The following is a 57,213-nucleotide window of genomic DNA, read 5'->3' as shown; positions in this document are numbered from 1 at the left end:
CTGGTACGTCCTTCACCACTACCGAGCCGGCGCCAACCACTGCGCCGTCGCCGATGTGGATGCCGGGAATGATGGTGGCGTGCGGATGGATCGTTACCTCGTTGCCAATCACCACGCCGCCCCCAATGAAGACGAAGCTGCCGATCTGCACGTAGTCGCCGATGTTGACCTCGTGCGCGATGATTGAGGTGGACAACACGGTGACGAATTCGCCAAGCCGGCTGCCCGAGCCGATGGAGACGCGCGAATCGAACACGCTGCCTCGACCGATGTAACCAACAGCTGCTTCGCGCGAAGGAGGCGGGTGGAACACAATGAAGTCAGCGCCCTTTTCAATGAGCGTCCGAGCGTAGCGCCGCCTTGCTGCGGGGTTACCGATTGCGCAGATGAAGATGTCGCCTTCCACCGGTTGGTAGGTTGCAGGGTCGCCGACGATCGGCCAGCGCGAGGTGCCCTGCAGATGCGTGCGATCGTCTAGAAAACCTTTGATGTCCCAGTCAACGCCGTGCGCCGGATCCTCGTGGCACGCTAGCGAAGCGATATCCCTGGCGAAGCCGCCGGCGCCAACGATCAGCAGGTGACAGGGAGGAACGAATACATCGGTCGTCATGCGAACTCAACGCCTCCATCCATGCTGAAGGCCTGGCCGGTCACTTTGCTGCTGGCATCGGAAAGGAAATACAGACAAGCCAGTGCGACGTCATCCGGCTGTCCGATGCCCAATGGATAGCGCTTGCGGCTTTCCTCAAACCAGGCTTTGTCTTCGTTGATCAATGAGGTCTCAACCAACCCTGGACATAGTGCGTTGGCGCGGATCTTCCGGCGTGCCAGTTCGAGCGCCAATGGCCGCAAGGTTCCTATCAGGGCAGCTTTCGAACCGGCATAGGGGCCAACGCCGACTGTGCCGGTCAACGCCGCAATGGACGACAGGAACACGATCGAACCTCCGGCACGCAGCGATTGCCGTGCCAGCAGATGCCGTGTCAGCATCACCGGCGCCATGTAGTTGATATCCATCACCTCGCGCAGAAACTTGTCGCCGACCAGCTTCATGGGGGATAGCCCACGGATACCAGCGCTATGCACCACGCCGTCGACCGGCCCGCACTGCGCGGCCAGGTCCTGCAGCGCGGCTGCATCGCTCAGGTCGCCAGCGAACAGGCGATGGCCGTCGCCCGGCAATGCCGCCAGCGAGGCTTGCAGGCGCTGCTCGTCGCGCCCAGCGATCAACAGGCGCGCGCCTGCCCCTGCACAGGCCAGCGCAACGGCCTCGCCGATGCCTTTGGACGCACCGGTCACCAGGATGCTCTTGCCATTCAGACCATAGAGGTCGTGCAGGAGCGAGGTGATGGCATCGGCAGTGGGTATGGAGGCTTCCGGGCTCATAGGCGTATCGGCAGGGAAATGCCGCCATCGATGGTCAAGGTGCTGCGGGTGATCCAGCGGCTTGCAGCCGAGAGCAGGTAGGCCACGCCCTTGGCGACGTCATCCGGGTCGATTCGACCCAGCGGAGTGAGCGCGATCTTGTCGTCCATGTCGGCGGCGGTGCCAAGCTTTTTCAGCATCGGCGTATCCACATAGCCTGGCGCTACGCAATTGGCACGGATGCCATGCTTGGCCTGTTCCAGCGCCAGCGTTCGCACCGCCGACTCGAGTGCGGCCTTGGATGCGGCGTAGCCGGCCGCCGCCTGCGGGGCAGCACGTGCCGACAATGCGCTTACGTACACAAGCGAAGCGGAGCTCAGCAGCCGTTTCTTGGCCAGCAGTTGCTGGGTCAAAGTGACAGGGGCTAAATAGTTCACCGCCAGCATCTGCTGCAAGTGTTTTTCTGCAGCCATCCGGAACGGTATCAGCGCGGCGATCCCTGCACACGAGGCCAAGCCGTGATAGCCGGGCGCCGCAGCCAACAGCCGCTGCCGTGTGTCTTCTTCGGTAATGTCGCCGGCGATATCACGGTGGCCTGTGCCATGCAATGCCGAAGCCACTGCGCGCAGTCGTACTTCGTCGCGGCCGGTCAACACCACGGTAGCACCCAGCCGGGCGCACAAGGTAGCGACGGCTGCGCCGATGCCCGACGAGGCGCCAGTCACCAGAATGGTCTTTTCTTTCAGCCCGAATGCCTCGGTGGTCGCAGCCGCCATGCTCAGGACTCGATCAGGTCTGGAAACACCGCACCCTCGATATCGACCAGGCAACTGCCCCAAGACAAGCCAATGCCGAAGCCGCACAGCAACACGCGCTTGCGTCCGGCTTCCAGTTCCTTGTTGATGCGCGCGGTCATCGTGACCGGCAGCGAGGCGCCGCTGGTGTTGCCGAAGTCGCGCAGCGTCGAAGGCACCTTTTCCACCGGTAGGCCGAGCTTCTTGCGAATGGTCTCGTTGATCATGCGGTTGGCCTGGTGGAATACGAAGTAGTCCACCTCATCCTTGGACACACCGGTGTAGTCGAGCAGCTTCTGTACCGCCGGCGGCACCCGCTGGGTGGAGAAGCTCAGCACCGCCACGCCGTCCAGGATCAGGTCCACGCCGCGCCGCCACGCGCCGTCGGGTTCTTCGCGGAAGGGCATCAGGTGCTGCATGCCGACCGGCTCGCGATGCCCACCCACCGGCAGGATGATGGCTTTGTAGCCGCTGCCGTCGCTGTTGAGGTCGAAATGCATCGACGGCGCGTCGGCGCTGAATTCCAGCGCCGTGGCAGTGCCGGAGTCGGAAAATATCGGATCTTCCAGGTTGGCGCTGCGGTCGCCCACCAGCAGCAGGCCCTTCTTGACGCCGCCGGCTGCGATCATCGAGCCGAGCAGGTGGATGCCGAACGGGTAGGCCGAGCAGCCCAGGTTAACGTCGAAGGCGATCGTGGCATGCGACAGCCCCAGCCGGTCCTGCAGGATGATGGCGGTGGCGGGAATCGGATAGTCCGGTGACTGTGTCACCACGATCAGCGCGTCGATCTCCTCGCGCTTCCACTGCAGCTTCTCGAGCAGCACTTCGGTCGCATCGAAGGCCAGGTCCGAAAAGCATTGCCACTCCGAGGCCATGCGGCGGGTCTCGATGCCGATGTTGCGCACCAGGCGTTCGCGTTCGGAGCGGATCTGCGGCCGGCAATCGGTAAGGTTGGAGACGACCCGCTTCGGCACGCAGGTCGCCATGCCGGCAAAGCGGACGTTGTGCAGCGTGGAGGTCGCCATGGTGCTTACGCCTCGGTCAGTTTATAGAGATCGCCCACAGTGGTGGCAGCAGTGAGATCTTCGCCGGTGATGGTCTTGCCGTACTCCATGTCGAACATGACGATCACCCCCAGCGCCGCCAGCGAATCCCATTCCGGCAATTCCAGCAGCACGGTGTCCAGCGTGACCTCCACCGGCTCCTGGAAGTCGGTGGCGGAGAGGAAGTTCTCGATAAACGTTGCCTGGGTCATGCGATCTCGCCTGGTTGCCTGTTGAAGTTGCGGGAGTCTGGAAACGCGGTGTTGCGTCTTGCGGTCATGCAGCCCGTTCACCGGCGATGATGTCGGCGATGGTGTCGACCTGATCGGCGGTCAGGCCGGGAAAGATCGGCAGGCACAATACCTGTGCGGCGACCGAGCGCGCTACCGGCAGCCACGCCGGAGCGGAGGAGGGCAGCGCACGATACATCGGAAAGTCGCTGATCAACGGGTAGAAGTACCGTCTTACCAGAATGTCGTGTTCGCGCATCAATTGATACAGCGCGTCGCGCGAGAGCGGGTAGTCGTCCTGCACCAGGATCGGAAAGTACGCGTAGTTGGCGCTGCACCGCGCCGAGCGCGGTACGCAGTGGATGCCGCGCACCTCGCCAAGCCGCTGCCGATACTGCGCATCGATGGCGCCCCGCTGCGCGATGGCCTCGTCGATGTGCTGCAGCTGCAGCAAGCCGAAGGCCGCGCTGATCTCGTTCATCTTGCCGTTGATGCCGGGCGCCACCACCGTGGTCTCATCGACGAAGCCGAAGTTCTTCAGATGCCCGACGCGTTGATAGGTTCTCTCGTCGGGGCAGACGATCGCGCCGCCTTCGAAGGTATTGAACACCTTGGTGGCATGGAAGCTCAGCACGCTCAGGTCGCCGTGGCGCAGGATCGAGCCACCGTCGTCGCGCACACCGAAGGCATGCGCTGCGTCGTAGATCACCTTGAGGTTGTAGATATCGGCGATGCGGGTGATGGCGGTGGTGTCGCAGGCGGTGCCGTAGCAGTGCACCGGCATGATGGCGGTGGTCTGCGGAGTGATGGCCGCCTCGATCTTGGACGGGTCCATGTTGAGCGTCACCGGGTCGATGTCCACGAACACCGGGGTGATGCTCTTCCACAGCAGCGAATGCGCGGTGGCCACGAAGGAATAGGGCGTGGTGATCACCTCGCCGGTGATGCGTAGCGCCTGCAGGGCGGTGATCAGGGCGGTAGTGCCGTTGGTCAGCAGCGCCAGATGCGGCACGCCCAGGTAGGCGCACAACGCCTGCTCCAAGGCCCGATGCATCTCCCCCCCATTACTGACGATGCGGCTGGTCCAGATCCGTTCCAGGTACGGCAGAAATTCTTCCAGCGGCGGCAGCAGCGGACTGGTGACGGGGATGGGCATCAATGCCTCGCTGGTACGGGTGGAAGTCGGGATTCCGCCGCAGCCGACGGCTGCTGGCGGTGTCCTCTTGGAGAAGCAAGCGCTATGCCGGCGAGCGGAACCTCAGGTGGGCCGGCACGCTCAGTTCGCCAGCTCGGTCTGCTCGCGGTCGATGCCGTACTTGCGCAGCTTCTCCACCAGGGTGGTACGGCGCAGTCCCAGAAGTTGCGCCGCGTGGGCGACCACGCCCTGGGTCCGTTCCAGCGCCTCGTTGATCAGCGCCAGTTCGATGTTGGCCATGTGCCCGCGCAGATCGATGCCGTCGTCGGGCAGGCTGCCGGCCGGTGCGGGCTCCGCATCGGCGGCCGGTTGCAGGGTCACCACATTGCCTGGCAGCGAATTGGGCTCTGCCGGGCTGGACAGCCCCGGTGCCGGTGCCAGCTCGACCGCAATGGGAGGGGCGAAGTCGCCACGATAGCGCGCCGGCAGGTCCTGCACCCGTACCAGCCCGCCGGGATGCAGCACTGCCAGGCGTTCGACCAGGTTGGTCAGCTCGCGCACGTTGCCGGGCCAGTCGTAGCTGCGCAGCGCCTGCAAGGCCTCGTCGGCGAAGCGCACTTCGCCACGCCCGGTGCGCGCCAGCTGGCCGGCGATGGTCTGCACCAGCATGGCCAGATCGTCCACGCGCTCGCGCAGCGCCGGCATCTCGATCGGAAACACGTTGAGCCGGTAGAACAGGTCCTCGCGGAACTGGCCGTCGCTGATGCGCGCTTCCAGATTGCGGTGGGTGGCGGCAATGACGCGGACGTTGCAGCGGATGGTCTGGCCGCCACCGACGCGTTCGAAGCTGCGTTCCTGCAGCACGCGCAGCAGTTTGACCTGCATCGGCAGGCTCATGTCGCCGATCTCGTCCAGCAGCAGGGTGCCGCCTTCGGCCATCTCGAAGCGGCCCTTGCGCGCGCTCAAGGCGCCGGTGAAGGCGCCTTTTTCGTGCCCGAACAGCTCGCTTTCCAGCAGGTCGGGCGGAATGGCGCCGCAGTTGATGGCCACGAACGGTCCGTCGCGGCGCGGCGAATGCTGGTGGATGGCGCGTGCGACCACTTCCTTGCCGGTCCCGGATTCGCCCAGCACCAGCACGGTCGTGTCGAACGCGGCCACCTGGTCGATCAGGCGGCGTAGGCGGGTGACTGCCTCGCTGTTGCCGGTGGGGCCGGAATCCTGCTGCACGCCGGCCTGGTGCTCGGCATCCAGCCGTTTGAGGCTGGCGCGGCGCAGCAAGGCTTCCAGCTGCGCATGCCGCAGTGGCGTGTCCAGCGCCCACACATTGGCCTCGTGCAGGCCGTGGGCCTGGGCGAAGGCGCTCGGGCTGCCCTCCATCAGCAGCACCGGCGGTGGCAGCTTGGCGGCCGCCAGCCAGTCGAAGAATTTGTCGGCCTGGGCGGCGTCCTGCGCCGACCCCACCATGACCGCCATCCACTCGTCGTGGCGATGCCGGCCGGGATTGATGTCGGCGCCGTCGGTGACCCAGCGCGGATTGAAGTCCATGAATTCGAGCAGCGAGACGGTGCGTTCGGCGCGCACGGCATCGCTGTCGATCAGCAGAATGCGGGACTCACTCATTCCTGGCTCCTTCCGTCAGGCCCTCCAGGATTGGCATGACTTCCTGGATATAGGACAGCTTGCTGACGAAATTGTCAGCACCCGCGCGAAGAGCGTGTTCACGATGCTCGGCATCGTCGAAATGGCTCGCGATGACAATATACGGCGGATCGTCCTGGGTCTTGATGAGACGGGTCGCCTGCAGGCCACCCATCTCGGGCATGGCCAGGTCCATCAGCACGACATTCGGGCGCAGCGACTCCGAGCGTTCGATCGCTTCCAGCCCGTTGGCGGCGCTGCCCACGATATTGAGCCACTCCACCTTGCGAAAATGACGCATCGCAGCGTTGATGAAGCCCTCGTGGTCGTCGACCAGCAGCACGGTGAGTTTGCTCATAGTAGTCCTTATCCCGCTCGCGCGAGCAGCGGTTTGTTGGTGCGGCGGCGCTCGCGGGCCGGGGCGATATCCAGTTGTTCGCGGTACTTGGCCACGGTCCGGCGCGCAATATTAACTCCCTGGCGCGACAGCAGGCTGGCGATGGCTTCATCGGCCAGCGGCCGGCCGGCCGGCTCGCTCTCGATCAGGCGGCGCACCATGGCCTTGACCGCCTGCCCGGACACGCTGGCGCCTTCCAGCCGTACCGCGAAGAAGTGCTTGAGTTCGAAGGTTCCGCGTGGGGTCTGCAGGTACTTGCCGGTGGTAATGCGCGAAATCGTCGATTCGTGCATGCCGATCTCGTCGGCGATTTCCTTCAGGGTCAGCGGCGCCATGGCCTCCTCGCCGCGGGCCAGGAACGCGGCCTGGCGCTCGACGATGGCGCGGGTGGCACGCAGCAGGGTTTCGTAGCGCATCGACAGGCCCCGTGTCAGCCAGCGCGCTTCCTGCAGCATGTCGCGCAGCGGCTGGGCGGCCTCGCCGGCATTGGCCAGCGCGCGTTCGTGCACCGGGTTGATGCTCACCCGATGGGTGGTGGCCGGATTGAGCGCCACGCGCCAGCTGTCGTCCGCATGCCAGGCGAGCACGTCCGGGATCACGCTGGCGTTGCTTTCCTGCAGCAGGTCGTCGCCCGGGCGCGGCTGCAGCGACAGGATCAGCCGGACCGCCTCGCGCGCGTCCTCCACCTCGGCATCGTGCGCACGCGCCAGCAAGGCGTAGTCGTGGCTGGCCAGCAGGTCCAGGTCGCCGGCCAGGATGCGCGCGGCCAGGTGGCGGGCCGGGACGCGGCCGGGCAGGGCGCTCAGCTGTGCCTGCAGGCACTCGCGCAGGTCGCAGGCAGCCAGCCCGGCGGGGTCGCCGTGCAGCAGGCGCTGGCGGATCGCTTCCACCGCATGTGCGCTCGTCCCCAACCGCGCGGCGCCAAGCTGCTGCAGCGTCGACAGTGCGTCGGTCAGATAGCCGGCGTCGTCGGTATGCTCCAGCCAGAACGCGGCCGCCCCCAATGCGGCCTCGTCCAGGTCCAGCGCCAGTTCGCGCAGGATGCGCACATGCGGATCGGTGGATTCGCCCGCGGCCACGCGCTGCATGCGGTCGTCGTCGCCATCGTTCCAGCTGCTGCCCTGCACGTCCCACATCGTGCTTTCGGGCAACTCGTCGAACGCGGCCACGTCGGTGGCGCCATCGTCGTTGGTGGTGGCCTCGTCCCCGTTATCGGCCAGCTCTTCCAACTCCAGCAACGGATTGGTTTCCAGGGCGCGACGGATCTCCAGCTCCAACTGCATGCCGTCCAGTTGCAACAGACGGATCGACTGCAGCAGCTGCGGCGTCAGGTGCAGTTGCTGGCCAAGCTGGGCGGAAATGGTCGTCTTCATGGAAGCGCTTCCGAAGGGCACTGCATGCAGCAGCGATGGAACGCATCTTGCAGGACAACGCGACGGGTTTCTAATCAGGGAGTCGGGTGAGGTGACTCATGATTTTCCTGACATGCTGTGGGGAAGCGCCTGACAATTTTGACGGGCTCAAGCGTGCCCGTCGGAATTACGTCACTGTTTTGCGCGCACCGCCTGTCAAGAGCGCCTTCATCACGCTGACGGCCGCACAAACGACCGCGCGCGTGATCGCTCAAACCAGCTCGTTATGGTGCTTGGCCGCGAGCAGCACCAGATCGTTGGCGCGGCGGCAGCCCAGCGATTCCATCATGCGTGCGCGATGGGTCTCCACGGTCTTGACGCTGATGCCCAGGTCGGCGGCGATTTCCTTGTTGCTCTGGCCGCGGCCGATCTCGCGCAGGATCTCGCGCTGGCGCGGCGACAATGCGGCGATGCCGACCGGTTTTTCGCGGCCCAGCATCGGCGCGATCATCTTGGAGGAGATCTGCGGGCTCAGGAACACCTGGCCGGCCGCGGCGGCGCGCAGCGCCAGTTCCAGCTCCAGCGGGGCGGCGTCCTTGACCACGAAGCCGACCGCGCCGCGGTCGAGCGCGTCGCGTACGTGGACCGGGTCGTCGTGCATGGACATCATCACCACATGCGTGCGCGGCGCGGCGCGCAAGACATCGGTCATCGCATCCAGGCCGCTGCGACCCGGGAGCGACAGATCCATGAGCACCAGATCCGGCCGGTGCAGCGAGGTCATGTCCAGCGCTTGCTGCGCGTTGCTGGCCTCCCCGACGACATCGATGCCGGCAAAGGTTTGCAACAGCCTGGACAGGCCGGCGCGGACTAGGGTGTGATCGTCGACGATGATGACTCGCACGGCGCAGAAGGGACCTTTTTCGGTATGGGGCACCTTAGCCGACACGACGCCCGGCGCCAACTGGCGTCGTCAGCGCTGGCGGCGGGCCTCGGCGATCTCGCGGCGATGCAGGCGGAACAGATGGCGTTCCAGCGCATCCTGCAGGCCCGGCGACAGCGGCGCGAAACCCAGCCATAGCCAATGATCGTGCCCGTCGCTCGCGCTTGCCACCACATGTGCCGGAAGCTGTACGAGTTCAGGAAGCCAGTCGGAAGGTTGCAGGCAGACCACTCCCGTGGTGCCCGCCGCATGGGTGGTTGCGCAGGCGAGCCGGATGCCGCGCACCGACCAATGCACCATGGTCGGGCCCAGGCCGCCATCGCCCTGGCGCACCAGGCGGCCGATCAGCGCCAGCATCAGGTCGAGTTTGGCATCCATGCACTGCACCAGCAGCGGCAGTTCGCCACGGTCTTCGCCGGCCTCTTCGCTACGGAGATCCTCGACCTGCCCGAGGCTGCGCAATAGCGCTTCCGCAGCGCTGTGCGCGCCCGCATCGGCCCCGGCTCGAAAGCCGGCAGGCAGGCGCAACTGGCAGCTGAGCGTATCGGCGAACAGCGCGGCCTCGGCCGATGGCGCGAGGGTGCCGGGCGCGGACATCAGATCCGCCCGACCCGTGCGTAGGCGCGGCTGGCGCTGGAGGACGTGCGCTGGGCGCGCATCAGTTCCACCAGCTTGTGCTGGCGCTCGCGCATCGCCCGCACCAGATCGTGGTGCATGCTCAACAAGGTCTGCAACGCGTCGCGATCCTGCTCGACATCGGCCTGCTGTGCGTACTGGCGCACGTGCAGTTCGTGGGCGTCCAGCATCTGCGGCATCGCGTCGAAGTCCTCGTGCGCCAGGGCGCTGCGCAGATCGGCGATTTCGGCTTGCAGACTTTGCGCGCTATGCATGATGGGGCTCACGAAACGGCAGAGAGGCCGCGTTGTTCGAGGGGGATGGAGTTCCACGCCGAATCGATTTCGCTGAGCAGGTCCAGCGCTTCGGTCAAGGCGGATTCGTCGTTGTGCAGGTTGGCGGCAGTCAGCCGCTGCATCACGTAGTCGTACAGCGCCGACAGGTTACCGGCAATCTCGCCGCCGGCTTCGTGATCGAGCGAACCGTTCAAGTGGCCGACGATCGCGCAGGCCTCGCCGATGGCCTTGCCCTTGCGCGCCTGATCGCCCTGCACCAGGCAGGCCTGGGCCAGCCGGATGCGCTGGCAGGCGCCGGCGAACAGCAGCGAGACCAGTTTGTGCGGGTCGGCTTCGGTCACGCTGGTGGACACGCCGACCTTGCGGTATTGCTCGGCGTACTGACGATTTGAACCGTACATGGATGATTCCTCAATGGGCTGGCGTTTGCCGGTCCAGGGGCGTTGCGCGTCTACGACGACGCTCCGGCCGATGGGCAAGTCAGGGATGACGATGTGCCCTTTTGGTATCGGCAATTCCCTGACAGGACTTGAGGATCGCGATCACGGAAATTACTTTGCGAACAGATTGCTGAGCGAGGTGCTGGTGCCCTGCAGCTTGCTGATCATGTTGTCCAATGCGATGAATTGCTTGGTGTACATGTCGGACAGTTTTTCCATGCGGCTGTCGAGATCGTCCAGATCCTTCTCATAGCCCTTGATCTCCCGGTTCAGGCTGTCCGAGCGCAAGGTCAGCGCGCCGTTGTTGGCGTTGAGATTGGCATCCAGCAACTTGGTCATGCCGCTGCCGAACTTGCTGTCCTTGCCGAGCGCAGCGGCGGCGGCATCGGGATCGGCATTGATCGCGCTGTCGAACTTGCTGCCGTCGAAACTCATCACCCCGTCCTTGTCCAGGGTCAGGCCCAGCGCCTTGAGATCATTCAGATTGCCTGCCACCTGGCTGCGCAACTGCTGCTGCAGGCCACGCACCAGGGAATCACCGGTCAGCGCGGCGGCGGTCCTGGTATCGGCGTTGTAGGCGCTGCTGTTCTTCAGCAGGGTGTTGGTGGTGTTGTAGGCGGCCGCAAAGGCGGTGAGGTTGCCCTTGAGGGTGCCGCTGTCCGGTGCGATGTTCAGACTGAACTTGCTGCCTTCAGCCGCCTTGGTCAGGGTGAGTACTGCACCCGGGACCAGGCCGGTGATGGTGTTGGAACTGGAGGTGCGCTCGAAACCGTCCACGCGCACCAGCGCATCGGCCGCCGCCACCGCTTCGCGCATGCCGCCGGTGGCGCCGTTGCCGAAGGTCAGGGCGCTCAGGCTGGGATCGCTGGCGCTGACCGTCAGCGCTCCCTTGACGCCGGTATCGATCGCGTTGAAGACCAGATGCTGCCCGTCGTCGGCGGTCACCACGCTGGCGGTCACGCCCTTGCCGCCGGCCGCCTTGTTGATGGCCGCGGCGATGTCGGTGAGCTTGTCGGTGCCGCTGACATCGACGGTGATGCTCTGGTCGCCATAGCCCAGGGTCAGCGTGCCGCTGCCCACGGGCGCGTCGGCGGCATAGGCGGCGGAGGAGAGTTTCTGTGCGGTGGCCAACCGGGCCACTTCCACCGAGTAGCTGCCTGGCGCAGCGCTGCTGGTGGCGGTAGCGGTGAAGCCGGCGTCGGTCTGCACCGTGGTCTTGTAGGCAGCCGTATCGGCACTGCTGACCACCTTGTCCAAGGCGGCCTTGAGCGTTGTCGCACTGCTCTTGACCTGGCTGATCGCCGACAGCTGGGTCGTGGCGGCGGTCCCCGCCCGGTTGATCACTTCGGCGGCAGGCTGCTTGCGCCGCGAAACCAGGGTGGACACCAGGGTCGGGACATCGATACCGCCGGTGGTGACGCCGGACGTTGCCATAATGCATTCCTCGCATGAGCGCCCGGGTGCGGGCGCATGGGATTACGAGACGGGTATCGGCCGCGGTCGGGAGGACTTTAGCGCCGCCGCCGCCTTCACTCGTCTCTGTAAGCGATGCAAGTTCCGTACCCGAAGTAGACTTCCCTGCGCATCTGGGGCCGCCGGTCAGAATGTTGCCAATGAAAAAGCCCCTCCGAAGAGGGGCTCTGATGCACCGGAGGACGCTGCCGATTACTGCAGCAGGCTCAGCACGTTCTGCGGAACCGACTTGGCCTGGGCCAGCATCGCGGTACCGGCCTGCTGCAGGATCTGCGTGCGGGTCAGCTCGGCGGTTTCCTTGGCGTAGTCGGTGTCGCGGATACGGCTACGCGAGGCCGACAGGTTTTCCGAGGTTGCGCTCAGGTTGGCGATGGTGGAGGTGAAGCGGTTCTGCACCGCACCCATGTCGGCGCGCGAGGAGTTGACCGCGGTCAGCGCCTTGTCGACGATTTCCAGGGCCTTCTGCGAGCCGGAGAACGTGGAGATATCCAGGCTGCTCAGGGTGGAAGCGGTCGAGCCGGAAGCGGCCGAAGCGGTCTGCAGGCCGGCGCCGACCGTGACACCCGTGGCGCCGGTGGTGCTGCCCATGGTCAGCGAGGTGAAGTCCTGACCGGCCTTGAGCGATTCCAGCTTGAGGTTGCCGCCGGTGTCGATCGAGGCGTACATGCCGGTCTGGTCGAGCTTGTCGTTGATCGCCGCCGCCACCTTCTTGTTGATCGCCGCTGCGTCGTCGCCGCTGGCAACCTTCACGTCGCCGATCGTGACCGTCTTGGCAGTGCCGCTGGCGTCGTTGAACGCCAGCGAGATACCGGTGATCGAACCCGATGCGGTCGCGGTGCCGGTTACGCCAGCGCCGGAGACAGCGGCAGCGAAGTTGGCCTTGCCCAGCGAATCGACATTGGCGTCGACGATGCTGTTGATGCCGATGGTCTGGCCGGCGTCGGCGCCGACCTGGAACAGCGCGCCGGAGAAGTCGCCGTTCAACAGCTTGGTGCCGTTGAAGTTGGTCTGGTTGGCGACGCGGTCGATTTCGGCGGTCAGCTGCTTGACTTCCGAGTTCAGCGCGTCCCGGTCGGTCTGCGAGTTGGTGGCATTGGACGACTGCACCGACAGTTCGCGGATACGCTGCAGGTTGTTGCCGATTTCGACCATCGCGCCTTCGGCGGTCTGGGCCAGCGAGATGCCGTCGTTGGCGTTGCGCGAGGCGACGTCCAGGCCGCGGATCTGCGTGGTGAAACGTTCGGAGATCGCCAGACCGGCGGCGTCGTCCTTGGCGCTGTTAATGCGCGAGCCGGAAGACAGGCGCTGGATGCTGGTCTGCATGCTCGCGCTGCTGGTGTTGAGGTTACGCTGAGCGTTCAGCGACATTACATTGGTGTTGATTACCTGTGCCATTTTGATTTCTCCTAAGCGATTTTTCCGGCAAGGGGGCTTGCCTGGAGCCTCCGCAGGGGGGCCATCAAGTTGGCCGTTGCCGCTGCTGAGATGAATAACGGCGTTGCGTCGGGAACCTTTAGCGGATTTCAGTATTTTTTTACTGCGTTTCCGCGTCGGGGCGAAATGCGTAAGCGTTGTGTATCAAGGGGTTTGGATTATTCGGCAGCACCCCGCAGATCTTTAGGCTGGGTATAAAACCCGAAAAATAAACTCCGTCCCTGCGCGCGGCGACGGCCGCGCAGAAGCGAAGAAAACGCAGCGTTTCTGCTGCAAATCAGCGGATCAGGTTGAACAACGACGACGACTGCATCTGCTGGAAAATCGTTTGAGCGGCCTGCAACGAGGCCTTCTCGAGTTCGTACTGCCCGATCGCCGAGGCGTAATCCAGGTCGCGGATCGACGACAGGGTGGTCTTGAGCGTGACTTCGTTGGAGTCGAGCAGGGAATTGGCATTGTCGATGGCCGACAGCTGCGCGCCACCGGAGGCGCGCGCATCGATCATCTTCGACGATGCCTGGGCGATGTCGCGCATCGACGACTGCAGGGTGTTGATCATCGCCGCCTTCTGCGGCGGAGTCAGGGTGTCCGAGTTCAGCGCACCGACCAGGTCGTCGATGGTGGAGAACACGTCCTTGGTACCGGAGGCGCCGATCTGGAAGCTGTCGCCCACTGCCGGTGCGCCGCTGATGCGCAGGCGCACGCCGGCGGCGGTGATGTCCTCGCCTTCCTTGTAGGTGCCGGTGCCCACCACCGCATTGGTGCTGTCGCGCACTTCATAGGTAGTGGCGGCGGTGAACTGCACGCTGTAACTGCCGCCGTTCCAGCTGCCGGTGCTCGCGTCGCGGCTGAAATCCAGCAACAGCCCGGTGCCGGCATTGGCGGCATTGGCGTGCGCGTCCACGCTGCCGTCGCCGGTACGGATGCGCATGAAGATCTCGCTGCCGGGCAGGGTGTCGCTGACGAAGGTATCCGGCGCCACTTCGACCTGCTTCTGGGTCTGGTCGCCGTTGTAGACGACATTGCCGCCGCTCTTGACGAACGGAGCACTGGCGTCGGCGGTGCCGCCGAACAGGTAGCGTCCGGTGCCGTCGGTGCTGTTGGCCAGGCTCACCAGGCTGTCGCGCACTGCGGTCAACTCGGAGGCGATGGCCTTGCGATCGTCGGGGCTGAGCGAGGAGTTGTTGGCCTGCACCGCCAATTCGGTGACGCGCGCCATTTTGTCGCCGGCCTGCGACAGCGCATTTTCCTGCAGGTTGAGCCGGTTCTGCACGTTGTTGGCGTTCTCGCCGAAGCGGGTGATCGCCGCCAGGGCGCGATCCAGGCCCACGGCGGTGCCGGCCGCGACCGGGTCGTCCTTGGCGGTGACCAGGCGTTGCCCGCTGGACAGCTGCGATTCGAGCTGGTTCAGCCGCGATTGCTTGGCGGTCATCGAGGCGACCGACTGGCTGTACATCATGCTGGTGGAGATACGGTCGGTCATCAGCGTACGGCGCCCAGGATGGCTTGGAAGATGGTGTCGGCGGTGGAGATCATCTGTGCGGCGGCCTGGTAGGCCTGCTGCAGCTTCAGCATGTTGGCGGCTTCCTCGTCGAGGTTGACGCCGGAAATCGAATCACGGCTGGCCTGCGCCTGATCGTTGATCACCTTCTGCGCGTCGGCCGCGTAGTCGGCCGCGCGTGCGGCCGAACCCACCGAGGTGGTCAGGCCCGCCAGTGCGCCGTTGAGCGTGACCGTGCCGCTGTTGAGCGCCTTGGCATCGTCGATCTTGGCCAGCAGCTTGGCGTTGCCGTTGTCGCTGGAGCCGGCGCCCATCGGGCCGACCCCGAAGGTGTCCCCAGCCCTGGGCGCGCCATCGAGCACGAAGCTCCAGCCATTGGCGCTCACGGTCTGGCCGGCGGTGTAGGCGAAGGGGCCGGCGCCGTCGATGGTGTACTGGTTGGCATCGATGAACTCGATCGACGCCGGCGTCAGCAGCGCCGGATTCTGCGCGTTGGTGACCTTGACGTCGCTGATCTTGCCGGTGCCCAGGTTGGCGACCGTGGCGGTGGCCTTGACCGGGGTGGCGGCGGCGATCCGCGAGGGGTCGGTGATGGCCACCGACAGCGTGCCGGCCAACCCGGAGGTGGGCTGCAGCAGGAACTTGTCGCCATTGGCCGGGGTGCCGCCGACCACGACGCGCACGCCGTTGAGCAGCAGCGGATCGGCCGCGCTGCCGGTGCCGGTCATCGTCATCGTCGCGCCGGTGCTGGCGTTGGTGGCCTTCCACGCGCCGCCATCAAAGCTGAGCGTGACGTTCTGCCCGTCCACCGCGGCCATGTTGCCGAAGCTGGCCGTCAGCGCGGCGGTGCCGGTGTTGTTCGGGTGGGCAGCGGTGGTCGGCGCACCGATATTGAAGAAGTTGCCGCCCATCGCGCCATACAGGTCCATACCCTGTGCGTGGCCGGCGTTGAAGGTGCTGGCCATGCCGACCGCCAGACGGCCCAGTTCGGCCTGGGTCGGTTCGAGCACGTTGCTGCGGAATTCCAGCAGACCGCCGATCTGCCCCCCCAGCGAGTTGGCGCTGAGGCTGACGTTCTGGCCTTGGGTCTGCATCGCCACCTGCAGCTTGGTCGGCTGATACGGGTCGGCCACCGTGGTGAGCCTGGCCGAGGTGGTGCCTACCACCAGCGCCTGGCCGCCGGCGGTAAAGACATTCATGAAGCCGCCGTCCTGGATCACCGCGGTGCCGCCGGTGTAGCCGACCAGCTTGCTCACCAGTGCGTCGCGTTGATCGAGCAGGTCCGGCGCGGCGCTGTCGACACTGTTGCCGATGGTGCCGTTGATCTTGGCGATCTGCTGGGTCAGGCGGTTGACTTCGTCCACCGAGGAGGTCAATCCGCTGTTGACTTCATTGCTCAGGCTGTCCATCTGCCCGTTGAGCTGCTTGAAGCGGGTCGCCAGCGAACCGCCGGCGTCGAGCATGCTTTGGCGCTCGGCAGTGGAGGAGGCATTGGACGACAGCGCGCTGGTGGCGTCGAAGAAGTTCGACCACAGCCCGGCCACGTTGGTGGCGGTGTTGGAGTACAGGGCGTCCACGCGGTTGGACAGCGAAGACAGCTGCTGCAGGCGCGAGAGTTCGCCGCCGCTGTCGAGCAGCCGCGAGATGGCCAGCTGGTCGGCCACCCGGCCCACTTCGGTGATCTTGGCGCCATTGCCCACGAACGCGTAGCCCATGTCGGTGGGCGTGCGCGTTGCGAATTCCACACGTTGGCGGCTGTAGCCTTCGGTGTTGATGTTGGCGACGTTATGGCTAACGGTCGACAACGCCCGTTGGAAGGCGATCAGCGCGCTGGTCCCGGTGGACATGATGGACATGGGCGTTTACCTCAGCGACGAAGGGTGCCGAACCCGGCCGGTTCGGCGGTACTGGCATAGCGATTGGACAGATCGGCCGCCGCGTTGCCGATCGCGGCCACCGCACGGTCGATGGTCGGACCGTTGGCGATCGCCGCGATCTTGGCCGCATAGCCCGGATCGGTGGCGTAGCCAGCCTGTTGCAAGCCGCGTGCAAAACCGCGGATGTCGGTGCCGGCGCGCAGTGCCGGCTGGTAGCGGCTGTTGTTCTTCAGCAGCCGCACGTAGTCGGCGAAGCTCTCCTCGGCCGAGCCGTAGGCGCGGAAATCGGCGGTCTCGGTGGTCTTGACGCCGTTGACGTACTCGTGGGTGCCGGTGGTGACCCTGGCGCCGTTCCAGCCGGTGGCCTTGATCCCGAACAGGTTGTTGGAATCGCCGCCGTTGCCGATGCCGCGGCGGCCCCAGCCGGTTTCCAGCGCGGCCTGCGCCACCAGTGCACGCGGGTCCACGCCCAGTTCGCGCGCGGCCTTCTGGGCATGCGTCCAGATCTTGGCGACGAAGCCTTCCGGGGTGCGCTCGCCCAGGCTGGCGGCGGCGCTGCTGGCGGCGCTCGCGGTGACCGCGGCGTTGGCGTCGGCCGCGTCGCTGGCGGCCACGTCGGTCCAGCGGTCGTTGGCCGAGGGCCAGCTCAGTGCAGCCGCATCGTCGCCACCGGACTCGCCACCGCCGGTGCGCCCGGCGATCAGGTCCAGCACCTGGCTCATGCCGATGCCGCTCAGGCCACCGGTGCCGAGTCCTGCAGCCGCACCGACGACGCTGCCGATCGCCGCACCCACACCGCCTGCCGCGCCATCGCGTGCGGGCAGCGGCAACGAGGCGTCGCGCTTGCCGGCAACCAGGGCGTACGCCTTGGCCGCCTCGGCGGTGTTCAACGCGGTGTTCAACGCCGGGCCGCCGGTCTGGCCGCCCAACTGCTTGGCGATCATCGCCGACAGCCCCAGCCCCTTGCCCTCGGTCAACGCCTTGGCCATCTGCTGGTCGTACATCTCGCGGAACATCTGGTTTTCGCCCGGAAACATCGGGTCGCCGGAGCTCGCATCGCGCATGCTCTTGACCAGCATCTGCGCGAACTGTCCTTCGAGCTGACGGGAGACCTTGTCGATCTTGGCGGGATCGGCCTTGGTGCTCGGGTTGAGATCAATGGGCGAGGCTGCGATACGCATGTCAGATCACCTCTAGCTCCGCCGTCAGCGCGCCAGCCTGCTTCAGGGCTTCCAGGATGGCGACCAGGTCGCCGGGAGCCGCGCCGACTTCGTTGACCGCGCGGACGATCTGGTCGAGCGTGGTGCCGCCTTCGAACTTGAACATGCGGCTGCCTTCGGCGGTGGCGGTGATCGTCGATTGCGGCGTCACTGCGGTGCGGCCGCCGCTGAAGGCGCCCGGCTGGCTGACGTTGAGGTTCTCGCTGATTGTCACGGTGAGCGAGCCATGCGCGATGGCGGCCGGCATCACCCGCACCAGCTGGCCGATGACCACGGTACCGGTGCGTGCGTTGACCACCACCTTGGCCGGTGCATCGCCGGGCGAGAGTTCGACGTTTTCCAGTCGCGACAGCAGGCCGATGCGTGCGCCCGGATCGGTCGGCGAGCGCACCGCCACGGTCACGCCATCGACCGCACGCGCGGTGCCGGCACCGAAGCTGTTGTCGATCGCCGCGACCATGCGCGAGACGGTGGTGAAATCGTTCTGGTGCAGGTTGAGGGTGATCTCGCCGCTGCCGGCGAATACGTCCGGCAGGGCGCGCTCGACCGTGGCGCCGTTGGGAATGCGGCCGACGCTGGGAATGTTGACCGATACCCGCGAGCCGTCCTTGCCCTGCGCGCCGAAGCCGCCGACCACCAGGTTGCCCTGGGCCATCGCATAGACCTGGCCGTCGGCGCCTTTCAGCGGTGCCATCAGCAGCGAACCGCCACGCAGCGAGACCGCGTTGCCGATCGAGGAGACGGTGATGTCGATCGGCTGGCCCGGCTTGGCGAACGGCGGCAATTCGGCGTGGATGGCCACCGCGGCGACGTTTTTCAGCTGCGGATTGACGTTCGCCGGAACATTGACGCCCAGTTCGCCGAGCAGGTTCTTCAGGCTCTGCACGGTGAAGGGCGCCTGGCTGGTGCGGTCGCCGCTGCCGTCCAGGCCGACCACCAGGCCATAGCCGACCAGCGCATTGCCGCGCACGCCGCCGACCTGGGCGAGATCCTTGATGCGTTCGGCGCTGGCCGGCGCGGCGATCGCGCACAGGGCGACGGCAGCGGCGAGCAGACGCAAGGGCAGGGAAGACAGGTTCATGGTCGCAGGCTCAGTAGGGCGACAGACGGGAGTTGAAGAAGCGGCTCAACCAGCCCATGGCGTTGGACTGCGCGATGGCGCCGCGGCCGCCGTAGGCGATGCGGGCATCGGCCACCTTGCTCGAGGGCACGGTGTTGTCCGGAGCGATGTCGGCGGCGCGCACGATGCCCTGCACCTGCACCAGTTCGTCGCCCTGGGTCAGACGCAGCTGCTTCTGTCCCTGGATCACCAGGTTGCCGTTGGGCAGGCGCTGTACCACGGTGACGGTCACGCTGCCCTGCATGCGGTTGCTTTGTGCGGTGTTGCCCTTGCCGGCGAACGTGCGATCGCCGCTGGTGGAGTTGCGCAGCACGTCGGTGCCGTTGACGGTGAGCGGCACGCCCAGCAGCGTGGGGGTGCTCATGTCCACGGTGTCGGCCTTGCTGACGCTGGTATTGGCGGTGGAAGAGGCAGTGGTGCTTTCGACCAGGTTCACCGTCAGCAGATCGCCGACATCGCGGGCGCGGCGGTCGCCATACAGATTCAGGCTGGGGCCGGCGGCATAGATCGCGCCGGCGGTGGGCTGCGCCACCGGCGCAACCACCGGCACGATCGGCGCCATTTCGGCGAATGGGCGGACATCGCCGGCGGCCACGCAGCCGCCCAGCAGCGCGCTGCAGGCGATGGCGAAGCCCAGGGAGGGCAGGGAAGGCAGGCGGGACATGGCGTGGATTCCTGAGAGGTCGGTGAGCGGCGGGCCGATCAGACGTTGTTGTTCAAGTAGCCGAGCATCGAGTCGGTGGTGGAGATGGCCTTGGCGTTCATTTCGTAGGCGCGCTGGGTTTCGATCATGCTCACCAGCTCTTCCACGGTATTGACGTTGCTGCCTTCCAGCGCGCCCTGCACGGTGGTGCCCAGGCCGTTGAGACCGGGGCTGCCGTTCTGCGCTGGGCCCGACGCGGTGGTCTCGACGAACAGGTTTTCGCCCTTGGCCTGCAGGCCCGAGGGGTTGATGAAGTCGGTCAGGGTCAGCGCACCGATTTCCTGAGCCGCGGCCTGGCCGGCCAGGGTCACGCTGATGGTGCCGTCGTTGCCGATGGTCAGCGACTGCGCGCCCTCGGGAATCTGGATGCCCGGCTGCAGCGGGTAGCCGCTGTTGGTGACCAGCTCGCCCTGCGCATTGATCTGGAAGGTGCCGTCGCGGGTGTAGGCGGAGGTGCCGTCGGGCATCTGCACTTCGAAGAAGCCGCGGCCGTTGACCATCACGTCCAGCGCGCGGCCGGTCTGCTGCTGGCTGCCCTGGTCGAAGCCCTTGAAGGTGGAGACCACGCGCACGCCGGTGCCCAGCTGCAGGCCGGTCGGCAGCTGCGTCTGCGCCGAGGTCGAGCCGCCCGGTGCACGCACCTGTTGGTACAGCAAGTCCTCGAACGCGGCACGGTCGCGCTTGAAGCCGGTGGTATTGGTGTTGGCCAGGTTGTTGGAAATGACCGACATGCGCGTCTGCTGCGCATCCAGTCCGGTTTTGGCGACCCACAAAGCCTGATTCATGACCCGATTCCTCGTTAGACCCGGGGATGTGTTCCGGGTACGGGCGGGTAGATGCACGTGGCGTGCCAAATCCGCGTCGGATTTCTGCCGGGTGTGCGGTGGGTCACGCGGAGCGGGCGCGGCGGCCTGGGCGGGCAGGGCCGGCAGCGGCCAGACGGAAGCGGTGGAACCTGAGTGGCGTGGCGGGCGCGGTAAATCGTCTGCCGGTCAGCGATGTGTTAGACGACGTGTGAACCCTTGGTGCTGCGTCCGGAAAGGTTCTTGGGATTTGCCCGCTGGCATTGCCACGCAGTCAACAGCCTGATCGGTCGAGCGTGCGGTGTCCTCACCGCTCGCGGGACACGCCGCAAGTACGTCCCTGTAGGCTCGGTGGCGGCATCCATGCCGCCACACGGTCCCGCAATCGGCGATGACACCGCACCAGAGAGTTTGTCGGTTGCTGTCTCAAAGCTTGTCCATCGCTCGGCTTGCATCGAGAAGATGATGGGGTGCGCCTTCATTGTTTGCGTCTTGCGCACCGACCACCTTCGATGGTCCTTGCCCGCTCACCGTCGCGGGACCTTACGCGGCATGGATGCCGCGTAAGAGCCTACAAGGACGTACTTGCGGCGTGTCCTGCGATGGTGGGCGGGCAAGGGCCCTGCAACAAGCCACAGACCAGCCGCTCTGCAGCAAATCCGCAGGGAAAGTTCAGAGCAACAGCGTCGCCACCCGCACCCGGCCGTCACACCATCTCCAGTCAGCGTCAATCGCGTACGAACCACCCACGGGACCGCTGAAGCCAAACGAGATGGCAGCCATGTCTCCCTGGCGGCCGCCATCCAGGTGATTGGCAGAGCGGCAAGCCGACTGTTAGCCGCTCTTAGCCGCTCACCCGTAGCAGCGAATTGGACGATTGCGCGTTGTCGTCGCCGTTCTTGATGATCTTGACCTGCATTTCGAACTGCCGCTGCAGCTGGATCATTTCCACCAGCGCACCGGCCGCGTCCACATTGCTGCCCTCCAGCATGCCGCTGTTGACGGTCTTGCCGGTGGCCAGCGCGAAGGCCTGTGCCGGGTCGGTGCTGGTGTTGCGCATCAGCCCGTCCGGGCGCCGCGTCAAACGGTCGGCGGGGGCGTCGACCACCTTCATCCTGCCGACGATGGCCATGGTCTGCGGACCTTCGCCCTGCGGGATGATCGAAATGCTGCCGTCGCTGCCGATCTCCATCGCCTGGTGCGGCGGGATGGTCATCGGGTTGCCGCCCTCATCCAGCACCGCATGCCCGTTGGCGGTGACCAGCTGGCCATTGGCGGTGAGCGCAAGTTCGCCATTGCGGGTGTAGGCCTCGCTGCCGTCGGGCGATTGCACCGCCAGCCAGCGGTCCTGCTGCAGCGACACGTCCAGCGGATTGCCGGTGACCTTCTGGTGGCCCTGGCTGCGGTCGAAGCCCTGGTCCACGTGCAAGGCATCGATCCGCGACGGATATCCCTTGCCCTGGATCTTGAACGCTTCGGTATTGGCCAGCGCAGCCTTGAATCCCACCGTATCGACATTGGCGAGATTGTGCGACACGGTGCTCTGCGCCTGCAGGGAGGCGCGGGCACCGGTCATCGCAACGTAGAGGGCTTTGTCCATGGGGCACCGGGATTGGGAATTCGAGAATCGGGATTCGTAAAAGCGGGCTGTTGCTGGCGGTAAGGATGAGGGCGGCTGCTGGCATCCACTGCTCGTGATGCCAGCTTTTGCCAATCCCTAATCCCCAATCACCCCTCCCGGCTTACCGAATATTGATGATGGTCTGGGTGACCTGATCCTGGGTCGAGATCATCTGCGAGTTGGCCTGGAAGTTGCGCTGGGCCACGATCATGTTCACCAGCTGCTCGGTCAGGTCCACGGTGGAGGATTCCAGCGAACCGGACTCGATCTGGCCCAGGTCCGAGGTATCCGGGGCGCCGGTGCGTGGAGCGCCGGAGGTGTAGCTCTCGGCCCACATGTTGTTGCCCTGCGACTGCAGGCCCTGGGGGTTGACGAAGCTGCTCAGCGCGACCTGCCCCAGCGGCTTGTCGGCGCCGTTGGAGTAACGCGCGAACACCACGCCGCTGGTGTCGATGCTGATCTCGTTGAGCTTGCCGCTGGCGTAGCCGTCCTGGCGGGTGTCGCGCAGTGCGAACGCTTCGCCGTACTGGGTCGAACCGCTGACGTTGAGCTGCATGTTCAGCACGCCGGCGCCGGTGCTCGGGGTGAACGGGTCCATCGCGATGATGCCGTTGGCCGGCGTGGTCAGCGCGCCGGTGTTGGAGAACTGCAGCGTGGTCGGCGCACCGACCGCCGCGCCGTCCACATAGTTGTGCACCTGCCACTCGTTCGGGTTGGCGGTCTTGACGAAATACGAGGTCTGCACGTGGCTGACGCCCAGCGAGTCGTAGACATTGATGCCGCCGGTGGAGTGGCTATAGGTCTTGTCGTCGGCCGGGTTGAACGGGGTCACCGTCGGGGACGTGGCATTGCCGGGCAGGGTGAAGGCCAGATTGACCGTGGAGGTCGACTTGGGCGGGCTGTCGGTGGTCAGCAACTGCAGGTCCGACAGGCGGCCCACGTCGAAGCCGTTGCCACTGGGGTTGGGGGCAAACACCTGCAGGCGTGCGCCCTGCGGATTGATGACATAGCCGTTGGCGTCGGTCTGGAAGTTGCCGGCACGGGTGAACATCTTGGCGCCGTTGGACGAGACGGTGAAAAAGCCCTCGCCGGAGACCGCCAGGTCCAGGCTGCGCCCGGTGGGGTCGATATTGCCCTGCGAGAACTGCTGCGCCACGTTGCTGACCCGCACGCCCGAACCCACTGCGTTGCGCGACAGGCCGTAGCTGGTGCTCTGGAACATGTCGGCGAATTCGGCGCGCGATTCCTTGAAACCTGTGGTGTTGACGTTGGCGATGTTGTTGGAGGTGACGTTCAGGTCGGCATTGGCTGCGGTGATGCCGGACAACGAAGTATTGAAAGACATGGATGTATTCCTTTGAGTGTCGGTTGCCGGCTCAGCTGATGCGGAGCACGTTGGCGAGCGGGGCGGTACCGAGCCCCGTCAGGTTGAGGTACAGGCCCTTGGCGCCGATGGTGACGCTGTCCACCGGTGCGTCGACATAGGTGGGCAGTTTGCTCTTGGCACCGGTGGTATCGGTCTGGGTTGCGGTAATGCCGTACTTGCCTGCGGGCATGCGATTGCCGTTGGCGTCTGTGCCGTCCCAGGCGAAGGCCACCTCACCGGGCGCTGCCGAGGGCACGCTGATCTGCTTGACGAAGGTGCCGTTGGCATCGGTGATCTCGAAATTGACCGTGCCGGCGGCGGTGGAGGACACCACGCCCTTGCTCGAGCCGGTGGCGTCGATGGCCACCTGCGGCGAGGGCACCAGCACGTTGTGACCCACCAGTGCGGCGCCCTTGAGCACCTGGTCGTTGCTCATCGACGCGGAGAAATCGCCGACCTTGGTATTGAGGTCGCCGATGCCCTGCACCGTGGAGAACTGCGCCAGCTGGCCCAGGAACGCGCTGTTTTCCATGGGTTTGAGTGGGTCCTGATGCTGCAGCTGCTCGGTCATCAGTTTGAGGAAGTCGGCCTGGCCGAGTGCTTCCTCCTTCTTGGCGACGGTGCTGCTGCTGGTCAGGCCGAGGCTCTTGTAGAGATCGCTGCCGATCGTGCTCATCTGGAAGATTCCGTGGGTATGGGTCAGCTAGGGACGGATCAGCGGCCCATGGTCAGGGTCGCGAGTGCCAGTTCCTTGGCGGTGTTGAGCATTTCCACGCCGGCCTGGTAGTTGCGCGAGGCGGAAATCATGTTGACCATCTGCGAGACCGGATCCACGTCGGGCGAAAACACGTAGCCATCGGCATCGGCCAGCGGGTGGCCGGGTTCGTAGCGCCGGATCGGCGGTGCATTGGTGGTGGTGATTTCCTTGACGTTCACCGAGGTCAGGCTGGGGTCCTGGCGGCTTTGCTGGGCCTGGAAGATTGGCTCGATCGGCTTGTAGGTGGCTTCGGCCGAACCGGCCACCGAATCGGCGTTGGCCAGGTTGGAGGCGATGGTGCTCAGGCGCACCGACTGCGCGTGCAGCGCCGAACCGGCCACATCGAAAATGGGAAGGTTGCTCATGACTTATTGGCCCGTGATCGCGGTGAGCATCGAGCGCACCTTGGATTCGAGGAAGCTCAGCGACGCGCGGTATTCCAGCGCGGCGCGGCCGTAGGCGGCGCGTTCGGCGTCGGGATCGACGGTGTTGCCGTCCAGGCTGGGCTGGTCGGCTTCGCGGGTGATCTGGAACGGGTTGAGCCCGGCCGTGCCGCCCACTTCATAGTGCTTGGCATCGGTGGCCTGCATCAGGCCGCCGTCCCGCACGCCCTGGGCCGCCTTCAGCGCGGCGTCGAAGTTCAGATCCTTGGCCTTGTAGCCGGGCGTGTCCACATTGCTCAGGTTGCTGGCAATGAGCTTCATCCGTTGCTCGCGCAGCGGCAGTGCGTCGCCGTGGACGCCTAGGAAGGACGAGAAGGGATTGGACACGGTGCTCTCCCGCGAAGTGTTGCCAGGGAGAAAGCAATGTTTGTGCCAGATCGAGGTGGTACGGGATGCGGAATGCGGAGAATGATCGGCGCTGCCTACGCACGGCAGCTTGCCGTCCGGAAACGCGATGGCCAGGCTATCCGTCGCGGAATTGCTTGGTCAAACGCGACAGGCCGGAAGATTCGACAGTCCCGAGGCGCAGTCTGGCGTCGGCAGGTGTGACCTCGGAGTCGCGTGGCCGCGCTTGCCTCGACTTTCTGCTTTTGCAGCTGGGCAGCATCTTGTGGCTGCCATCGGCTCCGACCCGGCAGCCGCCTGGCCTTGCTCAGGCCGCCTCGGCAACCACTTTCAGCCGGGCCAGCACGTAATCGGCCAGTTCGTGCGCGCTGTATTTGGCCACGAAGGCATTGGCGCCGACCTGCTCGACCATGGCGTTGTTGAACACGCCCGACAGCGAGGTGTGCAGCAGCACGTACAGCCCCTGCAGGCCTGGCGTGCGCCGGATTTCCGTCGTCAGGGTGTAGCCGTCCATGGCCGGCATCTCGATGTCGGAAATGACCATGGCGTAGCGGTCGGCCGGGTTTTCGCCGGATGCGGCCACCTGCAGCAGGTGGTCCAGCGCCTGGCGGCCGTCGGAGAGCAGGGTGGCCGACACTCCGAGCTGGTCGAGCACGCTGCGGATCTGCTGGCGCGCCACCCGCGAATCGTCCACCACCAGCACCTGGAACTGCCGGTCGTAGGCGACCAGCTGCAGCGAGGGGTCCAGTTGCACGTCCTTGCTGACCTTGGCGATGTCGGCCAGCACGCTTTCCACGTCGATGACCTGGATCAGCTCGCCCTGGAAGCGCGTCACCGCCGTCAAATAAGTGGCTTCGGCGCCAAGTTCCGGCGGCGGATGAATGTCTTCCACCGCGATATTGACGATGCGTTCCACCCCGCTTACCAGGAAGCCTTGGACCGAGCGGTTGAATTCGGCCACCACCAGATAGCCGGGGCCGTTTTCGGCGTGCGAATCGCGTTCCGGGTGGCCGATGGCCAGGCCCAGGTCCAGCACCGGCACCGAGCGCCCGCGCACGTCGGCCACGCCGGCGAATTCGCTCGGCAGACCGGGCACCTGGAACAGTTCCGGGCGGCGCAGCACTTCCTGGACCTTGAAGACGTTGACGCCAAAAAGCTGGCGTCCGCCCAGCCGGAACAGCAGCAGGGCCAGTCGATTGTGGCCAGCCAGGCGGGTGCGCTGGTCGATGCGGTTGAGCAGATCGTGGGTCATGGGGCAGATATCGACAGCGCCGCCAGTAAACTTGAGGGCTTTATGGTTGATCGGGGGCGCTATCGGGATTCGGGATTCGGGAGTGGGGATTCGCTCAAGCGTCGGGATTGGGGGATTCGGGATTGGCTAGAGGCGTGATGAGCGAGTCGGTGAGACCGATTCGGTTGCTTCCAAGCCTCGGTGACAGTTGGTCGTATAGATGCGGCAGGAAAGAGCCTCGACAGCGGATCAATGAATCACCGGCCAAGCCGCTCTTACGACTCCCCAATCCCAGCAAAAAACAGGCACGCCGCTTGCATAGCCTGTCCCGTCTTCCTCCGGATCTGGTCCCATGCGCCTGCTTCTGCTTGTCATCCTGTTGGCTGCCGCTCCGGCCTGGGCCCAGAGCTATCAGTCCGTCGATTCCATCCGTGCTGCGGCGCTGGCCACGGTCGGCCCGGATGCCGAGGCCGAGGCCACGCTCGATCCGGGCCTGCGCATGCCGGCCTGCCCGATCGCGCTGCAGGCGCAGCCCACCGGTACCAATACGGTGGAGGTGGCCTGTCCGCAGCCGGCCGGCTGGCGCCTGTTCGTGCCGCTGAAGGTGCGTCGCAACCAGGACGTACTGGTGCTGCGCCGCGGCATCAGCGCTGGAGAAACCATTTCGCTGGCCGATATCAGCATCGAGAAGCGCGACGCCGCGCGGATCGTCGGTGCAGTGCTGGCCGACCCCGTGGCTGCGGTCGGCAAGAGCGCCCGGCGCATCCTGCCGGCGGGCTCGCTGCTCTCCGCCAACGATCTGGTGACCCAGCGGCTGGTCCGCCGCGGCGACACCGTGCCGCTGGTGGCGCGCAACGGTGGCCTAGAGGTGCGCATGAGCGGTCGCGCCCTGTCCGATGCGGGCGAGAACGAGCGCGTTTCGGTGGAAAATTCCTCCTCGCGACGGGTGGTGCAGGGGATCGTCGAAGCGAGCGGAACCGTTGTGGTCTCCAGGTAGAAATTCTCTATAAAGTTTTTTTTCTGGGTGCCGTTATCCCCTACGACCTGTAGAGGAGTTCCTGACATGACCCAGAAAATCGAAGGCAATCTACCGACCGCTGCCACCCTTCGTACCGCGGCCACCAGCAGCAAGATCGCTTCGGCCGGCGAAGATCGCGCGTCCCCGGTTGCCGCCACACCGCCTACCGACAGCGTCAAGCTGACCGGCGAGGCCACCAACCTGCAGAACCTGCAGCGCGAGCTTTCGCAGTCCTCGGCGATCGACACCGGTCGCGTCCAGGCAGTGAAGGAAGCCTTGCAGAACGGCAGCTACTCCATCAACCCGGATGCCATCGCCAGCCGCATGATGGATCTGAATCAGCAACTGGCGGGTTGATCCCAGCCTGAAAGGATGAACGTGAACGAGTTCCTGCAACGTCTCAGCGATGCGCTGGCCGGCGAACGCCAGGCATTACTCGAGAACGACATCGATGGGTTGATGCGACATACGCAAGACAAGCTGTCGGCACTGCGCGCGCTGGAAGCGGCGATGCCCGAGGGCGAGGAAGACCGCCTGCGCGAGCTGGCCGAAGCCAACCGTGCCAATGGCGCGCTGCTGGCACGCCGCCGCCGGGAAGTGAACTGGGCACTGCGGCACCTGGGGCGCACCGAGAGCGCGCCGTCGTACGATGCCAAGGGCCAATCCAGCGTCGTGCGCGGTGGGCGCTCACTGGCCGTCGCCTGAGCACCGGGGCGCAGTGCGCCCGTGCTTTCTAGCGGCCAAAGGAACGACTGCGCTCATCGCCGGGCGGGCGCCGGTGCGCGGAGTCGGCACGTATCACTCGTACACTCCGGCTGCTCCGCGGCGTCCACGCCCAACTGACGACTGCTCGCTACGTCCGGTAGCCGCTCTTGGCCATCCCAGGCACGCTGCATGAAGGCCTGTCCGCATCCGGCCCGATGGAGCGTCGCGGCTGCACAGATGACGGCCCCTGGGAGCCGGTATGACCCCGTTACGGAGCCGTCACCGTAGAGCCCGGCACGCGCTGGATGTGCCTGGCAAGTAGCGGTGGAACCGCGCTGCAGTGGCAGCCATCTACGACCAAGGGGCGATATGGCGCCTTGCTGGTTCGGCGTATATTGAGCCGTCCTCGCCGCAGCCTCGTCCCGTGACCGCCAAGTTCTTCCTCAATCAAGCATTGCTGCCGTCTTCGACCACGCTACGCGCCTTCGGCGACCAGATGCTGGAGGGCGTGCTGCTGTTTCGCGCCGACGGGCAACTGATCCTGGCCAACGCCATCGCGCGGCAGAGCCTGTGCAAGGAGGATCCCACCGACGACCGCAACCTGGGCGAGCGCATCTCGCAGGTGCTGCCCTCGGACGCGCTCAACCAGGCGCGCAGCAAGGGAAGCTGGACCGGCAGCCTGCCGGTGGCCGACCGTGTGGTCATCGCCCATCTGTACTACAACGAAGAGCAGGGTGTAGGCCACTTCCTGGCGCTGTTCCACAACATCGAAGGCCAGCAGGATTACGAACGCGAGCTGCAACAGCGCCATGCGGAGCTGCGTCAGGCCTATATGCGCCTGAACGGCGCGCAGGACAAACTGCTGCAGTCCGAGAAAATGGCCTCCATCGGCCAGTTGGCGGCAGGCGTTGCCCACGAGATCAATAACCCGATCGGTTACGTGCACTCCAACCTCGGCAGCCTGCAGGAATACCTGCGCAGCCTGTTCACCCTGATCGAAGCCTACGAGCGCGCGTTGCAGGCGCCCGATCCGAAGGCGCTGATTCCTGAGATCGACGAGATCCGCAACCGGGCCGACATCGACTTCATCAGCCGCGATCTGCCGCAACTGATGTCCGAGTCGCGCGAAGGCATCGAGCGGGTGACCCGCATCGTGCGCGACCTCAAGGACTTCTCGTACTCGGACCGCTCCGAGTCGTGGAAGATGGTCGACCTGCACGCCGGTCTCGAATCCACCATCAACATCATCTGGAACGAGCTCAAGTACAAGGTCACCCTGGAACGCAACTACGCCGACCTGCCGCTGGTGGAGTGTCTGCCGTCCGAGCTCAACCAGGTGTACATGAACATGCTGCTCAACGCCGGCCAGGCCATCGCCGAGCGCGGCACGATCACCGTCACCACCGGCCGCGACGAGGCCGAGAACGTGTGGATCCAGTTCCAGGACAGTGGCGCCGGCATCGCGCCGGATCTGTTGCAGCGCATCTTCGATCCGTTCTTCACCACCAAGCCGGTGGGCAGCGGTACCGGCCTGGGCCTGTCGATCTCCTACGGCATCATCAACAAGCATCACGGCCGCATCGACGTGGAAAGCGTCCCGGGGCAGGGCGCCAGCTTCCGCATCGTGCTACCGATCCGGCAGCCGAAGTAGCGCTGACGCGCTGGGATTGGGGATTGGGGATTGGGGATTCGTTGAGGAGCTGGGATTCGGCAGTCGGGATTCGTCAAAGCCAAGCTCTTGCGAATCCCGAATCCCGAATCCCTATTCCCGGCCGTTACGCAGCTCGTCATGCGTGCGGAATGCCTGGCGGATGTGCTCGCGCAGTTCGTCGTCGTTCCAGGGCTTGGTCAGGAAGCGGTAGATCGCGCCGCGGTTGATCGCTTCGGTGACAGTGGCCAGATCGGTGTAGCCGGACAGCACCAGACGCACGGTATCGGGGTAGAGCATCTTGACCCGGCCCAGGAACTCGGTACCGCTCATGTCGCTCATGCGCTGGTCGGAGAGGATCACCTGCACATCGTTGGTGGCCAGCAGGTCGAAGGCGTCGCGCACGTTGCCAGCCGCCAGGATCCGGTAGCCGTCGCGACGGAACAGGCGTACCAGCGAGCGCAGCACGTTTTCCTCGTCGTCCAGCAGCAACAGCGTACGGTCGGGGCGGCTCTCGGCGAACGATTCCGGGCGCAGGTAGCGCCGGCGCAACGCCATGCCGGCCGACTCGGCCGACATCGGTTCGCCGAACAGGTAGCCCTGGAAGATGTCGCAGTCGTTGCGGCGCAGAAAGCCCAGCTGTGCCTGCGATTCCACGCCATTGGCAATGACCGTCATACCGAGCTGGTGGCCCATGGCGATGATTGCGCGTGCGATCGCCGCCTCGCGGCTGCCGGCCGGCGCGCTCTTGATGAAGCTGCGGTCGATCTTCAGCCGGTCCACCGGGTAGCGCACCAACGCGCTGAGGCTGGAATCGCCGGTGCCGAAGTTGTCCAGGCTCAGGCTGATGCCTTCATTGCGCAGGTTGGCCATCGTCTCGTGGACGAAGTTGACGTTGTTGGTCAACGCGCTTTCGTTGATCTCCAGCGTGACGAATTGCGCCGGCACGCCAGCGGTCTGCAGCATCGCCATCACTTCGTTGAAGAAGCCAGGGCGCAGCAGCTGCAGCGTGGACACGTTGACCGCGATGCTGAAATCGTCGAAGCCCTGGTCGCGCCACAGCCGCGCCTGGCGCACCGCGTTCTGCAGCACCCATTCGCCGATCTGCACGATCACGCCCAGGCGCTCGGCGGTGCGCATGAAGCGCTCCGGCACCAGCATCCCCAGGGTCGGCGACTGCCAGCGCAGCAGCGCTTCCATGCCGACGATGCGGCCATCGCGCGCGCTCACCAGCGGCTGGTAGCGCAGGCGCAATTCGCCATGCGGAATGGCGTCGACGATCTGCCGCGCGATGATGCTCTCGCTGTGTGCGTTGGTGGCGGAATTGCGCGTGTATAGCCGCACCGTGTTGCCGCCTTCGCGCGCGGCCTGGTAGCTGGCTTCCTCGGCGTAGTCGAGCAGGGTGGACAGCGAGGTCGAGTGTTCCGGGCACAGGCTGATGCCGACCTTGCCGGTCATGAACAAGGTGTACGGCAGCACCGACAGCGGCAACTCCAGTTGCTGGCGGATCTCTTCGGCGAAATCCTCCGGCAACGGCGTATCGTCGCGGCGCACCGCCACGATCACCATCTCGTCGCTGCCGTGGCGCCACAGCCGGCCGCGCGTCCCCAGGAATTCCTGCAGCCGGCGCGCGGCCAGGGTCAACGCCTGATCGCCGACCTCGCCACTCATGTTCTCGTTGATCGAGGCGAAATGGTCGATATCGACGTGGAAGATCATCAATGGCGCGCCGCCGGAAGCGGCCGCGTCCACCAGGTGCAACAGCTCGGGGTTACCCGCGCCCAGCCGGGTCGGCTTGACGATTTCCAGTCCGGGCGGGATCACAGGGTTCCACATGACTCAACGTCCACCATCTTCGTGGACGGACTCGCCGACCGGGTGATAGGGCAGGCGCAACGTCACGCGCGTGCCTGCTCCGGGAGCCGATTCTATCGCGAGCGCACCGCCGACGGTTTGCGCACGCTCACGCATCACGATCAGCCCCAGTCCGCGCGGGCCTTCGGGCTCGAAGCCATCGCCATCGTCGCTGACTTCCAGGGCGAAACTTTCGCTATCGATCGAATGCAGGCGCATGCGCACTTCGCCTGCGCAGGCATGGCGCAGCGCGTTGGTCAGGCTTTCCTGCGCGATCCGGAAACAGGCCTGTTCGATCTCGCTGCCGGGGCGCACTTCCAGCGCCTGGATATCCAGCTCCAGCCGCACCTGCGAGGCCCGGAACAGCATTGACGCCTGCCAGCGCAATGCCGCTTCCAGGCCCAGCGCATCCAGTTGCGGCGGGCGCAACAGCATCGACAGGTTGCGCAACTTGGTCACCGTGCTGTCGGCCAGCGACACGACTTCCAGCAGGTCTTCGCGGCGCGCCTCCGGATCGGCTTCGTCCAGCGCCGCATGTGCGGACAGCTTCATCGCAGTGATCGCCTGGCCGATGTCGTCGTGCAGGTCGCGCGAAATGGCGCGGCGCTCGTCCTCCTGCAGCGAAAACAGCCGCTTGGCCATCGCCTGCAGTTCGGCGTTGCTCTCGGCCAGCGCGTCGCGCATGCGTTCGGGTTCGCTCAGATCGCGCACCACCAGCAGCTTGCAGCTCCGTCCGCCATAACGGATATCGCCGGCCGACAGGCCCGCATAGAAGGTGCTGCCGTCGCGCCGCCGCATCGCCCGTGCACTGGACACCGGCTCGTTGCGGTCGCTGCCGGCGCGCAGGTAGTCGCGCACCAGCGGCAGGTCGTTGTCGCTGACCAGGGTCTGCAGCGGTTCGCCCAGAATGGTCTCGCCCTGGAATCCGAACTGGACCGAGCCGGCCGCATTGGCATACATCACGTGTTCGTCGGCCAGGATCAGCACCCCGTCCGGCAACACCCGTACCAGCTCGCGAAACTGTTCTTCGCGCTCGCGCAACAGGCGGCGCGACTGTTCGCGCTCGCTCACGTCCTGCAGGGTGCCGTGCACATACCGCGCGCCGCCGGGGGCAGTCACGCTCTCGGCACGCAGGTGCACGGTGCGCGGTTGCGAATCGCCGCCGGTCAACGGCAGCAGCACGTCGATCTGCACCTCGCCGCCGGTGCACATGTCCTCGATCATGCGTTCGATCCGGGTCTGGGTGGCGGTATCGGAGGCGGTCAGCAGCTCTTCCAGCCGATGCTCGCGCCGATGCATCGGCACGCTGCGTCCCAGCAGGCGGTACACCGCCGGCGAAAAGCGGCCGAGGCCGGTTTCCCGATCCAGCTGCCACGAGCCCAGCCGTGCGATGCCCTGTGCTTCTTCCAGTCGCTCCAGTGCTTCGTCGCGCAGGTGTTGCGCCTGCCGCTCCTCGCTACGGTCCACGGTGACCACCAGCCGGGCAGGGCCGCTGGACAGGTGCAGCTGGTTGCTACGCACTTCCACGTGCCGTGGACCGTTGCGCGTCAGCAGGTCTTCGTTCAAGACGCAGGTGGTGTCGCCCTTGCCGCGGATCTGCGTGATGATCTCTTCCAGCCGGTCGCCATCGGCATTGGGCCAGATGGCCTGCAAGGTCTGCTGCAGGAACTCGTCGCGTTCCCAGCCGAAGAACTCCAGCGCCGCCGGGTTGGCATCGAGGATGCGCATGGTCGCCAGGTCGTAGATGAAGGCCGGGCTGGGCAGCGCCAGGAACTTGGCTTTCAGCAGCGCTTCGGACTGCGCCAGTTGCGCATGTTCGTCCACGATCTTGGTCGCGAAGCGGCGCAGGACCAGATGGATGGCGATGCTCGACAGCAGCAGGAAGCTGGCATCGGACCACCGTTCCGGGGTAGCGGCCCCGGCCAGGCTGAGCAGCCGGTTGCCCACCAGCAACCAGGCCACTCCGACCAGCAGGTACAGCCCGGTGAGGGTCCACACCCCTTGATTCAGGCGCTCGGCCAGGCGCAGGCAGGACACGGGAGGGGACGAAAACGCGGGCGCGGCGACAGGTTGGTGCATGGGTCCGCGAACGACCTTTGGAGCGGGCGATGGAACCATCTTAGCCGTAACTCGGTCCGGTTCGGTCGTACCGGAAACGGACGCCTCAACTAATCCGCCGAACGGCCGTTATCCATTGCGACCCCGAGCCAGGGGGCGATCCTTCGGAGTGTTCCAGAGTGGACTCAGGCGTCATTGCAAGCATGCTCCAGCACCCGCTGACCTCAGCGGTGGTGCTGTTGGATGCGCATGGCCAGCCCCTGGCGGCCAACCGCGTCGCGCAGTCGCTAGGGCTGCCGGCAACCCTTGCGGCATATGCCGAGGTGCTGGACAGCAGTCGCGCCCAGGTGGCGGCCGGCGGCGGCATGGCCGCCTGCGTCCTGCCCGGAACCGGCGGCGGGCGGCTGGAAGGCTGGCTGCGCGCGGTCTGCGACGAGCATGGCCAGGTGATGGCATTCACCTTGAGCATTCCCGAACCGCTGGGCGCCGATGGCACCAGTCGCTGGGAAATCGGCCTGGACAGCGCCGACCATGGGTTGTGGGACTGGGATATCCCGGCCGACGTGGTGTACCGCTCCGAACGCTGGACCCGCATGCTCGGTTACTCCGAGCAACCGCTGCCGAACAATCTCACCGCATTGTCCGGGCTGATCCATCCCGACGATCATGCGCACGTCAGCGCCGCGGTGCAGGCGCATCTGGAGGGCCACACCGATACCTACGCGGCCGAATTCCGCCTGCGTCAGCACGATGGCCAATGGCGCTGGATTCTCGATCGCGGCCGCGTCGTCTCGCGCACCGCCGATGGCCGTCCATTGCGCATGGTCGGCACCCATACCGACGTGCATCATCACAAGCTGCTCGAACAGCAACTACGCGAACAACAGGCCCAGCTCGAAGAAGCCCAGCGCATCGCCAGCATGGGCAGCTGGAGCTGGGATGCGTTGAAGGACCAGCTGTGGGTCTCGCCGGATTTCCTGCAGCAGCTCGGGATCGCCGGGCTGCGCCTGCACGGCATCCGCGACCTGCTGCGTCTGCTTGCCCGCACTTCGCTTGCGCAGCTGCGCAGTGCCTGGCGCAAGATCAAGCACGAAGGCCTGCCGGTGCATTTCGAACTGGAGGTCAACGGCCTGCTGGGCGTCAACCCGCATCATCTGCGGGTGTGGGCGCAGCCGGTGTTCGACGGCGACGGCAGCATGGTACGCGTCCTTGGCCAGTTGCAGAACGTGACCGAGCAACGCCAGACCGATGCCTTGATCCGTTGGCGGACCGAGTTGCTCAACCGCGTCTCCGCGCTGGGCAAGATCGGCGGCTGCGAAATCGAAGTCGATACCCGCCGCATGCAGTGGACCGAGGAGTGCTACCGCATCCACGGTCTGCGCAAGGAGACCATCACCCTGGAACAGGCGCTTGCGCTGTACACCCAGGATTCGCGCGACGCTTTCGAAGCGGCACTGTTGCGCATTTCCGACGGCGGCCTGCCCGAGCAACTGGAGCTGTGCTTCTATCGCAATTCCGGCCAGCGTATCTGGGTGCAGGTATTGATCGAACTGGATCGTCGCGAAGGCCTGCCGCCACGCTTCGTGGCGCTGTTCCGCGACGTGACCCGCGAGCGCGAAGCCAACGAGCGCATCGAGTTGCTGGCGCATTACGACCGCCTGACCGGCCTGCCCAACCGCTTCCTGTTGCGCGAGCAGGCCGAGAACGCCATCCGCGAAGCGCATGAGCGCGGCCAGGTGCTGGCGATGCTGCTGGTGGATCTGGACGGTTTCAAGAGCATCAACGACTCCTTCGGCCACGCCACCGGCGACACCTTGCTCAAGCTGGCCTCCACGCGCCTGCACCAGCATCTGCGCAACAGCGATTTGTTCGGCCGCTTCAGCGACGACGAATTCATCGTGTTGTTGCGCGACCTGTCCGAGCCGGAAGATGCCGGTCACGTGGCGCGCAAGCTGATCAGCGCGCTGGGCGAACCGCTGCGCAAGGATCATGTCACCCTCAAGCTCGGTGCCAGCATCGGCATCGCCCTGCAGGGCGAGGGCCTGTCCGACTTCGACAGCCTGCTGCGCGCCGCCGATGCGGCGATGTACGCGGCCAAGGAATCGGGCCGCAACACCTTCCATTACTACAGCCAGGACGTGCTGATGCGGGCGCAGCGGCGCCTGGAACTGGAGCACGCGCTGCAAGGCGCGCTCGAGCGCGAAGAATTCACCCTGGTCTACCAGCCGCTGGTCAATACCGTTGGCGATACCTCGCCGGCGATCGAAGCGTTGATGCGCTGGAATCGCCCGGGCCACGGGCTGTGCAGCCCGGCCGAGTTCATTCCCATCGCCGAGGAATGCGGCGAGATCGTGCGACTCGGCGAATGGGCCATCGGCGAGGCCTGTCGCCAGGCCGTCGTCTGGGACCGCGCCGGACTCAATTTCAGCCGTATCGCCGTCAACGTCTCGGCGGTGCAATTGCGCGAGCGCGGTTTCGCCGAGCGCGTGCTGGAGATCTGCCGCGACAACGGCTGGTCGCCATCGCGGCTGGAGCTGGAGCTGACCGAATCGGCCCTGATCCGCGACTCCGACTCGCTGCGCCGCTGCTTCGAACTGTTCGAGCAGAATGGCGTCTTGCTGGCAGTGGACGACTTCGGCACCGGCTTTTCGAACCTGCATTATCTCAATCGGTTTCCGGTGCAGCGCCTCAAGATCGACCGCAGTTTCGTGCAGGGCATGCTCGACGATGCCAACACGGCCGAGGTCACCCAGGCCATCGTGCATCTGGGCCACGCCCTGGGCATGCAGGTGGTCGCCGAGGGCGTGGAAACCGTGCAGGAAGATGCCTTGCTGCGCCAGCAGGGCTGCGATGAGATCCAGGGCTATTTCTACTCGCGCCCGCTATCGCCGCGCGATATGGCGCAATGGCTGCGCGAGGCCGAGGCCGGCATGCGGCTGGGTGCACGGCTGGTGATTGCCGGCTGACGGCTGACGCCACCGCTGACAGCCTGCCGGCGGTGGGCCAGATCTGGGCGGCGGCTTGGGCTATCGTCGATATGCACGCCCCTTAATCAGTTCGATGGGCAAGGGCAACCGTCCGAGGCAGGTGGTGAGGTCGCTATGGATGGGCGTCATGAAGCTTCATTCGTCTGCGAGGGCCGATAGCGGCCAAGCCAAACGTTTGCGCCAGCTCTTGGAGGCGCTGCCAGGACCAACCGGCACCAGGGTCCTGCCTCCCACGGAGCGAGCGAACCGGGCGCTCCCGCGCGAAAAACGCAGGTCGGATTGTCCGGAAAGTCGCCCGCTGCACGCGATCCGTCGACCGACAGCACGACGTCTTGATCCCGGGAGAAGACAAGAGCGGACACGCATCGATCTCCCACGCCGACGAGTTCCACTGCAGCGACCAGCGAGCTCCTATCAGCTGGCCAGCGTCTTCGTTTGTCGAGTAGGGGCCGAGGATGCACACAGGACCCCATTGTCCGGTCATTGCTTCGCCAGATCGACCTGTGTCGTCAGTCCGGCTTGGATTGCCGAGCGCGCGTGTCGCGCCTGGCAAGCGACCAGCACCATGACGCAGACGAAGGTTGTGTTGTCAGCCTGCGCCTGGAGCAGCGCCTCGTCACCCGTCAAGGATTGGATCGAGCGGCTTGTCGGCTGCCTGCAAGCGCGGATTGCAGGCGTGTCAAACGCGCGTCCCGGTATGTCTCGCCAGATGGCTCAGGCGGGTGCGCCCCAGCTGGGGTGACCGAGCACCAGGGTGGGGTGCTCGTTCGCGGTGGCGCCAGCGTAGGTAGATAGATCGATCAGTTCCGGTCAGATGCAGCAGAAGCGTTGCTTCGCGAGAGACCGACTCCTATCCGATCGGGCATCATCGGCAGAACCTCAGCATCGCATCTGGTCCAGGCAGTCGCTACGCGCATCCTGGATTCGTGTGAGAGGCCTCGAGTGGTCACCGCCGAAATGGCGTCATGTCGTGCGCGACACAGGTGTGCCGTATTGACGCTGCGGATCAGCAGTCCATGAATTGGATGCGATGCGTCGGCCGACCACTCGCTGTGGCCGTTTGCGCGGATGTGGAGGTGGACAGGGCAGGGCGATAACCGACTGCACTCGCTCGTCACGGTCGCGGTGCTGCTCCGCTGGTGGAGGTGGTGGAATCTGAGATCGGGCAGTCCAACAACACGGCGGGGCGCCTGCCGAGGCACGCCCCGCCGCTATCGCGTCAGCGCGCGGATGCGCTGACGGCATCGCCATCCAGGCCCAGGTCCCAGGCCACGGTTGCGAACAACAACGCGTCTTCGCTGCAATCGCGGCGCGGGTTGATCAACGCCTTGATCTCTTCGCGGGCGGCGAGTTCCAGCCGTTCCAGCGCGGCCGGCAGCCGCACCCGTCGCAGCAGCGGCTTGGCGGCGTCGCTTTGCGCGATGCGCTCGGCATGCGCGGCAGCCAAGGCGGCGGACTGCAGCGCGGCGGCGGGGGCTGCATCGATGCGCTGATCAGCACCGGTGGGCGAGGCAAGCAACGTCATAACGGACACCAGGTCGGTACGGAACGACAAATCCCCGGCGCGCCGGGGAATGTCGGGATCAGAAGTCGCGCGGCGGCATCGGTCTCAGAACAGCTCGACCGTGCCGGCACCCATGCCCTGCTGCGCCACCGGCTTGTGCGGCGGGCGTTCCCACTCCACGCGCATGTCGCGCAGGCGGTTGGACACCTTTTGCAGCGCGGCGACCAGGTCGCTGTCGTACACGCCGCCATTGCGGTGCAACAGTTCCTGCAGCGCCACCGCCTCGCGGTTGATCGCGGTCAGGCGATCCAGATGGGTGTGGATGCCGCTCAGCGTCTGCGTGGCGATATCTTCGAACTGCAGCGCGCGGACCGCTTCGGCCACGCTGCCGTCGATGGCGCGGGCGCATTCGGAGATTTCGCGCATGCCATCGCCCAACGAGGCGTTGATCTGGGCGACATTCTCCAGCATGGCGGCCGATTCGTGGCGCGCCTCGCGGGAGCGGTCCATGTGGCGCGAGGCCAACTGCGAGACCGTCTCGCGCACCTTGGCGATCGATTCCTTGGAGCTGTGCGCCAGCTTGCGGATCTGCTCGTTGAAGGTGGTGGAGCGCTCGGACAGGTTGCGCACCTCGTCGGCAACCACCGCGAAGCCGCGACCGGCTTCGCCGGCACGTGCTGCTTCGATGGCGGCGTTTAAGGCCAGCAGGTTGGTCTGGTCGGCGATCGACTTGACGTCTTCCAGCAGCGCGAAGATGCCATCCAGGTGCTGAGCCATCTCGTCGATGTGGTGCACGGTGTTGGAGCTCTGGCCGCTCACCTGTTCCAGCGCCTCCACCAACTGCTCCATGCGGGAGCTGGCATGCTGGGCGAAGCGGGCAACGTCGACGCCGGCGCTGCCGTCGTCACCGGCACGGTCGACGATGCGGGCCAGGGCCTGGCTCTGCTGGCGCGACTTGCGGTTCATCGCTTCGAAGCTGCCACCCAGACCCGAAACGGCCTGGCGGATCAGTTCGCGGGCACGCTCGACTTCCGAGCGCGAACCGTCGACTTCGTTGCTGACGAAGGTACGCAGTTCGTTGAGCAGTTGGTCCTGCTCGCGCAGGATGCGGGCCTGGTCCGGATTGCGCCGGAACTGGGAATACGTCACCCAGGCAGCGAAACCCAACCAGCTGAGGGTCATGGTCGCCAGGATCGCCCAGCGCACCGAAGCGGGCCAGTCGAATCCGACAGCGAAGGGGAACAGCAAGGTCAGAGCCAGAGGAGCGGCTAGACGGATGAGTGGACGTGAATACATGGGCGTTCTCGGCAGAGTCACGGTTGCTGTATCGGCCGTCCCCCCGGTGTCTTTAGCGACGATCGCCACATCGTCTCGCGCATGCCTCGGTCAGTGGCAGGCGCTGGCGCCTGCTGTGGGCGCTTTTTCCCTGCGTTTGGGCGCCACTCAACGCAGCGCCCGATCCACCGCCTCGCTCATTGCACGCTTGGCGAACAGGAAGTCCCACAGGCTGCCGCCCATCTGCCGCCACAACACCGCCGAGCGCACCGCCGCCAGCAACAGCGCGCGGATCTCCGCGACCACCCCGGCCTGGCCCAGGTAATGCGGGTTGCCCTGCACCATGACCTTGGGGCGCAGATGGCTGATCGTCTGCGCATACAGCCCGCCCAGCGAGCTCAACACATCCGGATGCGCGCTGTCGCCCAGGTGTTGTGCCTGACGCGCCGCTGCATCGATTCCGCTGGAGACCGTGGCCACGGTCGCGTTGTCGCGCACGAAGCGGCGCTCCAGTTGCAACACCGCCAGCGCCAGCCGCGGCAACACCTCGTCCTGGCCCTGGTTGCGAAAGTAGTTGTGCAGCAGGCGCAGGCCGGGCGCCAGGGCCGCGGTCGAGCCGTACACCGCCTCCGGCGAGGCCGCATCGACCCGGAACACGCTGTCCATGGCGGTGCGCACCGTGGCCGCCTCCGAATGCCCGGTCTCGGCGATCCGCCGTACCTGCTGCAGCGCCTGGGCAACGCCGGCCAGCGCCAGCACACGGTGATCCATGGAAACACTCATCAAGCCACACCCTCAGGGGAAAAAGATCCTGCCAGTTGCCGTTCCAGCGGCGCATCGGTGGCGGCAATGACCGCGCCACCCAGGCATTGCTCGCCGTCGTACAGCACCAGCGACTGCCCGGGCGTCACCGCCCGCTGCGGCCGCTCGAAACGCACCTGCACGCTGCCGTCGTCGCGCACCTCCACCGTGCACGGCTCGTCCGGCTGGCGGTAACGCGTCTGCGCAGTGCAGCCGAAGCTGCGCGCCGGTGGTGCACCGGTCACCCAGTGGGCCTGCTCGGACTGCAGCCAGCGCGACTGCAGCAGCGGGCTGTCGCGGTCCTGGTCCACATACAGCACGTTGCTGGCCACGTCCTTACCCACCACGTACCACGGCGCCCCCGCGCGGCCGCGCACGCCGCCGATGTTCAGCCCCTCGCGCTGGCCCAGGGTGAAGTAGAACACCCCGGGGTGCTCGGCGATGCGCTGCCCCTGCGGGTCGCGGATTTCGCCGCTACGCGCAGGCAGGTAGCGGCCCAGGAACTCGCGGAAGTCGCGCTCGCCGATGAAGCAGATGCCGGTGGAATCCTTTTTGGCATGGGTCGGCAGGCCGGCATCCTGGGCAATGCGGCGCAGCGCGCTCTTCTCCAGTTCGCCGATCGGAAACAGCGTTGCGGCCAGTTGGGCCTGCCCGAGCTGGTGCAGGAAGTAGCTCTGGTCCTTGCTGCGGTCGGCGCCGCGCAGCAGGCGCCAGCGTCCACCGGCGTAGGTGACCCGGGCGTAGTGACCGGTGGCGATGCGTTCGGCGCCCAGCGCCTGGGCCGCTTCCAGGAAGTGCTTGAACTTGACCTCGCGGTTGCACAGCACATCCGGGTTCGGCGTCCGCCCGGCCGCGTACTCGGCCAGGAAGTGCTCGAACACGCCGCTCCAGTATTCGCCAGAGAAATCACGGAAATGGAAGGGGATGCCCAGCATCCCGCAGACCGCGACCGCGTCGCGGCGGTCGTCTTCGGCGCGGCAGTCGCCGCTGCCGTCGTCGGCCCAGTTCTGCATGAACAAGCCGGCGATCGACTCGCCCTGCTGCGCCAGTTGCCAGGCCGCCACCGATGAATCCACACCACCGGAGACGCCAACCACGATGCGAGGGGTGCTCATGCGACGTGCCGCACCAAGGCCAGCGGGTGACGCTGCCCGGCCAGGTAATCGGCCAACACGTCCCACACCAGCGGGCTGCGCAGACGCTCGCTGGCGGCGTGCAGTTCTTCCGGCGCCATCCACAGCGCCCGCACCACGCCGGTGTCCAGACTGCGCTCGGGGTGGTGGACGAGCGCATCGGCCGCAAACGCGAAACGCAGGTAGCACTGGCCGGTTGGCGCCAGCCACTGGTAGCTGCCGATGAAGTGGGTCAGCCGCACATCCCAACCGGTCTCTTCCAGGGTCTCGCGCACGGCGGCCTCCTGCAGGCTCTCGTCCGGCTCCAGGTGGCCGGCCGGCTGGTTCAGCAGCAGGCGGCCGCCGATACGTTCTTCGACCTGCAGGAAACGGCCCTCGCGCGCCACCACGGTGGCGACGGTGACATCGGGATGCCAGCGGTGCTGTCGGGCCTTCATCGCCAAGCTCGCTCGTCGGGCAGGTCGCCCCGCGCAGCGCAGGGTATCCGGGCGCTACTGCGGCAGGGGCGGGCGGTACCGCTCCGGAAGCAGCGCGCCGCGCCGGTAAGCGGTCTGGTCGTGGTCGACAGCGCCACCGTCGGCGCGGTCAGGAAATCGGTCATCGAGGGCCAGCGGGAAAATTGGAAGCAAATTGTGCGGGCCGCGGCGCGAATCGTCCAATGCTCGCGGCGTTGAACCGTATAATGCCCGGATGCCTCGCAAGACCTCACACGAACACGATCACGGCCTGACGGTCGAAGCCAGCAAACCTGAAGTGGCGCCACCGCCACGCTATCAGGTGTTGCTGCTGAACGACGACTACACCCCGATGGACTTCGTGGTGACTGTGCTGCAGCAGTTCTTCAACCTCGATCTGGAGCGCGCGACTCAGGTCATGCTGCACGTCCATACCCGCGGACGTGGGGTGTGCGGGGTCTACAGCCGCGAAGTGGCCGAGTCGAAAGTGGCGCAGGTCAACGAATTCTCGCGCATGAACCAGCATCCGCTGCTGTGCACGATGGAGCAGAGCTGACCGCTGGGCGGATCGTTCCAGCAGCGCAACAGTGTGACCGTAATCGCGTGCTAACGCCGTCTGAACATGGCTATCCGATAGGGTTGTGGAAAATCCCGACAAAAGCCGCATATTGTTGGCAACAGCCGTTCGGAGTGACCAATGTTCAGCAAAGACCTAGAGCAAACCATCGGCCAGTGCTACAAGCGGGCACGCGAGGCGCGTCACGAGTTCATGACCGTCGAGCACCTGCTGCTCTCGCTGCTGGACAACCCCTCCGCACAGGCCGTGCTCAAGGCCTGCGGAGCCGATCAGCTGCGTCTGCACAACGATCTCGAACAGGCCATCGAGGCCTCGGTCTCGCGCCTGGCCGAAGACGACGGCCGCGACACCCAGCCGACCCTGGGATTCCAGCGGGTGCTGCAGCGCGCGGTGTACCACGTGCAGTCGTCGGGCAAGAAGGAAGTCACCGGTGCCAATGTGCTGGTGGCGATCTTCGGCGAAAAGGACTCGCACGCCGTGTACTTCCTGAATCAGCAGGACATCACCCGGCTGGATATCGTCAACTACCTGTCCCACGGCATCGCCAAGCTCGGTGAGGACGGCGAGCAGCCGTCCGCGTCCGACGGCGAACCCAAGAGCGAGGGCGGCGAGGGCGAGGGCAAGGGCGATGCCCTCGCCGAGTACGCCACCAATCTCAACGAGCAGGCGCGCAGCGGCAAGATCGATCCGCTGGTGGGGCGTTCCGACGAGATCGAGCGCACCATCCAGGTCCTGTGCCGCCGCCGCAAGAACAACCCGCTGTACGTGGGCGAAGCCGGTGTGGGCAAGACCGCGATCGCCGAAGGCCTGGCCAAGCGCATCGTCGATGCCGACGTGCCGGAGGTATTGGCCGATGCGGTGATCTTCTCGCTCGACCTGGGCGCACTGGTGGCCGGTACCAAGTACCGCGGCGACTTCGAGAAGCGCCTCAAGGGCGTGCTGACCGCGTTGAAGAAGGTGCCCAATGCGGTGCTGTTCATCGACGAAATCCACACCATCATCGGCGCCGGTTCGGCATCGGGCGGCACCATGGATGCCTCCAACCTGATCAAGCCGGCGCTGGCGTCGGGCGAGCTGCGTTGCATCGGCTCCACCACGTTCCAGGAGTACCGCGGCATCTTCGAGAAGGACCGCGCCCTGGCGCGCCGGTTCCAGAAGATCGACATCGTCGAACCGACCGTGGGCGAGACCTTCGAAATCCTGCAGGGTCTCAAGCCCAAGTACGAGGCGCACCACGGCGTCACCTACGCCGACGATGCGTTGCAGGCGGCGGTCGATCTGTCGGTCAAGCACATCGGCGACCGCCTGCTGCCGGACAAGGCCATCGACGTGATCGACGAGGCCGGTGCGCGCCAGCGCCTGTTGCCGGAGGGCAAGCGCAAGGAGTTGATCGACATCGAAGAGATCGAGACCATCGTCGCCAAGATGGCGCGGATTCCTGCCAAGCAGGTCAGCGCGACCGACAAGGACGTGCTGCAGCATCTGGAGCGCAACCTGAAGATGGTGATCTTCGGCCAGAACCCGGCGATCGAGACCCTGGCCGGCTCCATCAAGCTGGCGCGCTCGGGTCTGGCCAATCCGGAAAAGCCGATCGGCAACTTCCTGTTCGCCGGCCCGACCGGCGTCGGCAAGACCGAAGTAACCAAGCAGTTGGCCTTGCAGCTCGGCATCGAGCTGGTGCGCTTCGACATGTCCGAGTACATGGAAGCGCATTCGATCAGCCGCCTGATCGGTGCACCTCCGGGCTACGTCGGCTTCGATCAGGGCGGCCTGCTGACCGAGAAGATCGTAAAGACGCCGCACTGCGTGCTGCTGCTGGACGAGGTTGAAAAGGCGCATCCGGACATCTTCAACATCCTGTTGCAGGTCATGGATCGCGGCATCCTCACCGACACCAACGGACGCGAGGCCAACTTCAAGAACGTGATCCTGGTGATGACCACCAATGCCGGTGCCACCCAGGCGTCGCGTCGGTCGATCGGCTTCACCAAGCAGGATCACTCCACCGATGCGATGGAGTCGATCCGTCGCGGGTTCACCCCGGAGTTCCGCAACCGTCTGGATGCCATCGTGCAGTTCCAGCCGCTGGGCTTCGACCACATCCTGCGCGTGGTGGACAAGTTCATCATCGAGCTGGAAATGCTGCTGCAGGAAAAGCACGTGTCGCTGTCGGCCACGCCAACCGCGCGCGACTGGCTGGCCCAGCATGGTTTCGATCCGCTGATGGGCGCGCGCCCGATGTCGCGGGTGATCCAGGAGAAGATCAAGCGCCCACTCGCCGACGAGCTGCTGTTCGGCAAGTTGGTGGAAGGCGGTCGCGTCAACATCGACGTCAAAGATGGCGAACTGGTGGTGGAGTCGCATCCGGAGCCGGAGCGGCTGCTGCCGGCGACGGTCGACTGATCGCCGCGCTGGATCTTTTACAGCTCGCCTGTCTGAAAAGCCGCTCGAACGAGCGGCTTTTTTGTGTCTGCCTGCACGGGCCGCGCAAGACAAATCGCGGGCACGACAAAAAGCGGCCATGGGCCGCCTTGCGTCTCAGCACCGAACCGCTTACTTCATGCGGTAGGTAATACGGCCCTTGGTGAGGTCGTACGGCGTCATTTCGACCTTGACCCGGTCGCCGGTCAGGATGCGGATATAGTTCTTGCGCATGCGGCCGGAGATGTGGGCGATGATCTCGTGCCCATTTTCCAGCTTGACCCGGAACGTGGTGTTGGGAAGCGTCTCGCTGACGCTGCCTTCGAACTCAATGGAATCGTCTTTCGACATGTAATCCTGTGCAATCACGGCTGGCCCGGCAGGGCCGTAAGGGACGGCATTTTACGCGCCATCTCCCCGTGGCGCAAATTTTATGTTAAGCGAGCCTCACAAAGCTCACGCGCCGGGAGCTCGTCGTATTGCGCCGCCCAGCTGCCCGCCGGCTCCGGCTGGGCGACCTGATGCTGCACGCGCTGCAGGAAGTCCGCACGTGCCAGACGTTCGGCTCCCAGGCTCAGCAGGTGCGGGTTTTCCACCTGCGCATCGAGCAGCGGCCACCCGCGGGCATGCAGGTGGGCGGCCAACGCGGCCAGCGCCACCTTGGAGCCGCCGCTCACCGCGCTGAACATGCTTTCGCCAAAGAACATCCGGCCGATCGCCACGCCATAGATGCCGCCCACCAGGCGCGCGCCGTCGAATACTTCCATCGAATGCGCATGTCCAAGACGGTGCAGCCGCAGGTAAGCCCGCTGCATGGCGAGGGTGATCCAGGTGCCATCCTGGCCGGCGCGCGGAATCGCCGCGCAGGCGGTGATCACCTGCTCGAACGCAGTGTCGGCGCGGACGGTCCAGGTACTGTTGCGCAGCTGACGCCTGAAGCGCGAGGACAGCCGCACGCCGTCGGTACGGAACACCATGCGCGGGTCCGGGCTCCACCACAGGATCGGCTGGCCATCGGAAAACCACGGGAAGACGCCGTGCGCATAAGCATTGAGCAGTCGGGGTGCCGACAGATCGCCACCGACCGCCAGCAGGCCGTCGGGTTCGCGCAGCGCCTGCTCGGCGGGCGGAAACGGCGCCGCGGGATCGGCGGCGAGCAGGAAGGGGATAGGGCGCGACATGGGATGAGTGTAAAGCCCTGTCCGCAGCTCGCGGCTGCGGGGGCGTCTTTGCCCAGCGCCCGCGATATCTTTGAGCTACCGCATGAGGTCAATCGCGGAACGGGCTGTGTTCGGCCAGCTCGCGGGCGTGCTGGGCCACCGCCAGGCGCTCGTCCGCGCACCACTGCGCCAAAGGGGCGCGAAAATCCGGATCGGCGATCCAGTGGCGGCTGCGCACCAGGCTGGGCAGGAAGCCGCGGGCGATCTTGTGCTGGCCCTGCGCGCCGGGCTCGAAACGGCGCAGCCCCTGTTGCAGACAGTACTCCAGCCCTTGGTAGTAGCAGGTCTCGAAGTGCAGGCCGGGCAGGGCCTGGCCGCCCCAGTAGCGCCCGTACAAGGTCTCCTGACCGCGCAGACACAGCGCGCCGGCGATGGGCCGGCCATCGAGGTCGGCCAGGAACATCACCAACTGGCGCGGCATGGCCGTCGCCAGATGCTGCAGGAACTGCGGCGTCAGCGCCGGCGAGTTGCCGTATTCGTTGAAGGTCTTGAGATAGAAGCCATACATCGCCGCCAGATCGTCCTGGCTGGCTTCGTCGCCGTGAACCACACGCATCCGGATCCCGGCACGCTGCACCTTGGCGCGCTCCTGGCGGATGTTCTTGCGCCGTTTATGGTCCATCGCAGCGAGGAATGCCTCGAAGTCGGTCCAGCCGGCGTCGTTGTGCCAGTGGTACTGCAGGTCGTTGCGTTCCAGCCAGTCGGCATCGAAGGCGTCGTCTTCCTCGGCCCGGTGGAAGTTCACGTGCGCCGAGGACAGGCCGCTACGCTCCACCAGCGCGCGCATCGCCGCCAGCAGGTGGGGGCGCCACCTGGGTTCTCCCAGCAGGCGTGGCCCGGTCACGGGCGAGTAGGGCACCCCACACAGCCACTTGGGGAAGTACTCCTGCCCGTAACGCGCATACGCATGCGCCCAGGCGTGGTCGAAGACGAATTCGCCGTGCGAGTTGTTCTTCAGATAGCCCGGCGCCGCGGCGACCAGGGTGTCGCCCTCCCACAGCGTCAGGTGCAGCGGGCTCCAGCCCCAGTCCGGGCGCAGGCAGCCTTCGCGTTCAAGGCCTTGCAGAAACGCGTCGCTGACGAAGGGGTGCGTGCCATCGTGCAGCGCATCCCAGGCGCCGGCCGGCAGTTCGTCCAGGCGGCGGCACCAGCGGGCGGTGGCGCTCATGCGTTGGGTCCGTGGGACATGCCGACCGCGCAGCGCGGCCGGCGGTCGGCAGCCATCTCAGACGCCCTTGTCGAGGTAGCGCTCGGCATCCAGGGCGGCCATGCAGCCGAAGCCGGCCGAGGTGATCGCCTGGCGGTAATGCTGGTCGGCGACGTCGCCGGCGGCGAACACGCCGGCCACCGAGGTTTCGGTCGCCGCGCCGTTGAGGCCCGAGCGGATCTCCAGGTAGCCGTTGTTCATGGCCAGCTGGCCATCGAACAACTGCGTGTTGGGGTGATGACCGATGGCCACGAAGAAGCCGTGCGCATCGATGTCGCGGGTGCTGCCGTCGAGGGTGGATTTGACTCGCACGCCGGTCACGCCGGCATCGTTGCCCAATACCTCGTCCACCGCGTGGTGCCAGACCGTCTCGATCTTGCCGGCGGCGACCTTGGCGAACAGCTTGTCCTGCATGATCTTCTCCGCGCGCAGGGTGTCGCGGCGATGGACCAGGTAGACCTTGCGGGCGATGTTGGACAGGTACAGCGCTTCTTCCACGGCCGTGTTGCCGCCGCCGACCACCACCACGTCCTGGTCCTTGTAGAAGAACCCGTCGCAGGTGGCGCAGGCGGACACGCCACGCCCCTTGAAGGCTTCCTCGGTGGGAATGCCCAGGTATTTGGCGGTGGCGCCGGTGGCGATGATCAGCGCGTCGCAGGTGTATTCGGCGCTATCGCCGATCAGCCGGAACGGCCGCTGCGACAGGTCGGCGGTGTGGATGTGGTCGAAGACGACCTCGGTCTCGAAGCGCTCTGCGTGCGCCTGCATGCGGGTCATCAGGTCCGGGCCCATCAGGCCATGCGGGTCGCCCGGCCAGTTGTCCACTTCGGTGGTGGTCATCAGCTGGCCGCCTTGTTGCAGCCCGGTGATGACCACCGGCTTGAGATTGGCGCGGGCGGCATATACCGCGGCGGTCCAGCCGGCCGGGCCGGAACCCAGGATCAGCAGGCGGGAATGCTTGGCGGAACTGGCAGAAGAGGCGCTCATGTATACTCGCGATCTAGGAATTGATGGGGTTGGCGCAGGTCGATCGCGCCCCCCGTGGCGGCATAGAGTGGCGGTCCCCACCCGGTGAATCAAGGCGGCGCGATGGAACTGGTTGAACCGCAGATGGCATGGTTGCCCCACCTTGCGTGTCCGACGCCGCCTTGCGCGGCGTTTTTCGTTGGCGGCGACGTGCCGCGGCAACCGCTGCTCGCCCGACTGCTGTAACCGCAGCCGCAGTCGTTTATTATCAAACACTAACAGCATTTTTCTAAGGTCTGGCTACAGGTGGCAAAGCAGGTTCCCGAACGCAGCAAGCCCGCAGAGGGCAAAGCCTCGCCGCGCAAGACGGCGGCGGCTGACAACCCGCGCCGGCAGAAGCTCTGGCGCGATCTGGCATTGATCGCGGTGGCGCCGCTGCTGCTGTACCTGCTGGCCAGCCTGTTCACCTATTCGGCCACCGATCCGGGCTGGTCGCGTACCGGCAATCTGGTCGCGCCGATCCACAACATGGGCGGCCGCTTCGGCGCCATGGCGGCGGACGTGCTGCTGCAGCTGTTCGGTTACGTGGCGTTCCTGCTGCCGGTGATCCTGGGCGCGGTGGCCTGGATCGCGCTGATCGGCGATCGCGAGGAGCAGAGCCAGAGCGATCTCGGCCCTGCGCTGCGGCTGGTCGGCATGGTGGGCTTCCTGATCTCCTCGACCGGCTTTCTGCACCTTCGCCTGTTTCATGGCGAGGTTGCCGAGGCTGGCGGCATCCTCGGCAAGCTGGTCAGCGGCTCGCTCAGTTCCGGCTTCGGCGCCCTGGGCGCGAACCTGTTCGTGGTGGTGCTGCTGCTGGTGTCGGTCACGCTGGCCACCGGTCTGTCGTGGTTCGCGGTGATGGAGCGCATCGGCAAGTGGGTACTGGCGCTGGGGCCGCTGCTGCAGCGCAAGACCCACCAGGCCAGCGAATGGCAGCAGACCCGGGTGATGCGCGAGGAGCGCGAGGAGGTGCGCAAGGTCGATGCGGTCAAGCAGGCCAAGCGCGAGCCGGTGAAGATCGAGCCGCCACCGGCACCGGTGGTGGAAAAGAGCGAGCGCGCCAAGCGCGACACCCAGATCCCGATGTTCCAGGGCGTCAGCACCGACGGTTCGGACCTGCCGCCGTTGGCGCTGCTGGACGACCCCAAACCGCAGGCCAAGGGCTATTCGGAAGAAACCCTGGAAACGCTGTCGCGGCAGATCGAATTCAAGCTCAAGGATTTCCGCATCGAGGCGCAGGTGGTCGGGGCCTATCCGGGCCCGGTGATCACCCGCTTCGAAATCGAGCCGGCGCCGGGCATCAAGGTCAGCCAGATCAGCTCGCTGGACAAGGACATCGCGCGCGGGCTGTCGGTCAAGTCGGTGCGTGTGGTCGATGTCATCCCGGGCAAGTCGGTGATCGGCCTGGAGATCCCGAATGTCACCCGCGAGATGATCTTCCTGTCTGAGCTGCTGCGTTCCAAGGAATACGACAAGTCGGCCAGCCCGCTGACGCTGGCGCTGGGCAAGGACATCGCCGGCCGCCCGACGGTGGCCGATCTGGCGCGCATGCCGCACCTGCTGGTGGCCGGTACCACTGGCTCGGGCAAGTCGGTAGCCGTCAATGCGATGGTGTTGAGCCTGCTGTTCAAGGCCTCGCACAAGGAACTGCGGATGCTGATGATCGACCCGAAGATGCTCGAGCTGAGCGTCTACCAGGGTATTCCGCATTTGCTGGCGCCGGTGGTCACCGACATGAAGGAGGCCGCCAACGGCCTGCGCTGGTGCGTGGCCGAGATGGAGCGCCGCTACAAGCTGATGAGTGCGGTGGGCGTGCGCAACCTGGCCGGCTTCAACAAGAAGGTCAAGGACGCCATCGATGCCGGCCAGCCGCTGATGGACCCGCTGTTCAAGCCCAACCCGGAACTGGGCGAGGCGCCGCGGCCGCTGGAAACGCTGCCGTTCATCGTGATCTTCATCGACGAATTCGCCGACATGATGATGATCGTCGGCAAGAAGGTCGAAGAGCTCATCGCGCGCCTGGCACAGAAGGCGCGTGCGGCAGGCATCCACCTGATCCTGGCCACCCAGCGGCCGTCGGTGGACGTGATCACCGGTTTGATCAAGGCCAACATCCCGACCCGCGTGGCGTTCCAGGTCAGCTCCAAGATCGATTCGCGCACCATCCTGGACCAGTCCGGCGCCGAGGCGCTGCTGGGCAACGGCGACATGCTGTACCTGCCGCCGGGCACGGCGCTGCCGGACCGCGTGCACGGCGCCTTCGTCAGCGACGAGGAAGTGCACCGCGTGGTCGAGCACCTCAAGGCCAGCGGGCCGGTGTCCTATGTCGAAGGCGTGCTGGACGAAGTGCAGACCATGGGCGATGGCACCGTGGTCGGCGCCACCGGCCTGCCGGAAAGCAGCAGCGGCGGCGGCGACGAGTCGGACCCGTTGTACGACGAGGCACTACGCATCGTCACCGAGACCCGGCGCGCGTCGATTTCCGGCGTGCAGCGGCGCTTGAAGATCGGCTACAACCGCGCCGCGCGCCTGATCGAAGCGATGGAGGCGGCCGGCGTGGTCAGCCCGCCCGAGCACAACGGCGACCGCAGCGTACTGGCGCCACCGCCGCCGAAGTAGGCGGCGCGACGCAGGCGAATCCGCTCGCCCGCGGCGTGCGCGGTTCGCAGCCGGTTCGCGCGGTGGCACGCTCCTGGCCGGCGAGGCGTTCGGCCTTGTCGGCCGAGTGCGGGACACCCGCTGCGACGGTGACGCCCGACGACGCGCGCCGGCATCGGAAGGGGGGGCGGGCGCATCGATGCGCCGTTGTTGGAAGTCCATGCCTGTCATTGCCGGACGCAACGGCTACCCTGTCGGGCAAGTGCCGCTCCGGCTCATCCCGATCGAGACCCATGTTGCATCGACCTTTGTTGTTGCTCGCGCTGTTGTTCTGTGTGCCGCCGCTGGCCAAGGCCCAGCAGCAGGTCGCGCCTGCCGGGGCCGCAGCGCGCCCACAGGCCGACACCAACTACAGTTTCGTGCGCTATCGCGCCGATTACGAGGTGCGCGCCGACGCCAGCAGCGTGGAGACCGACGAATACGAGATCCTGCTCAAGACCAAATCGGCGGTGGAGCAGTTCAGCCAGGTGCGGCTGAGTTATAGCGAGAAAATGGAGACCCTCGAGGTGCTGGCGGCCTACACCGTCACTGCCGAAGGGCTGCGCCAGGACGTGGCGAGCGACAAGATCTACACCCAGGAAAGCTATTCCAGCGCCTCGGCGGCGATGTATGCCGACCGCAAGGTCAAGGTGGTGGTGTTCCCGAACCTGGCACCGGGCGCGCGCATCGTCTACCGCGTGCGACGGGCGCAGAACACCCCGTATTTCCCCGGTTATTTCAGCCTGTGGGAGACCTTCAGCGTGTTCGCGCAGTACGACGATGCAGTGGTCACCCTGGTGGCGCCGAAGTCGCTGCCGATGCATCTGTCGGTGCGCGGGCTGCAGGGCGGCAGTAAACCGGTGGTGCGGGGCGACCAGGCGCGCTGGGAATGGCACTATCGACGCAGCGCGCCGATGAAGAACCAGAACTGGAGCGCGGCGACCTGGGAGTTCAGCCCGACCCTGATGGCCAGCACCTTCGACAGCTGGTCGCAGATGGGCCTGGCCTACCATGTCAAGGGCGGGCGCGCCGCCGCGGTCACACCGGCGATCCAGGCCCTGGCCGACCAGGTGACCGACGGCCTCGAAGACCCACGCGCACAGGCGGCTGCCCTGTATCACTGGGTGGCGCGCAACATCCGCTACGTGGCGGTGTATCTGGGCAATGGTGGGCTGGAGCCCAACAGTGCCGACAGCATCCTGACCAACCACTACGGCGACTGCAAGGATCACACGGTGATCCTGGAGGCGCTGCTGGCTGCCAAGGGCATTGCCAGCACGCCGGTGCTGATCGGCGCCGAAGGCGGGCCGACCCTGCCGCCGATTCCGGTGCTGGGACGCTTCAACCACGCCATCACCTACATTCCGGCCTTCGATCTCTATCTCGATTCGACCAATCCCTACGCGCGTTTCGGTCAACTGCCGGCCAGCGACCTCGGTGCGCCCGTGGTGCATACCCGCGACGGCAAGCTCACCTACACGCCGCCCAACGACCGCAAGGTCAATCGCTATGTTGCGCGCACCGAATATCGCTTCACTCCGCAGGGCGGCTTGCAGGGGCTGACCACCCTGGACAGCGGGCAGACCGGGGAAGTGGGCCTGCGTGCGATGTTCGTGCAGCTCAATGCACAGAACCGCAATCGCATCGAGGAGTCCATCATTGCCCAATCCGGCTTCGTGGGGACCGGCGATCTGCTGATCCAGGGCGACCCGCTGAACCTGGGGGCGCCATTCAATTACCGCTACAGCTTCAAGGCCGACGACGCGGTGGATTTCTCGGTGGTCGGCGGCATGACCCTGCCGGACATGCCCGGCGCCGAGTCCACGCGGGCGATCTATACCACCACCTCTGCCGAAGACAACCTGACGCCGTTCTACTGCAACGACAGCGTGCGTGAGGAAACCTACGTGGTGAGCTTCCCGGACACGGTGCCCATTATCGCGATCCCGCGCAGCAGCCGCTTCCGGAACGCCGCCGGCGAATACGCGGTGGAGTGGACGCGGCAGGGGCAGACGGTCACCGCCGTGCATCGGCTGCAACGCGCGGCCATCCGCGGCCCGCAAGCGCTTTGCCAGCCGCAGGACTACCGCGCATTCCGCGAGCTCTACCAGCAGGTGCGGCGCGGCTTTCGCGGTCAGATCGTCTACGGCGATCTGGGCAAGGTGCAAACGGCGCAATGAAGAGACAGGCGGCCATCCCGATGCATGAACGCCTGCATGCGACAGCGCTCGCCCATTCATCCATGAAGGATCAGAATTGGCGCAGTCCTTTCTGGAAGACCGCGATGCATCGCCAGCTCCGTTACGCCATCCTCGCCACCGCCCTGTTCGCCGGCACCGCAGTCGCCGGCGCACGTCAGGAGCTGGATACCTTCACCCGTGGGCTGAAGGGATTGGACGGCCAGTTCAACCAGCAGGTCAGCGATGCCAATGGCCGGGTCAAGGAGCGCTCCAGTGGGCGGGTGGCGTTGTCGGCGCCACGCCTGTTCCGGTGGGAGTACGCCAAGCCGTACCGGCAGCTGATCGTGGCCGATGGCCGGAAGGTCTGGGTGTTCGATCCCGACCTGGAGCAGGTGACCGTGCGCGCGCAGGGCAGCGAGGAGCAGAACAGCCCGCTGGTCGCGCTGATCGACCCGGCACGCCTGGACAAGCAATACGATGTCAGCGAGGAAGCCGCGCCGCGCGACGGGCTGCAATGGCTGTCGCTGACGCCCAAGGTCGATACCGAGGCCAGCTTCCAGATGGCCTCGCTGGGTTTTGGCAAGGACGGCCTGGCCAGGATGGAAGTGGTGGATGCGGTGGGGCAGCGCACCGCGATCAGCTTCAGCGGCTGGAAGCGCAATCCGGCATTCGCGGCGGATACCTTCCGTTACACGCCGGGCAAGGGTGTGGACGTGGTCGGCGACGCGCAATAAGCCATTGCTTGCAGCAAGCGTGCAGCCAACGGCCTCGTTCGCAGAAGGCCGCTGGCGGACGCGATACAATGGCACGTGGCACGAACCAAGCCCCCCATCGCTCCCGAAACCGATCTGCTCAGCGTAGATGCCGAGCATCTGCGTCCGCTGGCCGAGCGCATGCGTCCACGCACGCTGGACGAGATGGTGGGGCAGAAGCGGCTGCTGACGCCGCAGAGCGCGCTGCGCCGCGCGGTGGAGTCCGGGCGGGTGCATTCGATGATCCTGTGGGGCCCGCCCGGGTGCGGCAAGACCACCCTGGCGCTATTGCTCGCCCAGTATGCCGATGCCGAATTCAAGGCCATCTCTGCGGTGCTGTCCGGGCTGCCCGACGTGCGGCAGGTGCTGGCCGAGGCCGCGCAGCGGTTCGCCGGCGGTCGTCGCACCGTGCTGTTCGTCGACGAGGTGCACCGCTTCAACAAGGCGCAGCAGGATGCCTTCCTGCCGCATATCGAGCGCGGCACCATCCTGTTCGTCGGTGCCACCACTGAAAATCCATCGTTCGAGTTGAATTCCGCATTGCTGTCGCGTTGCCGCGTGCACGTGCTGGAATCGGTCTCGCCGCAGGACATCGTCGAAGCGCTCCAGCGTGCCTTGCACGACCCCGAGCGCGGGCTGGGTCAGGAGCCCCTTCGGGTCTCGGACGCCTCGCTGCTGGAAATCGCCAGCGCTGCCGACGGCGACGTGCGGCGTGCACTGACCCTGCTGGAGATCGCCGCCGAACTGGCGACCGGCGAGGGCGGGGAGATCACTCCGCAGACCCTGCTGCAGGTGCTGGCCGATCGCACCCGCCGCTTCGACAAGAGCGGCGAGCAGTTCTACGACCAGATCTCGGCATTGCACAAATCCGTACGCAGTTCCAATCCGGACGCGGCGCTGTACTGGTTGACGCGCATGCTCGACGGCGGCTGCGATCCGGCTTACCTGGCGCGGCGGCTGACCCGCATGGCGATCGAAGACATAGGCTTGGCCGACCCGCGCGCGCAAAGCATGGCGCTTGAGGCCTGGGACATCTATGAACGGCTGGGCAGCCCGGAGGGCGAACTGGCGTTCGCGCAACTGGTGCTGTACCTGGCAAGCACCGCCAAATCCAATGCGGGCTACGCTGCCTTCAATCAGGCCAAGGCCGAGGTGCGTGCCACCGGCACGCAGGAGGTGCCGATGCACCTGCGCAACGCGCCGACCAAGCTGATGAAGACGCTGGGCTACGGCCAGGATTACCAGTACGACCACGATGCCGAGGATGGCATCGCGTTGGACCAGACCGGTTTCCCGGACGCGATGGGCGAGCAGGTCTATTACCACCCGGTGCCGCGAGGGCTGGAAATCAAGCTCAAGGAAAAGCTCGATCGCTTGCGCGAGGCGCGAGCACAGGCGCGGGCCGACAAGGCACGCAAACCCATCGCATGATCGGCAGGCCAGCGGATGCCATTACTTCTAGAATCGCGCGCATCTGCACGCCGACGATGCCTGCGGCCAGTCGTGTCGGTGCGGCTGGTGCATGCTCCGGTCCCGTGTCTGGATCCAGGATGATGCTGCCGAGGTCGCAACGCGTTTCTTTCAGCATTCCAATGGCCGATAGCGGAGCGCAGGCATGAATGCCCCGGTGTGGTGGCAGCAATTGTTATTGGCGATGGCCGGTGGCGCGTTGGGATCCGGGCTGCGTTTTGCGATCGGCGCCTCGCTGTTGCAGCGCTTCGGAACGGGGTTCCCGTGGGGCACGCTGGCGGTCAACCTGCTCGGGTCCTTCGTCGCAGGGGTCTTGCTGGTCTGGCTGGATGCCCGCGGGCCAGCGAGCTGGCCGCTGCGGGCGCTGCTGATCGTGGGCGTGATCGGCGGGTTGACCACATTTTCATCGTTGATGATGGAGTGCCTGGTCTTCGCCCGCAGCGATCGCTCCATGCTGATCGGCATCTATCTGGCCGTGACGTTGGTGGCCGGGCTGGCCCTGGTATTTGCCGGCGCACGTGCCGGGCACTGGCTGGTTGCGCGGTAGGTCGTTGTCCTCCGGCGGTCGCCGGGAGCTGCAATCTGCGTATAGCGAGGTCCTGCCGCGCCGGGACGTGCGCGACGGTTGTTCCGGGATTCCACGTGCAATCGCAGCAGCACCGATACCGACGTGGTGCTGCCTTGGATGGCAGCGATCAGATGGGTGCATCGCCGACGTGTGGGGGGTGTCCCACGCCATGCGAGCTCACGTGTGTGTCGCAGCCGGCCAGCGCCGGCCGTTCCCCTGGCCTGTGAATGGCAGAAGGCGTGCTTTCGCACGCCCCCGTCGACGACCTGGATGGCATGGCGGGACCGGCGCGGCGGCCGATCCCGCATTGGGGACTCACAGGGCTTCGATGATCCCTGCCGCGCCCATGCCGGTGCCGATGCACATGGTGACCATGCCGTACTTCTGCTGGCGGCGGCGCAGGCCGTGCACCAGGGTGGCGGCACGGATCGCGCCGGTCGCGCCCAGCGGGTGGCCCAGCGCGATGGCGCCGCCCAGTGGATTGACCTTGGACGGATCCAGCTCGCTGTCGCGGATCACCGCCAGCGCCTGGGCGGCAAAGGCTTCGTTGAGTTCGATCCAGTCCAGCTGGTCCTTGCTCAGGCCGGCTTGCTTGAGCGCCTTGGGAATCGCCGCGATCGGACCGATGCCCATCACTTCCGGGCGCACGCCGGCGACCGAGAAGCTGACGAACCGCGCCAGCGGGGTCAGGCCGTAATCCTTGATCGCTTGCTCGGAGGCCAGCAACACTGCACCGGCGCCATCGCTCATCTGCGAAGAATTGCCGGCAGTGACGCTGCCGCCGAACTGGCCGTTGCGGAACACCGGGCGCAGCTTGGCCAGACCTTCGAGCGAGCTGTCCGGACGTGGACCTTCGTCGGTATCGACCAGGCGCTTGCGCAGCGCGATCGCATTGCCGGCCAGGTCCGGCTGATGCGAGAGGATTTCGTACGGGGTGATCTCGTCGCGGAACTCGCCAGCGGCGATCGCGGCGATCGCCTTCTGGTGCGAGGCCAGCGCGAAGGCATCCTGATCCTCGCGCGACACCTTCCACTCCTCGGCCACCTTCTCGGCGGTGATGCCCATGCCGTAGGCAATGGCGACATGGTCGTCGGCGAATACGCTCGGCGACATCGCAACCTTGTTGCCCATCATCGGCACCATCGACATCGACTCGGTGCCGCCGGCCAGCATCAGGTCGGCATTGCCCAGACGGATCTGGTCGGCGGCCATCGCCACCGCCTGGATACCGGACGAACAGAAGCGGTTGATGGTCTGGCCGGCGACCGAGTTCGGCAGGCCGGCCAGCAGCACGCCGATGCGCGCCACGTTCATGCCTTGCTCGCCTTCGGGCATGGCGCAGCCGATGATGGCATCGTCGATGCGTGAGGGATCGATGCCCGGCGCCTGCGCGACGACGGCGCGCAGCACATGCGCGAGCATGTCGTCGGGACGGGTATTGCGGAACACGCCCTTGGGCGCCTTGCCGACCGGGGTACGGGTGGCGGCGACGATGTAGGCTTCTTGGATCTGTCGGGTCATGGGATGGGTCTCGAATGGCTGGGAGAGTGCTTGTTCGGGGCCCGGGGCCCGGGACCCGGGACCCGGAAGGTA

The 57,213-nt window shown here is 65.9% G+C and carries 52 protein-coding genes and 1 other RNA gene (1 of these 53 only partly in view); 13 read left to right on the top strand and 40 right to left on the bottom strand.

The features are described 5' to 3' along the window. From LL962_RS16525 to LL962_RS16395, 27 genes are all read right to left on the bottom strand, one after another. Positions 1-610, bottom strand: partial view of a NeuD/PglB/VioB family sugar acetyltransferase gene (locus LL962_RS16525; RefSeq protein WP_228317669.1) — the 5' portion only. 56 nt of this gene lie to the left of the window's left edge; 610 of the gene's 666 nt are visible here — the first part of the coding sequence; its start codon is at positions 608-610; its stop codon lies off the left edge, out of view. After that, the gene (locus tag LL962_RS16520) at positions 607-1,386 is read right to left on the bottom strand and encodes an SDR family NAD(P)-dependent oxidoreductase (protein ID WP_228317668.1); all 780 of its coding nucleotides are present in this window, start codon (positions 1,384-1,386) and stop codon (positions 607-609) included. Before LL962_RS16520 ends, LL962_RS16525 begins: the two co-directional genes overlap by 4 nt. Next, positions 1,383-2,141 carry an SDR family NAD(P)-dependent oxidoreductase gene (locus LL962_RS16515; RefSeq protein ID WP_228317667.1) on the bottom strand — a complete coding sequence of 253 codons (759 nt, stop codon included), beginning with the start codon at positions 2,139-2,141 and terminating at the stop codon, positions 1,383-1,385. The genes LL962_RS16520 and LL962_RS16515 overlap by 4 nt, the downstream gene beginning before the upstream one ends. Before the next feature lie 2 nt (positions 2,142-2,143). Then, on the bottom strand, positions 2,144-3,184 hold the full coding sequence (locus tag LL962_RS16510) for a ketoacyl-ACP synthase III (protein ID WP_228317666.1): 1,041 nt from the start codon (positions 3,182-3,184) through the stop codon (positions 2,144-2,146). A 5-nt stretch (positions 3,185-3,189) separates the two neighbouring features. Further along, complete coding sequence (locus LL962_RS16505) at positions 3,190-3,414, bottom strand: acyl carrier protein (RefSeq protein ID WP_024939600.1); 225 nt, start codon at positions 3,412-3,414, stop codon at positions 3,190-3,192. 64 nt (positions 3,415-3,478) lie between these two features. Next, positions 3,479-4,588 carry a DegT/DnrJ/EryC1/StrS family aminotransferase gene (locus tag LL962_RS16500; protein WP_228317665.1) on the bottom strand — a complete coding sequence of 370 codons (1,110 nt, stop codon included), beginning with the start codon at positions 4,586-4,588 and terminating at the stop codon, positions 3,479-3,481. Between the two features lie 120 nt (positions 4,589-4,708). Beyond that, positions 4,709-6,187 carry a sigma-54 dependent transcriptional regulator gene (locus LL962_RS16495; RefSeq protein ID WP_228317664.1) on the bottom strand — a complete coding sequence of 493 codons (1,479 nt, stop codon included), beginning with the start codon at positions 6,185-6,187 and terminating at the stop codon, positions 4,709-4,711. Further along, positions 6,180-6,563 carry a response regulator gene (locus tag LL962_RS16490; RefSeq protein WP_005997154.1) on the bottom strand — a complete coding sequence of 128 codons (384 nt, stop codon included), beginning with the start codon at positions 6,561-6,563 and terminating at the stop codon, positions 6,180-6,182. Before LL962_RS16490 ends, LL962_RS16495 begins: the two co-directional genes overlap by 8 nt. 8 nt (positions 6,564-6,571) lie before the next feature. Beyond that, positions 6,572-7,975 carry an RNA polymerase factor sigma-54 gene (rpoN, locus tag LL962_RS16485; RefSeq protein WP_228317663.1) on the bottom strand — a complete coding sequence of 468 codons (1,404 nt, stop codon included), beginning with the start codon at positions 7,973-7,975 and terminating at the stop codon, positions 6,572-6,574. A gap of 250 nt (positions 7,976-8,225) precedes the next feature. Continuing rightward, positions 8,226-8,858, bottom strand: coding sequence for a response regulator transcription factor (locus LL962_RS16480; protein WP_003482986.1), 633 nt, complete (start codon positions 8,856-8,858; stop codon positions 8,226-8,228). A gap of 69 nt (positions 8,859-8,927) precedes the next feature. Continuing rightward, positions 8,928-9,494 (bottom strand): PilZ domain-containing protein, encoded by a 567-nt coding sequence (locus LL962_RS16475; RefSeq protein ID WP_228317662.1) that lies wholly within the window; start codon positions 9,492-9,494, stop codon positions 8,928-8,930. Then, positions 9,494-9,787, bottom strand: a complete 294-nt coding sequence (locus LL962_RS16470) for a hypothetical protein (protein ID WP_104588665.1) — start codon at positions 9,785-9,787, stop codon at positions 9,494-9,496. The genes LL962_RS16475 and LL962_RS16470 overlap by 1 nt, the downstream gene beginning before the upstream one ends. Positions 9,788-9,795: 8 nt before the next feature. Continuing rightward, positions 9,796-10,209 carry a flagellar export chaperone FliS gene (gene fliS, locus LL962_RS16465; RefSeq protein WP_104588641.1) on the bottom strand — a complete coding sequence of 138 codons (414 nt, stop codon included), beginning with the start codon at positions 10,207-10,209 and terminating at the stop codon, positions 9,796-9,798. A 150-nt stretch (positions 10,210-10,359) separates the two neighbouring features. After that, positions 10,360-11,685: a flagellar filament capping protein FliD gene (gene fliD, locus LL962_RS16460; protein ID WP_441004881.1), complete on the bottom strand. Its 1,326-nt coding sequence runs from the start codon at positions 11,683-11,685 to the stop codon at positions 10,360-10,362. A gap of 228 nt (positions 11,686-11,913) precedes the next feature. Next, the gene (locus LL962_RS16455) at positions 11,914-13,116 is read right to left on the bottom strand and encodes a flagellin (RefSeq protein ID WP_228317660.1); all 1,203 of its coding nucleotides are present in this window, start codon (positions 13,114-13,116) and stop codon (positions 11,914-11,916) included. A gap of 316 nt (positions 13,117-13,432) precedes the next feature. After that, a complete protein-coding gene (gene flgL, locus LL962_RS16450) occupies positions 13,433-14,638 on the bottom strand; it encodes a flagellar hook-associated protein FlgL (RefSeq protein WP_228317659.1) in 1,206 nt (401 codons plus the stop codon). After that, positions 14,638-16,512: a flagellar hook-associated protein FlgK gene (flgK, locus tag LL962_RS16445; RefSeq protein ID WP_228317658.1), complete on the bottom strand. Its 1,875-nt coding sequence runs from the start codon at positions 16,510-16,512 to the stop codon at positions 14,638-14,640. The genes flgL and flgK overlap by 1 nt, the downstream gene beginning before the upstream one ends. A gap of 11 nt (positions 16,513-16,523) precedes the next feature. Further along, entirely contained in the window at positions 16,524-17,714 is a 1,191-nt protein-coding gene (locus tag LL962_RS16440; RefSeq protein WP_228317657.1) for a flagellar assembly peptidoglycan hydrolase FlgJ, read from the bottom strand. A gap of 1 nt (position 17,715) precedes the next feature. Continuing rightward, a complete protein-coding gene (locus LL962_RS16435) occupies positions 17,716-18,834 on the bottom strand; it encodes a flagellar basal body P-ring protein FlgI (protein ID WP_104588647.1) in 1,119 nt (372 codons plus the stop codon). Positions 18,835-18,844: 10 nt separating this feature from the next. Continuing rightward, complete coding sequence (flgH, locus tag LL962_RS16430) at positions 18,845-19,537, bottom strand: flagellar basal body L-ring protein FlgH (protein WP_104588648.1); 693 nt, start codon at positions 19,535-19,537, stop codon at positions 18,845-18,847. Positions 19,538-19,575: 38 nt separating this feature from the next. Then, a complete protein-coding gene (flgG, locus tag LL962_RS16425; RefSeq protein ID WP_029219820.1) occupies positions 19,576-20,361 on the bottom strand; it encodes a flagellar basal-body rod protein FlgG in 786 nt (261 codons plus the stop codon). Between the two features lie 862 nt (positions 20,362-21,223). Beyond that, entirely contained in the window at positions 21,224-21,979 is a 756-nt protein-coding gene (flgF, locus tag LL962_RS16420; RefSeq protein ID WP_104588649.1) for a flagellar basal-body rod protein FlgF, read from the bottom strand. A 142-nt stretch (positions 21,980-22,121) separates the two neighbouring features. Continuing rightward, positions 22,122-23,345 carry a flagellar hook protein FlgE gene (gene flgE, locus LL962_RS16415; RefSeq protein WP_104588650.1) on the bottom strand — a complete coding sequence of 408 codons (1,224 nt, stop codon included), beginning with the start codon at positions 23,343-23,345 and terminating at the stop codon, positions 22,122-22,124. Between the two features lie 31 nt (positions 23,346-23,376). Continuing rightward, a complete protein-coding gene (locus LL962_RS16410; protein ID WP_104588651.1) occupies positions 23,377-24,042 on the bottom strand; it encodes a flagellar hook assembly protein FlgD in 666 nt (221 codons plus the stop codon). Positions 24,043-24,080: 38 nt separating this feature from the next. Continuing rightward, complete coding sequence (gene flgC, locus LL962_RS16405; RefSeq protein WP_005914451.1) at positions 24,081-24,488, bottom strand: flagellar basal body rod protein FlgC; 408 nt, start codon at positions 24,486-24,488, stop codon at positions 24,081-24,083. A 3-nt stretch (positions 24,489-24,491) separates the two neighbouring features. Further along, a complete protein-coding gene (gene flgB / locus LL962_RS16400; RefSeq protein WP_228317656.1) occupies positions 24,492-24,893 on the bottom strand; it encodes a flagellar basal body rod protein FlgB in 402 nt (133 codons plus the stop codon). A gap of 325 nt (positions 24,894-25,218) precedes the next feature. Further along, positions 25,219-26,163, bottom strand: coding sequence for a chemotaxis protein (locus LL962_RS16395; protein ID WP_104541109.1), 945 nt, complete (start codon positions 26,161-26,163; stop codon positions 25,219-25,221). Between the two features lie 331 nt (positions 26,164-26,494). On the opposite strand from LL962_RS16395, the gene flgA reads away from it, so the two are divergent. The 5 genes from flgA to LL962_RS16370 all read left to right on the top strand — a co-directional run bounded on the left by flgA (position 26,495) and on the right by LL962_RS16370 (position 29,516). Further along, on the top strand, positions 26,495-27,139 hold the full coding sequence (flgA, locus tag LL962_RS16390) for a flagellar basal body P-ring formation chaperone FlgA (RefSeq protein ID WP_104587149.1): 645 nt from the start codon (positions 26,495-26,497) through the stop codon (positions 27,137-27,139). 66 nt (positions 27,140-27,205) lie between these two features. Beyond that, the gene (gene flgM, locus LL962_RS16385) at positions 27,206-27,517 is read left to right on the top strand and encodes a flagellar biosynthesis anti-sigma factor FlgM (RefSeq protein WP_039403903.1); all 312 of its coding nucleotides are present in this window, start codon (positions 27,206-27,208) and stop codon (positions 27,515-27,517) included. Positions 27,518-27,532: 15 nt separating this feature from the next. Then, on the top strand, positions 27,533-27,865 hold the full coding sequence (locus tag LL962_RS16380; protein ID WP_104587148.1) for a flagellar protein FlgN: 333 nt from the start codon (positions 27,533-27,535) through the stop codon (positions 27,863-27,865). Between the two features lie 88 nt (positions 27,866-27,953). After that, positions 27,954-28,028: non-coding RNA, sX9 sRNA (locus LL962_RS16375), on the top strand. Between the two features lie 261 nt (positions 28,029-28,289). Next, positions 28,290-29,516 carry an ATP-binding protein gene (locus LL962_RS16370; protein ID WP_104587147.1) on the top strand — a complete coding sequence of 409 codons (1,227 nt, stop codon included), beginning with the start codon at positions 28,290-28,292 and terminating at the stop codon, positions 29,514-29,516. Between the two features lie 111 nt (positions 29,517-29,627). Here the strand turns inward: LL962_RS16370 and LL962_RS16365 are convergent, their stop codons facing one another. Both LL962_RS16365 and LL962_RS16360 read right to left on the bottom strand, forming a co-directional pair. Next, entirely contained in the window at positions 29,628-31,349 is a 1,722-nt protein-coding gene (locus tag LL962_RS16365) for an EAL domain-containing protein (RefSeq protein ID WP_104587146.1), read from the bottom strand. 3 nt (positions 31,350-31,352) lie between these two features. Continuing rightward, positions 31,353-33,485 carry a sensor histidine kinase gene (locus LL962_RS16360; protein ID WP_228317655.1) on the bottom strand — a complete coding sequence of 711 codons (2,133 nt, stop codon included), beginning with the start codon at positions 33,483-33,485 and terminating at the stop codon, positions 31,353-31,355. A 119-nt stretch (positions 33,486-33,604) separates the two neighbouring features. Between LL962_RS16360 and LL962_RS16355 the strand changes: the two genes are divergently transcribed. After that, complete coding sequence (locus tag LL962_RS16355) at positions 33,605-36,391, top strand: bifunctional diguanylate cyclase/phosphodiesterase (protein ID WP_228317654.1); 2,787 nt, start codon at positions 33,605-33,607, stop codon at positions 36,389-36,391. Positions 36,392-36,892: 501 nt separating this feature from the next. On the opposite strand, the gene LL962_RS16350 is transcribed toward LL962_RS16355, so the two are convergent. The 6 genes from LL962_RS16350 to LL962_RS16325 form a co-directional block, all read right to left on the bottom strand. After that, positions 36,893-37,039: a hypothetical protein gene (locus tag LL962_RS16350; protein ID WP_228317653.1), complete on the bottom strand. Its 147-nt coding sequence runs from the start codon at positions 37,037-37,039 to the stop codon at positions 36,893-36,895. A 592-nt stretch (positions 37,040-37,631) separates the two neighbouring features. Further along, positions 37,632-37,937: a hypothetical protein gene (locus LL962_RS16345; RefSeq protein ID WP_228317652.1), complete on the bottom strand. Its 306-nt coding sequence runs from the start codon at positions 37,935-37,937 to the stop codon at positions 37,632-37,634. 84 nt (positions 37,938-38,021) lie between these two features. Beyond that, positions 38,022-39,212 (bottom strand): methyl-accepting chemotaxis protein, encoded by a 1,191-nt coding sequence (locus LL962_RS16340; RefSeq protein ID WP_104587144.1) that lies wholly within the window; start codon positions 39,210-39,212, stop codon positions 38,022-38,024. A 147-nt stretch (positions 39,213-39,359) separates the two neighbouring features. Then, positions 39,360-39,974 (bottom strand): high frequency lysogenization protein HflD, encoded by a 615-nt coding sequence (gene hflD / locus LL962_RS16335; RefSeq protein ID WP_104587143.1) that lies wholly within the window; start codon positions 39,972-39,974, stop codon positions 39,360-39,362. After that, complete coding sequence (gene mnmA / locus LL962_RS16330) at positions 39,974-41,107, bottom strand: tRNA 2-thiouridine(34) synthase MnmA (protein ID WP_228317651.1); 1,134 nt, start codon at positions 41,105-41,107, stop codon at positions 39,974-39,976. The genes hflD and mnmA overlap by 1 nt, the downstream gene beginning before the upstream one ends. Continuing rightward, on the bottom strand, positions 41,104-41,562 hold the full coding sequence (locus tag LL962_RS16325; protein WP_228317650.1) for an NUDIX hydrolase: 459 nt from the start codon (positions 41,560-41,562) through the stop codon (positions 41,104-41,106). The genes mnmA and LL962_RS16325 overlap by 4 nt, the downstream gene beginning before the upstream one ends. A gap of 253 nt (positions 41,563-41,815) precedes the next feature. On the opposite strand from LL962_RS16325, the gene clpS reads away from it, so the two are divergent. Together clpS and clpA are read left to right on the top strand one after the other, a co-directional pair. Next, complete coding sequence (gene clpS, locus LL962_RS16320) at positions 41,816-42,136, top strand: ATP-dependent Clp protease adapter ClpS (protein WP_029219836.1); 321 nt, start codon at positions 41,816-41,818, stop codon at positions 42,134-42,136. A 141-nt stretch (positions 42,137-42,277) separates the two neighbouring features. After that, positions 42,278-44,560, top strand: a complete 2,283-nt coding sequence (gene clpA, locus LL962_RS16315) for an ATP-dependent Clp protease ATP-binding subunit ClpA (protein ID WP_228317649.1) — start codon at positions 42,278-42,280, stop codon at positions 44,558-44,560. Between the two features lie 150 nt (positions 44,561-44,710). Here the strand turns inward: clpA and infA are convergent, their stop codons facing one another. The 4 genes from infA to trxB all read right to left on the bottom strand — a co-directional run bounded on the left by infA (position 44,711) and on the right by trxB (position 47,992). After that, positions 44,711-44,929, bottom strand: a complete 219-nt coding sequence (gene infA / locus LL962_RS16310) for a translation initiation factor IF-1 (protein ID WP_002813418.1) — start codon at positions 44,927-44,929, stop codon at positions 44,711-44,713. Between the two features lie 80 nt (positions 44,930-45,009). Further along, positions 45,010-45,759, bottom strand: coding sequence for a leucyl/phenylalanyl-tRNA--protein transferase (gene aat, locus LL962_RS16305; RefSeq protein ID WP_228317648.1), 750 nt, complete (start codon positions 45,757-45,759; stop codon positions 45,010-45,012). 88 nt (positions 45,760-45,847) lie between these two features. Continuing rightward, positions 45,848-46,966: a GNAT family N-acetyltransferase gene (locus tag LL962_RS16300; RefSeq protein ID WP_104587138.1), complete on the bottom strand. Its 1,119-nt coding sequence runs from the start codon at positions 46,964-46,966 to the stop codon at positions 45,848-45,850. Between the two features lie 57 nt (positions 46,967-47,023). After that, entirely contained in the window at positions 47,024-47,992 is a 969-nt protein-coding gene (gene trxB / locus LL962_RS16295; RefSeq protein WP_104587137.1) for a thioredoxin-disulfide reductase, read from the bottom strand. 285 nt (positions 47,993-48,277) lie between these two features. Here trxB and LL962_RS16290 point away from each other — a divergent pair, with 285 nt between their 5' ends. The 5 genes from LL962_RS16290 to crcB all read left to right on the top strand — a co-directional run bounded on the left by LL962_RS16290 (position 48,278) and on the right by crcB (position 55,599). Further along, the gene (locus LL962_RS16290) at positions 48,278-50,632 is read left to right on the top strand and encodes a DNA translocase FtsK (protein WP_228317647.1); all 2,355 of its coding nucleotides are present in this window, start codon (positions 48,278-48,280) and stop codon (positions 50,630-50,632) included. A gap of 272 nt (positions 50,633-50,904) precedes the next feature. After that, positions 50,905-52,830, top strand: coding sequence for a DUF3857 domain-containing transglutaminase family protein (locus LL962_RS16285; protein WP_228317646.1), 1,926 nt, complete (start codon positions 50,905-50,907; stop codon positions 52,828-52,830). A 62-nt stretch (positions 52,831-52,892) separates the two neighbouring features. Next, entirely contained in the window at positions 52,893-53,564 is a 672-nt protein-coding gene (gene lolA / locus LL962_RS16280; RefSeq protein WP_167395303.1) for an outer membrane lipoprotein chaperone LolA, read from the top strand. A 159-nt stretch (positions 53,565-53,723) separates the two neighbouring features. Beyond that, positions 53,724-55,013, top strand: a complete 1,290-nt coding sequence (locus tag LL962_RS16275) for a replication-associated recombination protein A (protein ID WP_255626381.1) — start codon at positions 53,724-53,726, stop codon at positions 55,011-55,013. A gap of 184 nt (positions 55,014-55,197) precedes the next feature. After that, positions 55,198-55,599 carry a fluoride efflux transporter CrcB gene (gene crcB, locus LL962_RS16270; protein WP_104587133.1) on the top strand — a complete coding sequence of 134 codons (402 nt, stop codon included), beginning with the start codon at positions 55,198-55,200 and terminating at the stop codon, positions 55,597-55,599. Positions 55,600-55,935: 336 nt separating this feature from the next. Here crcB and LL962_RS16265 read toward each other — a convergent pair whose 3' ends face one another. Continuing rightward, positions 55,936-57,141, bottom strand: a complete 1,206-nt coding sequence (locus tag LL962_RS16265; protein WP_104587132.1) for an acetyl-CoA C-acyltransferase — start codon at positions 57,139-57,141, stop codon at positions 55,936-55,938. Positions 57,142-57,213: the final 72 nt, after the last annotated feature.

It is taken from the genome of Xanthomonas sp. NCPPB 1067 (assembly GCF_020783795.1).
Lineage (GTDB): Bacteria > Pseudomonadota > Gammaproteobacteria > Xanthomonadales > Xanthomonadaceae > Xanthomonas > Xanthomonas melonis.
The sequence above is the reverse complement of the archived record's forward strand: the minus strand, read 5'-3'. Positions and strand labels throughout refer to the sequence as shown.

Coding starts and splice junctions, on each gene's coding strand:
- LL962_RS16325 (WP_228317650.1), bottom strand. CDS start 41,562: ATGAAGGCCCGACAGCACCGCTGGCATCCCGATGTCACCGTCGCCACC.
- trxB (WP_104587137.1), bottom strand. CDS start 47,992: ATGAGCGCCTCTTCTGCCAGTTCCGCCAAGCATTCCCGCCTGCTGATC.
- infA (WP_002813418.1), bottom strand. CDS start 44,929: ATGTCGAAAGACGATTCCATTGAGTTCGAAGGCAGCGTCAGCGAGACG.
- LL962_RS16340 (WP_104587144.1), bottom strand. CDS start 39,212: ATGTATTCACGTCCACTCATCCGTCTAGCCGCTCCTCTGGCTCTGACC.
- LL962_RS16365 (WP_104587146.1), bottom strand. CDS start 31,349: ATGTGGAACCCTGTGATCCCGCCCGGACTGGAAATCGTCAAGCCGACC.
- flgG (WP_029219820.1), bottom strand. CDS start 20,361: ATGAATCAGGCTTTGTGGGTCGCCAAAACCGGACTGGATGCGCAGCAG.
- clpS (WP_029219836.1), top strand. CDS start 41,816: ATGCCTCGCAAGACCTCACACGAACACGATCACGGCCTGACGGTCGAA.
- mnmA (WP_228317651.1), bottom strand. CDS start 41,107: ATGAGCACCCCTCGCATCGTGGTTGGCGTCTCCGGTGGTGTGGATTCA.
- LL962_RS16275 (WP_255626381.1), top strand. CDS start 53,724: ATGCGTCCACGCACGCTGGACGAGATGGTGGGGCAGAAGCGGCTGCTG.
- LL962_RS16495 (WP_228317664.1), bottom strand. CDS start 6,187: ATGAGTGAGTCCCGCATTCTGCTGATCGACAGCGATGCCGTGCGCGCC.
- LL962_RS16345 (WP_228317652.1), bottom strand. CDS start 37,937: ATGACGTTGCTTGCCTCGCCCACCGGTGCTGATCAGCGCATCGATGCA.
- lolA (WP_167395303.1), top strand. CDS start 52,893: ATGAAGGATCAGAATTGGCGCAGTCCTTTCTGGAAGACCGCGATGCAT.
- LL962_RS16520 (WP_228317668.1), bottom strand. CDS start 1,386: ATGAGCCCGGAAGCCTCCATACCCACTGCCGATGCCATCACCTCGCTC.
- LL962_RS16435 (WP_104588647.1), bottom strand. CDS start 18,834: ATGAACCTGTCTTCCCTGCCCTTGCGTCTGCTCGCCGCTGCCGTCGCC.
- rpoN (WP_228317663.1), bottom strand. CDS start 7,975: ATGAAGACGACCATTTCCGCCCAGCTTGGCCAGCAACTGCACCTGACG.
- LL962_RS16285 (WP_228317646.1), top strand. CDS start 50,905: ATGTTGCATCGACCTTTGTTGTTGCTCGCGCTGTTGTTCTGTGTGCCG.
- clpA (WP_228317649.1), top strand. CDS start 42,278: ATGTTCAGCAAAGACCTAGAGCAAACCATCGGCCAGTGCTACAAGCGG.
- aat (WP_228317648.1), bottom strand. CDS start 45,759: ATGTCGCGCCCTATCCCCTTCCTGCTCGCCGCCGATCCCGCGGCGCCG.
- LL962_RS16470 (WP_104588665.1), bottom strand. CDS start 9,787: ATGCATAGCGCGCAAAGTCTGCAAGCCGAAATCGCCGATCTGCGCAGC.
- LL962_RS16380 (WP_104587148.1), top strand. CDS start 27,533: ATGAACGTGAACGAGTTCCTGCAACGTCTCAGCGATGCGCTGGCCGGC.
- LL962_RS16440 (WP_228317657.1), bottom strand. CDS start 17,714: ATGCGTATCGCAGCCTCGCCCATTGATCTCAACCCGAGCACCAAGGCC.
- LL962_RS16360 (WP_228317655.1), bottom strand. CDS start 33,485: ATGGTTCCATCGCCCGCTCCAAAGGTCGTTCGCGGACCCATGCACCAA.
- LL962_RS16300 (WP_104587138.1), bottom strand. CDS start 46,966: ATGAGCGCCACCGCCCGCTGGTGCCGCCGCCTGGACGAACTGCCGGCC.
- LL962_RS16500 (WP_228317665.1), bottom strand. CDS start 4,588: ATGCCCATCCCCGTCACCAGTCCGCTGCTGCCGCCGCTGGAAGAATTT.
- flgH (WP_104588648.1), bottom strand. CDS start 19,537: ATGTCCCGCCTGCCTTCCCTGCCCTCCCTGGGCTTCGCCATCGCCTGC.
- LL962_RS16490 (WP_005997154.1), bottom strand. CDS start 6,563: ATGAGCAAACTCACCGTGCTGCTGGTCGACGACCACGAGGGCTTCATC.
- hflD (WP_104587143.1), bottom strand. CDS start 39,974: ATGAGTGTTTCCATGGATCACCGTGTGCTGGCGCTGGCCGGCGTTGCC.
- flgC (WP_005914451.1), bottom strand. CDS start 24,488: ATGAGCAACCTTCCCATTTTCGATGTGGCCGGTTCGGCGCTGCACGCG.
- fliS (WP_104588641.1), bottom strand. CDS start 10,209: ATGTACGGTTCAAATCGTCAGTACGCCGAGCAATACCGCAAGGTCGGC.
- LL962_RS16265 (WP_104587132.1), bottom strand. CDS start 57,141: ATGACCCGACAGATCCAAGAAGCCTACATCGTCGCCGCCACCCGTACC.
- flgE (WP_104588650.1), bottom strand. CDS start 23,345: ATGTCTTTCAATACTTCGTTGTCCGGCATCACCGCAGCCAATGCCGAC.
- flgA (WP_104587149.1), top strand. CDS start 26,495: ATGCGCCTGCTTCTGCTTGTCATCCTGTTGGCTGCCGCTCCGGCCTGG.
- LL962_RS16505 (WP_024939600.1), bottom strand. CDS start 3,414: ATGACCCAGGCAACGTTTATCGAGAACTTCCTCTCCGCCACCGACTTC.
- LL962_RS16515 (WP_228317667.1), bottom strand. CDS start 2,141: ATGGCGGCTGCGACCACCGAGGCATTCGGGCTGAAAGAAAAGACCATT.
- LL962_RS16455 (WP_228317660.1), bottom strand. CDS start 13,116: ATGGCACAGGTAATCAACACCAATGTAATGTCGCTGAACGCTCAGCGT.
- LL962_RS16410 (WP_104588651.1), bottom strand. CDS start 24,042: ATGAGCACGATCGGCAGCGATCTCTACAAGAGCCTCGGCCTGACCAGC.
- flgL (WP_228317659.1), bottom strand. CDS start 14,638: ATGACCGACCGTATCTCCACCAGCATGATGTACAGCCAGTCGGTCGCC.
- LL962_RS16475 (WP_228317662.1), bottom strand. CDS start 9,494: ATGTCCGCGCCCGGCACCCTCGCGCCATCGGCCGAGGCCGCGCTGTTC.
- flgF (WP_104588649.1), bottom strand. CDS start 21,979: ATGGACAAAGCCCTCTACGTTGCGATGACCGGTGCCCGCGCCTCCCTG.
- flgM (WP_039403903.1), top strand. CDS start 27,206: ATGACCCAGAAAATCGAAGGCAATCTACCGACCGCTGCCACCCTTCGT.
- LL962_RS16510 (WP_228317666.1), bottom strand. CDS start 3,184: ATGGCGACCTCCACGCTGCACAACGTCCGCTTTGCCGGCATGGCGACC.
- LL962_RS16395 (WP_104541109.1), bottom strand. CDS start 26,163: ATGACCCACGATCTGCTCAACCGCATCGACCAGCGCACCCGCCTGGCT.
- crcB (WP_104587133.1), top strand. CDS start 55,198: ATGAATGCCCCGGTGTGGTGGCAGCAATTGTTATTGGCGATGGCCGGT.
- flgK (WP_228317658.1), bottom strand. CDS start 16,512: ATGTCCATCATGTCCACCGGGACCAGCGCGCTGATCGCCTTCCAACGG.